General features: G+C 66.8%; 46 protein-coding genes and 7 tRNA genes (1 of these 53 cut by a window edge). 23 read left to right on the plus strand and 30 right to left on the minus strand.

The genetic code is table 11. From position 1 onward, the window contains the following. The first annotated feature begins 361 nt into the window (after positions 1 to 361). From ACVOMM_RS11890 to ACVOMM_RS11905, 4 genes are all read left to right on the plus strand, one after another. Positions 362 to 577 carry a hypothetical protein gene (locus tag ACVOMM_RS11890; RefSeq protein WP_005410085.1) on the plus strand — a complete coding sequence of 72 codons (216 nt, stop codon included), beginning with the start codon at positions 362 to 364 and terminating at the stop codon, positions 575 to 577. Positions 578 to 781: 204 nt separating this feature from the next. Then, positions 782 to 3,169 carry a Tex family protein gene (locus tag ACVOMM_RS11895; RefSeq protein WP_283219416.1) on the plus strand — a complete coding sequence of 796 codons (2,388 nt, stop codon included), beginning with the start codon at positions 782 to 784 and terminating at the stop codon, positions 3,167 to 3,169. Between the two features lie 208 nt (positions 3,170 to 3,377). Then, positions 3,378 to 5,573 carry a PAS domain S-box protein gene (locus ACVOMM_RS11900; RefSeq protein ID WP_065175317.1) on the plus strand — a complete coding sequence of 732 codons (2,196 nt, stop codon included), beginning with the start codon at positions 3,378 to 3,380 and terminating at the stop codon, positions 5,571 to 5,573. 62 nt (positions 5,574 to 5,635) lie between these two features. Further along, positions 5,636 to 5,875 (plus strand): hypothetical protein, encoded by a 240-nt coding sequence (locus ACVOMM_RS11905; protein WP_128990489.1) that lies wholly within the window; start codon positions 5,636 to 5,638, stop codon positions 5,873 to 5,875. 9 nt (positions 5,876 to 5,884) lie between these two features. Here ACVOMM_RS11905 and ACVOMM_RS11910 read toward each other — a convergent pair whose 3' ends face one another. Then, the gene (locus ACVOMM_RS11910) at positions 5,885 to 6,973 is read right to left on the minus strand and encodes a DUF5694 domain-containing protein (protein WP_481526287.1); all 1,089 of its coding nucleotides are present in this window, start codon (positions 6,971 to 6,973) and stop codon (positions 5,885 to 5,887) included. 424 nt (positions 6,974 to 7,397) lie between these two features. On the opposite strand from ACVOMM_RS11910, the gene ACVOMM_RS11915 reads away from it, so the two are divergent. Further along, entirely contained in the window at positions 7,398 to 9,233 is a 1,836-nt protein-coding gene (locus ACVOMM_RS11915) for a methyl-accepting chemotaxis protein (RefSeq protein ID WP_481526288.1), read from the plus strand. Here the strand turns inward: ACVOMM_RS11915 and ACVOMM_RS11920 are convergent. Both ACVOMM_RS11920 and ACVOMM_RS11925 read right to left on the minus strand, forming a co-directional pair. Continuing rightward, on the minus strand, positions 9,230 to 10,666 hold the full coding sequence (locus tag ACVOMM_RS11920) for a GGDEF domain-containing protein (RefSeq protein ID WP_197601000.1): 1,437 nt from the start codon (positions 10,664 to 10,666) through the stop codon (positions 9,230 to 9,232). The genes ACVOMM_RS11915 and ACVOMM_RS11920 overlap by 4 nt on opposite strands. A gap of 205 nt (positions 10,667 to 10,871) precedes the next feature. Further along, positions 10,872 to 10,957, minus strand: a tRNA-Leu gene (locus ACVOMM_RS11925). Positions 10,958 to 11,097: 140 nt separating this feature from the next. Here ACVOMM_RS11925 and ACVOMM_RS11930 point away from each other — a divergent pair. Next, positions 11,098 to 11,478 carry a response regulator gene (locus ACVOMM_RS11930; protein WP_053520434.1) on the plus strand — a complete coding sequence of 127 codons (381 nt, stop codon included), beginning with the start codon at positions 11,098 to 11,100 and terminating at the stop codon, positions 11,476 to 11,478. Between the two features lie 40 nt (positions 11,479 to 11,518). On the opposite strand, the gene ACVOMM_RS11935 is transcribed toward ACVOMM_RS11930, so the two are convergent. Beyond that, complete coding sequence (locus ACVOMM_RS11935; RefSeq protein ID WP_053520435.1) at positions 11,519 to 12,475, minus strand: SOS response-associated peptidase family protein; 957 nt, start codon at positions 12,473 to 12,475, stop codon at positions 11,519 to 11,521. Positions 12,476 to 12,552: 77 nt separating this feature from the next. On the opposite strand from ACVOMM_RS11935, the gene ACVOMM_RS11940 reads away from it, so the two are divergent. Beyond that, positions 12,553 to 12,969 (plus strand): GNAT family N-acetyltransferase, encoded by a 417-nt coding sequence (locus ACVOMM_RS11940; protein WP_065182734.1) that lies wholly within the window; start codon positions 12,553 to 12,555, stop codon positions 12,967 to 12,969. Positions 12,970 to 13,007: 38 nt separating this feature from the next. On the opposite strand, the gene ACVOMM_RS11945 is transcribed toward ACVOMM_RS11940, so the two are convergent. From ACVOMM_RS11945 to ACVOMM_RS11975, 7 genes are all read right to left on the minus strand, one after another. Then, positions 13,008 to 13,083 (minus strand) — tRNA-Glu (locus tag ACVOMM_RS11945). 48 nt (positions 13,084 to 13,131) lie between these two features. Beyond that, positions 13,132 to 13,207: transfer RNA gene (locus tag ACVOMM_RS11950), tRNA-Ala, on the minus strand. A 42-nt stretch (positions 13,208 to 13,249) separates the two neighbouring features. Further along, a tRNA-Glu gene (locus ACVOMM_RS11955) sits at positions 13,250 to 13,325 on the minus strand. A gap of 49 nt (positions 13,326 to 13,374) precedes the next feature. Continuing rightward, positions 13,375 to 13,450 (minus strand) — tRNA-Ala (locus ACVOMM_RS11960). Between the two features lie 180 nt (positions 13,451 to 13,630). Continuing rightward, a tRNA-Glu gene (locus ACVOMM_RS11965) sits at positions 13,631 to 13,706 on the minus strand. A gap of 54 nt (positions 13,707 to 13,760) precedes the next feature. After that, a tRNA-Ala gene (locus ACVOMM_RS11970) sits at positions 13,761 to 13,836 on the minus strand. A 110-nt stretch (positions 13,837 to 13,946) separates the two neighbouring features. Next, positions 13,947 to 14,345, minus strand: a complete 399-nt coding sequence (locus tag ACVOMM_RS11975; protein WP_065175310.1) for a heavy metal-responsive transcriptional regulator — start codon at positions 14,343 to 14,345, stop codon at positions 13,947 to 13,949. A 181-nt stretch (positions 14,346 to 14,526) separates the two neighbouring features. On the opposite strand from ACVOMM_RS11975, the gene ACVOMM_RS11980 reads away from it, so the two are divergent. The 6 genes from ACVOMM_RS11980 to ACVOMM_RS12005 all read left to right on the plus strand — a co-directional run bounded on the left by ACVOMM_RS11980 (position 14,527) and on the right by ACVOMM_RS12005 (position 22,989). Beyond that, positions 14,527 to 15,600, plus strand: a complete 1,074-nt coding sequence (locus ACVOMM_RS11980; protein ID WP_065182735.1) for a GlxA family transcriptional regulator — start codon at positions 14,527 to 14,529, stop codon at positions 15,598 to 15,600. An 83-nt stretch (positions 15,601 to 15,683) separates the two neighbouring features. Continuing rightward, a complete protein-coding gene (locus ACVOMM_RS11985; RefSeq protein ID WP_128990824.1) occupies positions 15,684 to 16,487 on the plus strand; it encodes a TlpA disulfide reductase family protein in 804 nt (267 codons plus the stop codon). A 30-nt stretch (positions 16,488 to 16,517) separates the two neighbouring features. Continuing rightward, the gene (gene dsbG / locus ACVOMM_RS11990; protein WP_180876965.1) at positions 16,518 to 17,360 is read left to right on the plus strand and encodes a thiol:disulfide interchange protein DsbG; all 843 of its coding nucleotides are present in this window, start codon (positions 16,518 to 16,520) and stop codon (positions 17,358 to 17,360) included. Between the two features lie 459 nt (positions 17,361 to 17,819). After that, entirely contained in the window at positions 17,820 to 19,250 is a 1,431-nt protein-coding gene (locus ACVOMM_RS11995) for a DcaP family trimeric outer membrane transporter (protein ID WP_180876966.1), read from the plus strand. 77 nt (positions 19,251 to 19,327) lie between these two features. Then, positions 19,328 to 20,680: an arginine/agmatine antiporter gene (gene adiC / locus ACVOMM_RS12000; protein ID WP_053517667.1), complete on the plus strand. Its 1,353-nt coding sequence runs from the start codon at positions 19,328 to 19,330 to the stop codon at positions 20,678 to 20,680. 20 nt (positions 20,681 to 20,700) lie between these two features. Further along, positions 20,701 to 22,989 (plus strand): Orn/Lys/Arg family decarboxylase, encoded by a 2,289-nt coding sequence (locus ACVOMM_RS12005; RefSeq protein ID WP_065175308.1) that lies wholly within the window; start codon positions 20,701 to 20,703, stop codon positions 22,987 to 22,989. A gap of 132 nt (positions 22,990 to 23,121) precedes the next feature. On the opposite strand, the gene ACVOMM_RS12010 is transcribed toward ACVOMM_RS12005, so the two are convergent. The 8 genes from ACVOMM_RS12010 to ACVOMM_RS12045 form a co-directional block, all read right to left on the minus strand. After that, positions 23,122 to 23,835, minus strand: a complete 714-nt coding sequence (locus tag ACVOMM_RS12010) for an energy transducer TonB family protein (protein WP_180876968.1) — start codon at positions 23,833 to 23,835, stop codon at positions 23,122 to 23,124. Further along, positions 23,828 to 24,604 carry a ChaN family lipoprotein gene (locus ACVOMM_RS12015; RefSeq protein ID WP_481526289.1) on the minus strand — a complete coding sequence of 259 codons (777 nt, stop codon included), beginning with the start codon at positions 24,602 to 24,604 and terminating at the stop codon, positions 23,828 to 23,830. The genes ACVOMM_RS12010 and ACVOMM_RS12015 overlap by 8 nt, the downstream gene beginning before the upstream one ends. 10 nt (positions 24,605 to 24,614) lie before the next feature. Next, complete coding sequence (locus ACVOMM_RS12020) at positions 24,615 to 27,086, minus strand: TonB-dependent receptor (protein ID WP_481526290.1); 2,472 nt, start codon at positions 27,084 to 27,086, stop codon at positions 24,615 to 24,617. Positions 27,087 to 27,150: 64 nt separating this feature from the next. Then, complete coding sequence (locus tag ACVOMM_RS12025; RefSeq protein WP_481526291.1) at positions 27,151 to 28,077, minus strand: FecR family protein; 927 nt, start codon at positions 28,075 to 28,077, stop codon at positions 27,151 to 27,153. Further along, a complete protein-coding gene (locus ACVOMM_RS12030; RefSeq protein ID WP_053517659.1) occupies positions 28,074 to 28,583 on the minus strand; it encodes an RNA polymerase sigma factor in 510 nt (169 codons plus the stop codon). The genes ACVOMM_RS12025 and ACVOMM_RS12030 overlap by 4 nt, the downstream gene beginning before the upstream one ends. A 134-nt stretch (positions 28,584 to 28,717) precedes the next feature. Then, positions 28,718 to 28,942 carry a hypothetical protein gene (locus ACVOMM_RS12035; RefSeq protein WP_053517658.1) on the minus strand — a complete coding sequence of 75 codons (225 nt, stop codon included), beginning with the start codon at positions 28,940 to 28,942 and terminating at the stop codon, positions 28,718 to 28,720. Then, positions 28,939 to 29,640, minus strand: a complete 702-nt coding sequence (locus ACVOMM_RS12040) for a glutamine amidotransferase (protein WP_053517657.1) — start codon at positions 29,638 to 29,640, stop codon at positions 28,939 to 28,941. The genes ACVOMM_RS12035 and ACVOMM_RS12040 overlap by 4 nt, the downstream gene beginning before the upstream one ends. Continuing rightward, on the minus strand, positions 29,637 to 30,410 hold the full coding sequence (locus ACVOMM_RS12045; RefSeq protein ID WP_283220050.1) for a YggS family pyridoxal phosphate-dependent enzyme: 774 nt from the start codon (positions 30,408 to 30,410) through the stop codon (positions 29,637 to 29,639). Before ACVOMM_RS12045 ends, ACVOMM_RS12040 begins: the two co-directional genes overlap by 4 nt. A 76-nt stretch (positions 30,411 to 30,486) precedes the next feature. Here ACVOMM_RS12045 and ptsJ point away from each other — a divergent pair, with 76 nt between their 5' ends. Then, on the plus strand, positions 30,487 to 31,770 hold the full coding sequence (gene ptsJ, locus ACVOMM_RS12050; RefSeq protein WP_197600991.1) for a MocR-like B6 salvage transcription factor PtsJ: 1,284 nt from the start codon (positions 30,487 to 30,489) through the stop codon (positions 31,768 to 31,770). A gap of 14 nt (positions 31,771 to 31,784) precedes the next feature. On the opposite strand, the gene ACVOMM_RS12055 is transcribed toward ptsJ, so the two are convergent. The 5 genes from ACVOMM_RS12055 to ACVOMM_RS12075 all read right to left on the minus strand — a co-directional run bounded on the left by ACVOMM_RS12055 (position 31,785) and on the right by ACVOMM_RS12075 (position 38,168). Continuing rightward, positions 31,785 to 32,291: a hypothetical protein gene (locus ACVOMM_RS12055; protein WP_053517653.1), complete on the minus strand. Its 507-nt coding sequence runs from the start codon at positions 32,289 to 32,291 to the stop codon at positions 31,785 to 31,787. A gap of 81 nt (positions 32,292 to 32,372) precedes the next feature. Further along, positions 32,373 to 35,483, minus strand: coding sequence for an error-prone DNA polymerase (locus tag ACVOMM_RS12060; RefSeq protein WP_481526292.1), 3,111 nt, complete (start codon positions 35,481 to 35,483; stop codon positions 32,373 to 32,375). A 6-nt stretch (positions 35,484 to 35,489) separates the two neighbouring features. Further along, the gene (locus ACVOMM_RS12065; protein WP_481526293.1) at positions 35,490 to 36,899 is read right to left on the minus strand and encodes a Y-family DNA polymerase; all 1,410 of its coding nucleotides are present in this window, start codon (positions 36,897 to 36,899) and stop codon (positions 35,490 to 35,492) included. 9 nt (positions 36,900 to 36,908) lie between these two features. Beyond that, the gene (gene imuA, locus ACVOMM_RS12070; protein ID WP_053517646.1) at positions 36,909 to 37,523 is read right to left on the minus strand and encodes a translesion DNA synthesis-associated protein ImuA; all 615 of its coding nucleotides are present in this window, start codon (positions 37,521 to 37,523) and stop codon (positions 36,909 to 36,911) included. A 210-nt stretch (positions 37,524 to 37,733) separates the two neighbouring features. After that, positions 37,734 to 38,168: a VOC family protein gene (locus ACVOMM_RS12075; RefSeq protein ID WP_053517644.1), complete on the minus strand. Its 435-nt coding sequence runs from the start codon at positions 38,166 to 38,168 to the stop codon at positions 37,734 to 37,736. 334 nt (positions 38,169 to 38,502) lie between these two features. Between ACVOMM_RS12075 and ACVOMM_RS12080 the strand changes: the two genes are divergently transcribed. Together ACVOMM_RS12080 and ACVOMM_RS12085 are read left to right on the plus strand one after the other, a co-directional pair. Next, complete coding sequence (locus ACVOMM_RS12080; RefSeq protein WP_481526294.1) at positions 38,503 to 41,298, plus strand: beta-glucosidase family protein; 2,796 nt, start codon at positions 38,503 to 38,505, stop codon at positions 41,296 to 41,298. Between the two features lie 450 nt (positions 41,299 to 41,748). Continuing rightward, positions 41,749 to 43,659, plus strand: a complete 1,911-nt coding sequence (locus ACVOMM_RS12085; RefSeq protein ID WP_481526295.1) for a CocE/NonD family hydrolase — start codon at positions 41,749 to 41,751, stop codon at positions 43,657 to 43,659. 95 nt (positions 43,660 to 43,754) lie between these two features. Here ACVOMM_RS12085 and ACVOMM_RS12090 read toward each other — a convergent pair whose 3' ends face one another. Further along, on the minus strand, positions 43,755 to 44,846 hold the full coding sequence (locus ACVOMM_RS12090) for an alkene reductase (protein WP_053517643.1): 1,092 nt from the start codon (positions 44,844 to 44,846) through the stop codon (positions 43,755 to 43,757). Between the two features lie 172 nt (positions 44,847 to 45,018). On the opposite strand from ACVOMM_RS12090, the gene ACVOMM_RS12095 reads away from it, so the two are divergent. The 7 genes from ACVOMM_RS12095 (at position 45,019) to ACVOMM_RS12125 (ending at position 52,902) form a co-directional block, all read left to right on the plus strand. Beyond that, positions 45,019 to 45,777 (plus strand): SDR family NAD(P)-dependent oxidoreductase, encoded by a 759-nt coding sequence (locus ACVOMM_RS12095; RefSeq protein ID WP_053517641.1) that lies wholly within the window; start codon positions 45,019 to 45,021, stop codon positions 45,775 to 45,777. 127 nt (positions 45,778 to 45,904) lie between these two features. Then, on the plus strand, positions 45,905 to 46,354 hold the full coding sequence (locus tag ACVOMM_RS12100; RefSeq protein WP_053517640.1) for an MgtC/SapB family protein: 450 nt from the start codon (positions 45,905 to 45,907) through the stop codon (positions 46,352 to 46,354). A gap of 216 nt (positions 46,355 to 46,570) precedes the next feature. Then, a complete protein-coding gene (gene lldP / locus ACVOMM_RS12105) occupies positions 46,571 to 48,229 on the plus strand; it encodes an L-lactate permease (RefSeq protein ID WP_481526296.1) in 1,659 nt (552 codons plus the stop codon). A 71-nt stretch (positions 48,230 to 48,300) separates the two neighbouring features. Beyond that, entirely contained in the window at positions 48,301 to 49,065 is a 765-nt protein-coding gene (lldR, locus tag ACVOMM_RS12110) for a transcriptional regulator LldR (protein ID WP_053517636.1), read from the plus strand. Between the two features lie 4 nt (positions 49,066 to 49,069). Next, positions 49,070 to 50,209 carry an FMN-dependent L-lactate dehydrogenase LldD gene (gene lldD, locus ACVOMM_RS12115; RefSeq protein ID WP_340045116.1) on the plus strand — a complete coding sequence of 380 codons (1,140 nt, stop codon included), beginning with the start codon at positions 49,070 to 49,072 and terminating at the stop codon, positions 50,207 to 50,209. Continuing rightward, positions 50,206 to 51,906 (plus strand): D-lactate dehydrogenase, encoded by a 1,701-nt coding sequence (dld, locus tag ACVOMM_RS12120; RefSeq protein WP_481526297.1) that lies wholly within the window; start codon positions 50,206 to 50,208, stop codon positions 51,904 to 51,906. The genes lldD and dld overlap by 4 nt, the downstream gene beginning before the upstream one ends. Before the next feature lie 111 nt (positions 51,907 to 52,017). Next, positions 52,018 to 52,902: a hypothetical protein gene (locus tag ACVOMM_RS12125; protein ID WP_253120189.1), complete on the plus strand. Its 885-nt coding sequence runs from the start codon at positions 52,018 to 52,020 to the stop codon at positions 52,900 to 52,902. Positions 52,903 to 53,019: 117 nt separating this feature from the next. Here ACVOMM_RS12125 and ACVOMM_RS12130 read toward each other — a convergent pair whose 3' ends face one another. The 5 genes from ACVOMM_RS12130 to ACVOMM_RS12150 all read right to left on the minus strand — a co-directional run. Continuing rightward, the gene (locus ACVOMM_RS12130; RefSeq protein ID WP_053517630.1) at positions 53,020 to 53,325 is read right to left on the minus strand and encodes an I78 family peptidase inhibitor; all 306 of its coding nucleotides are present in this window, start codon (positions 53,323 to 53,325) and stop codon (positions 53,020 to 53,022) included. Between the two features lie 225 nt (positions 53,326 to 53,550). Further along, entirely contained in the window at positions 53,551 to 54,120 is a 570-nt protein-coding gene (locus ACVOMM_RS12135) for a hypothetical protein (RefSeq protein WP_481526298.1), read from the minus strand. Then, the gene (locus tag ACVOMM_RS12140; protein WP_197571770.1) at positions 54,117 to 54,701 is read right to left on the minus strand and encodes a M949_RS01915 family surface polysaccharide biosynthesis protein; all 585 of its coding nucleotides are present in this window, start codon (positions 54,699 to 54,701) and stop codon (positions 54,117 to 54,119) included. Before ACVOMM_RS12140 ends, ACVOMM_RS12135 begins: the two co-directional genes overlap by 4 nt. A 133-nt stretch (positions 54,702 to 54,834) precedes the next feature. After that, positions 54,835 to 56,718, minus strand: coding sequence for a TIGR02594 family protein (locus ACVOMM_RS12145; RefSeq protein ID WP_065182755.1), 1,884 nt, complete (start codon positions 56,716 to 56,718; stop codon positions 54,835 to 54,837). Positions 56,719 to 56,729: 11 nt separating this feature from the next. Next, a protein-coding gene (locus ACVOMM_RS12150) for a hypothetical protein (RefSeq protein WP_053517625.1) crosses the window boundary here: on the minus strand, positions 56,730 to 57,070 show its 3' portion. Its footprint extends 172 nt past the window's final position; 341 of the gene's 513 nt are visible here — the last part of the coding sequence; its start codon lies off the right edge, out of view; it ends in the stop codon at positions 56,730 to 56,732.

Consider the following 57,070-nt stretch of genomic DNA (forward strand, 5'->3'; position numbering starts at 1 on the left):
GGGGGGGGGGGGGGCCCCCGGGCGGCGGGGGGGGGCCCCCCCCCCCCGGGGGGGGCGCCCCCCCCCCCCCCCCCCCCCCCCCCCCCCCCCCCCCAGCCCGCAGTGAACCGGCTTTCCGCAAGCCACCCAACCGCCCGCGAGGGGCGGCGCCGTTGGCGGGAATTCCCTTGGAAATTCGTTAGCTGGAAGTTAAGGATGCGTAAGCATTCTGCTGCGATCCCGCCGTCATCTGCATGCAACCGATCGTCATTAGCCTGCGTGACGTTCCAGTCAGGTACGACGCGGTAAGCTCCTCTCCGATGGGCTCGCAGCATCGCTCATCGAGTGCAGTACGCAGTAGCAATTTGGAGGAATACATCACATGGCAATCGTTCTCTATGTCGGTGGTAGCAAGGATGGCGAGAAGGGCGTGGTGCCCTATGGCTTCAGCAAATCGCGCGCCGACACCGCGCTGGGGCCGGAGTTCTACACCGAGCGGTTCATGGAACTGCAGGGTGTCGGCAAGGTCAGGCTGATGGCACTGGAAGGCATGCGTGACGAGATCGTCATGCAGCGCGCCGCCCGCCACTACCGCTGACCCTCGCAACACGCGGCAGGGCGCGCCCACCATCGCGCGCCCGCGCCGGCATCCCAGCCCCGGGCCAGTCCGAGCCCCCCTGCCAGGATGCCGGCGTCCAGACCGGCCACGCCGCTGAACCTCGTCTGCTGTCAATGTCTTGTCCGGCTCCGTCGCGGATTGCCAGAATGGGGTCTTCCCGTAACGCGGCACAGACCTGAAGCAATGCACGACGCCAAGAACGCCCAGAGCGCGCTCGCCCAGCAGATCGCCCAGACCATCGCCGAGGAAATCGGTGCCCAGCCCAGCCAGGTGCGCGCCGCGGTCGGCCTGCTTGACGAAGGTGCCAGCGTTCCGTTCATCGCCCGCTACCGCAAGGAAGTGACCGGTGGCCTGGACGACACCCAGCTGCGCAATCTCGAAGTGCGCCTCACCTACCTGCGCGAACTGGAAGACCGCCGTGCGGCGGTGCTGGCCAGCATCGACGAGCAGGGCAAGCTCAGCGACGAACTGCGCAACGACATCCTCGCCGCCGATACCAAGAGCCGGCTGGAAGACCTGTACCTGCCGTACAAGCCCAAGCGCCGTACCCGTGCGCAGATTGCCCGCGAGGCCGGCCTGGAGCCGCTGGCCGATGGACTGCTCGCCGATCCGACGCAGGACCCTCAGGCCTTCGCGGCCAGCTTTGTCGATGCTGACAAGGGCGTGGCCGATAGCAAGGCGGCGCTGGAGGGCGCGCGGGCGATCCTGATGGAGCGCTGGGGGGAAGATGCCGCGCTGGTGGGCGAACTGCGCACCTGGCTGGGCGAACACGGCGTGATCCGCGCCCGCGTGGCCGAGGGCAAGGAGACCGAGGGCGCCAAGTACCGCGACTATTTCGAGCACGCCGAAGCCTTGGCGAAAATTCCCTCGCATCGCCTGCTGGCGCTGTTCCGCGCGCGTCGCGAGGAGATCCTGTACCTGGAGCTGGACCCGGGCAGCGATGCCGAGGCAGGCCATCAGTACGCAGAGGGGCGCGTGGCCCGCAAGGCCGGCATCGCCGACCAGGGCCGTGCCGCCGACCGCTGGCTGCTCGATGCCTGCCGCCTGACCTGGCGTGCCAAGCTGCACATGCACCTGCTGCTGGATCTGTTCAACCAGGCCCGCGAAAAGGCCGAAGCGGACGCGATCACCGTGTTCGGTGACAACCTGAAGGATCTGCTGCTGGCTGCGCCGGCGGGCCCGAAGACCGTGCTTGGGCTGGATCCAGGCATCCGCACCGGCTGCAAGATCGCAGTGGTCGATGCCACCGGCAAGCTGGTCGCCACCGAGACGATCTATCCGCACGAGCCCCGGCGCCAGTGGGAGCAGTCGCTGCAGACGATCAGGCAGCTGTGTACCCGGCACAACGTGGAACTGATCGCGATCGGCAACGGCACCGCCAGCCGCGAGACCGACAAGCTGGCCGGCGAAGCGATCAAGGCGGTCGGCAATCCGAAGCTGCAGAAGGTGGTGGTCAGTGAGGCCGGTGCTTCGGTGTACTCGGCTTCCGAGCTCGCAGCCAGGGAGTTCCCGGACCTGGACGTGTCGCTGCGCGGCGCGGTGTCGATCGCGCGCCGCCTGCAGGATCCGTTGGCCGAGCTGGTCAAGATCGAACCGAAGGCCATCGGCGTGGGCCAGTATCAGCATGACGTCGATCAGTACCGCCTGGCGCGCGCACTGGACGCACGCGTGGAGGACTGCGTGAACGCGGTCGGGGTGTACGTGAACACCGCCTCGGCCGCGCTGTTGTCGCGCGTGTCCGGCCTGTCGGCGACGGTGGCCGAGAACATCGTGCGCCATCGCGATGACAATGGTCCGTTCAAGCGCCGCAAGGACCTGCTGAAAGTCGCCCGGCTGGGTGAGAAGACCTTCGAGCAGTGTGCCGGCTTCCTGCGCATTGCCGACGGCGACGAGCCGCTGGACGCGTCGGCCGTGCATCCGGAAGCCTATCCGGTGGTCGAGCGCATCGTCGCCAGTACCCAGCGCCCGATCAAGGCGTTGATCGGCGATGGCAGCTTCCTGCGTGGGCTGAAGGCCGAGCAGTTCACCGATGCGACCTTCGGCGTGCCGACGGTGCGCGACATCCTCAGGGAGCTGGAAAAGCCCGGCCGTGACCCGCGCCCGGAGTTCAAGGCCGCACGTTTCGCCGAGGGCGTGGAAGACATCAAGGACCTGCGCGAGGGCATGGTGCTGGAAGGCGTGGTCAGCAACGTCGCCGCGTTTGGTGCCTTTGTCGATATCGGCGTGCACCAGGACGGCCTGATCCACATTTCGGCGCTCTCCGACACCTTCGTGAAGGACCCGCGTGACGTGGTCAAGGCTGGCGATATCGTCAAGGTGAAGGTGCTTGAGGTGGATGTGCCGCGCAAGCGCATCGCGCTGACCCGGCGCCTGGACGATACCCCCGGCCAGGCCACCAGCCGCCCCGGCAGCCGTGACGAGCGTGGTCAGGGACAAGGGCCGCGGCGTGACGCAGTCGGGCCGGGCCGGAGCCCGGGGCGGGGCCAGGGCAACGGCGGTCGGCCCGCCCCATCGGCAGCCCCGGCCAACAACGCACTGGCTGAAGCCTTCGCCCGCGCCAAGCGCAGTTGAGGAGCGTGTCCCCCGTCACGGTTGAACCGGGGCGGGGGACTTGTCGATTTTCCCCGTGATTGCGCACACTTGCGCATCTGGGGAGGCGTGTGGCCGACCCGCTGTCGCTGGGGAGGACCATGACGCCAGCACGCCCCGTCCGATTCCGTGACAGCTGCAGCGGATTGCTGCGGCCCGTGCACGCCTGCGCGGGACGGAGAAGGGCTTGATGGCGGGTCAGGGCAACAACAGCAACGATCTGCTCGAACGCCGTCTGCATGCGCTGGCCGAAGAGCGTCGGCGGCTTGCGATGATCATCGAAGGCACCGCTGCCGGCACCTGGGAGTGGAACGTGCAGACCGGCGAAATGCGGGTCAACGCGCGCTGGGCCGAAATCGTCGGCTACCGGCTGGAAGAGCTGGAGCCGATCTGCCAGAAGACCTTCGCGGCACTGGTGCATCCGGACGACATCGCGCTGTCGGACACCGCGCTGCAGGAGCATTTCGACGGGCGCAGCGACAACTACGCCTGCCTGGTGCGTATGCGCCACAAGAACGGCCAGTGGATCTGGGTCCATGACCGAGGTCGCGTGTTCGAATGGGACGGTCAGGGGCGGCCGCTGTGGATGGCGGGTGCCCACGCCGACGTCACCGAGCTGCAGCAGGCACGACAGGACGCGGCCGAGAGCCGCCAGCGCCTGCAGTCGGTGGTGGACGCCTCCGACGACGTCGCGGTGATCGCGACCGATACCGATGGCACCATCACCCTGTTCAACACGGGGGCGCAGCGCCTGCTGGGTTACAGCGCCGCCGAGGTGGTCGGCCTGCGGCGGCTGGATGCCTTCCATGAGCCGGATGAGCTGAAGGCCTGGCTGCAACCGCTGGCCGACCCGCAGGGTCACCTGCCGGATGTGTTCGAGGCCCTCAGTGCGCATGCCGAAGGGCAGACCTATTCGCGGCGATGGACGCTGCTGCGCAAGGATGGCCGGCAACGCCAGGTGCGGCTTTCGATCAGCCGCATGGACGGCGCCGATGGCACGCGCATCGGCTATGTCGGCATGGCCATCGATATCACCGAGATCCTGCAGGCACGTGCGGAGGCACGCATGGCGGCGGAGAAGTTCGCAGGCGCCTTCACCTCGGCTGCGCTCGGCATGGCGCTGGTTTCGCTGGAAGGGCGCTGGCTGGATGTCAATGACGCGCTGTGCCGCATCCTGGGCTATGCGCGCGAGGAGCTGCTGCAGGTGGATTTCCAGCGGCTGACCCATCCGGACGATCTGCAGGCCGATCTGGCCCTGGTGCAGGACCTGCTGGCAGGCCGGTGCAGCCATTACCACCTGGAGAAGCGCTTTCTCGATCGCAACGGCAGGGTGATCTGGACGCGGCTGTCGGTATCGCTGGTGCGCAACGAACGCGGCGAGCCGGTGCATTTCGTCTCGCAGATCCAGGACATCAGCGCACAACGCAGCAGTGAACAGCGCCTGTTTGAAAGCGAGCAGCGCAGCCGCATCACCCTCGACGCCGTCGCCGACCTGGTGCTGAGCGTCAGCCTGGAGGGCCGCATCGAATATGCCAATGCCGCTGCCGTGCGCATGCTGGCCGGCGACGGCGCACAGGCGCTGGCCGGCTACAGGGTGCAGGACGTGCTGCAACTGACCACCGAGTACGCCCCCGGCTCGATGCTGGACGTGGCCGTACTGCTGGACCCGGAAAGCAACGCGGTCGACCTGCATGCCGACCTGCTGCTGCGGCTGGGCACGGCGACGGTGCCGGTGGACCTGACCCGCGCCTGGCTGCGCGACGATGAGGGCCATGTGCGCGGTGCGGTGTGGGTGCTGCGCGACGATACCCAGCAGCGTGCACGGCAGCGCGAAGCGCGCCAGCTGGCGGAGATCGATCCGCTGACCGAACTGAGCAACCGGCGGGGGTTCGAAGTCCATCTGCAGCAGGCCATCACCCGGGTCGAGCGGACAGGCCAGGCGGCATCGCTGATGTACATCGACCTGGACCGCTTCAAGCCGGTCAACGACACCTGGGGCCACCTGGCCGGCGATGCGGTGCTGTGGGCGGTGGCCAGCGTGCTGCGCCACGGCGTGCGCGATTCGGACGTGGTGGCCCGGCTGGGCGGGGACGAGTTCGCGGTGATCCTGTCCGGCTGCACGCCGCGCCGCGCGGCGCGGATCGGCGGCGAACTGCTGCAGACCCTGGCCAGCCTCTCCATTCCCTGGGACCAGCACCGCCTGCGGGTGGGCGCCAGCATCGGTATCGCACCGCTGCTGGGCGGCATGGGGGTGGACCAGGCCGTGGCTGCGGCCGATGCGCAGTGCTACAGGGCCAAGGCAATGGGACGCAACAACGTGCAGGTGCAGGGGGAAGCCGGCGAATGGCCGGCTGAGGGCGTGGACAGCGACGCCGGTGGCGGCTGATCTCAGTCTGTGAGAGGACGGCCGCGAATACTGCGCGCACACCCACCCCGTTGGAGAACGACATGCGTTTCTGGACCCCGGATGCCCTGCGTGCCTTCGCGCCGGCGATGGTCGGCTGGTGGCTGGCGGTAGCCGCCTGCCTGCGTTTGGAGCAACTGCACGGCGATGCCCGGGCGCAGGCGCTGCTGCCCACCCTGCAGGGCGGCGTGGTGGTGCTGCTGATACTGACCCTGGGTGCGATCGTGGTCGCCTGCGTGCTGCTGTGGCGGTCGCGGCGCGGCGATGCGCCGGCCCCCTGCTAGCCCTGGCGCTCAGTCCAGCACGCTGTTGGCATCAACCAGCCGCACGTCGTGCATCTGGTTGAGGTAGGCCTCGTAGTAGCCCTTGTGCGAGGCGCCGACGAGGGTCAGCATGCGGGTGCCCGGGTGCTGGCCCAGCACCTCGCGCATGTTGGCGACCATGCGTAGGTTGCGGGTTTCCCAGTAGCCGACATAGCGGCGGCCGAAGCCTTCTGGCGATGGTTCGACCAGGGCTGCGCCGAAATCGCTGTCGTAGACCCGGGCGACGGTGTCGGGCGCGTTGTAGTTCCGATAGAGCGCCAGCAGGCCGTCCGTGCTGCCGAGTTCGGCGTACAGGGCCGTATCGGCGGCCCGTCGTGCCTGGGTGGCGGGATTGTCCCAGGCCTTCATGACGGCTTCGCCAGCCGCCTTCTCCAGTGCCGCTGGCGTGGGCGAATCAGCGGTGTGGTCATCGACTGCCCACAGGCGTTCCAGGCCCAGGCGTGCGGCAAGCTCGGCCGCGATCAGGCTGACTTCGTTGCGTCGCGAGGCGCGTTTGTCGAGGAACTGCACCAGTTGCGGTGACAGGCTGTCTGCGGCGCGACGCTCCTGCGCCGGCAGGCGCAGCCACTGCACCAGCGCGGAGCCGTTCTCACCTGCGGCCAGGAACAGTGCGGCCAGCCGGCGACGCTGTGCGTGCGTCGGTGTAGCGGGCCATGCCGCCAGTACGCGATCGACTTCGGCGTTGGCCGCTGGAACATCCAGACCGGTGGCGGCCTGGGCAGGTGCAGGATCGACGCAGTAACTTTCCACGCTCTCGGCATAGCGGGCGGGATTGCGGCGCATGAAATCGCATTGCAGTCCGGACAGGTTCTCCACGGCGATCGCCGTTGGCCGCCATGCCTGCAGGCGCTGCAGCAGCGGCTCCAGCATTGCCGGCTGGAAGGTCGGGGGCAGGTCGGACAGGTGCGGTGAACCCAGCACCAGCACTTCGTTGACGCGGCCGGCGGGCGGGCCCTTGAGCTGTGCGGGATTGAAACTTGGCCGATAGCCTGCATCGGCGGCCAGCGCGCCGCTGCTGCACAGGGCGAGGGCGAAAAGAGCAGCCAGGTGTGAAAACATGCGATCTCCGTGTCGATGGACGGTCCGTGGTGGGCGCATCCTTGCCTGTCCACCCCCTTGCCGACAGCCCCGATGGTCATGGCAACCTTTTCGTTGCAGGCTGCATCTAGGGGCCCGTCAGGCGCTGCAGGGGGAGGGGGCTGGACAGGGCCCGCTGCGGAGGGGCCTAAAGCCCGGAACGGAGGTGCCGATAACCTCACTGGATCCCGCTCCCGTCACCCGCTGCAGGACCCCAGGCTGCCCCGTCGGGCGGCCCGCGCAGTGTGTTCCGCCGCTCCCGGATGTCGATCGCACCCGCCCCCAGATGTTCTTGCCCGTTGCTCGAGAGGTGCCTGCCGGCACCTGTAGTCCAAGCAATTGATGTCGCCGTCGGGCATCCCGCCTGGCGGATCGCAACCGCTTACCGGACACCGAGGATCAGACAATGCTCATTCCAGGCCTTACGGCAGGCGCACAGGCGCCAGCCGAGCTGCACACCCGTTGGTCGCCGTGGCGTTCCCTGTTGGGGGCGCTGGCGGGACAGCCTCGCCCCGGCAGGGTCGACACCGACCGCGGTCATGCCGAGCTGGCCGCCCAGGTGGCCGCACTGCATCGCGTGCAGGCGGTGATCGAATTCGATCTGGATGGCACCATCCTGCAGGCCAACGACAACTTCCTGCAGGCGGTGGGTTATCGTCTGGACGAAATCCAGGGCCGGCATCATTCGCTGTTCGTCGATCCCGATCAGGCGTCCAGCGCCGAGTATCGGGACTTCTGGGCCCGGCTGGGACGTGGCGAGTTCGACGCCGGACAGTACCGACGGCTGGGCAAGGGCGGGCGCGAAATCTGGATCCAGGCCTCCTACAACCCGGTGCTGGACCCGCAGGGCCGGCCCTTCAAGGTCGTCAAGTTCGCGACCGACATCACCGCGCAGAAGCTGCAGGCCGCCGACTCGGCGGGGCAGCTTGCCGCCATCGACAAGTCGCAGGCGGTGATCGAGTTCAGCCTGGACGGGCACATTCTCTCGGCGAACGCCAACTTCCTCGCCGCCACCGGCTACAGCCTGGAAGAAGTGCGCGGCCAACACCATGCGCTGTTCGTGGAGCCCGAGCTTCGCGGCAGCCTCGAGTACCGCCGGTTCTGGGAAAAGCTCGGGCGCGGCGAGTACGACGCCGGGCAGTACCGGCGGCTCGGCAAGGGCGGCCGCGAGATCTGGATCCAGGCCTCCTACAACCCCATCCTGGATGGCAACGGCAGGCCCTTCAAGGTCGTCAAATACGCTACCGACATCACCGCGCAGGTGCATGAGAACCAGGCCATGCAGCGTGCGGTGGCGCAGACCCGGGAGGTCGTGGCGGCGGCCAAGCAGGGCGACCTGACCCGAACCGTCGCCATTGCCGACAAGAGTGGCCCCATCGCCGAGCTGTGCGATGGCGTCAACGCGCTGGTCGAAGCCATGGCGGGCATCATCGGCCAGATCAAGTTCGCTGCCGATACCATCGCGGTCGGCGCGACCGAAATCGCGCAGGGCAACAGCGACCTGTCGCAGCGCACCGAACAGCAGGCGGCCTCGCTGGAAGAAACCGCCGTGTCAATGAAGGGCCTGGCCGATACGGTGCAGCGCACGGCGGCCAATGCGCGCCAGGCAAGCCAGCTGGCCGGCGGCGCAGCGGAGGTGGCTGCGCGTGGCGGCAGCGTGGTGCACGAGGTGGTGGCGACGATGGCCTTGATCAACGCCTCCTCGCGTCGCATCGTCGACATCATCGGGGTGATTGACGGCATCGCATTCCAGACCAACATCCTGGCGCTGAACGCTGCCGTGGAGGCGGCCCGTGCCGGCGAGCACGGCCGTGGGTTCGCGGTCGTCGCCACCGAGATCCGCGAACTTTCGCAGCGCTCGGCCAGCGCCGCCAAGGAGATCAAGCAGCTGATCGACGCATCGGTGGCCAATGTCGGTGCGGGCACGGCGCAGGTGGAAAGTGCTGGCCGCACGATGGACGAGATCGTGCTCAACGTGCGCAGGGTCAGTGACCTGGTCACCGAGATCAGCAGCGCGTCGCAGCAGCAGAGCGATGACATCCAGCAGATGAACCACGCGGTGGACCTGATCGACCAAGGAACCCAGCAGAACGCGGCGCTGGTCGAGGAAGCGTCTGCCGCGGCGCGCAGCATGGAAGAACAGTCGGCCCACCTGCTGCAGACCGTCGCCGGATTTCGTGTGCAGGGGGCGGCGGGCGGCGCTGCCCTGCAGCATGGCGTGCCGACCCTGCGCGTGGTCTAGGCGCGCAGGGCAGGGGCCGCTGTACGTTCCGGCAAAGCCTCGCCGCGGACGCAGTTGCGGCCCGCGCGCTTGGCCCGGTACAGGGCCTGGTCCGCACGTTCGACCACGCTGTCCGGTTCCTGCCGAGCATCGGCAGCCAACCATGCCACGCCGATGCTGACGGTTACGCTGGACGGGCCGGACGGCAGCGCGGCGTCTTCGACCGCCACGCGGATGCGCTCGCCCATGGCCATCGCATGGGCCACGTCGGAGGAAGGCAGCGCAGCGATGAACTCCTCGCCGCCGTAGCGGGCGAGCAGGTCGTCGCCGCGCTGCAGGCAGCCATCGATGATCGCGGCCACCGCCTGCAGGCGGCGATCGCCCTCCGGGTGACCGTAGGTATCGTTGAGGCGCTTGAAGTGGTCGATGTCGATCATCAGCACCGCCAGGCCCAGGCCCTGGCGCCGCGCGCGCCGTTGGGCACCGGGCAGCGATTCATCGAAACTGCGGCGGTTGCCCAGCCCGGTCAGCGGATCACGCCGGGCCAGCGCTGCCAGCTCGTCGCGCTGGCGTTGGATGTCCACCTGGCTCAGCACGCTGCGCAGTGCATAGCCCAGCATGGCGCCGATGAAGCCCACCGTTGCCATCGTCTGGTTCGTGCGCGCCATCAGCAATGCGACCAGCATCAGCAGAAGCGGCAGCATCAACGGCACGCTGGCCTCGACGAAACGCCGCAGGTTGCGCGGTACAGGCGGCGCGGTCCTGCGCCGCGGACTGCCGGCGATCACCGCCAGCAGCAGGAACAGGCCGCTGATGAGCAGATCTGCCCATCCGCCGTCCGGGGTCTGCGGCCGATACCGGCTGACGTACTGCTCGATCAGGAAGTAGCCGAGCAGGAACAGGGTGAGGGTGCGGAAGAAGTCGCGGCGATCTGCGTTGTCCTCGGCCAGGTAGCGGATCAGCGCGAAGCTGAACAGCAGGCTGTTCTGCGTGGTGCTGATGGGGTTCAGGCCATGCGTCCACAGCGCGGTATCCAGCTGCGCAGTCGATTGCGCGTGCGTGTAGTACAGCAGCCAGAGCAGACCGATGATCGACAGGTCGACGCTGCGGACATGGCGGTTCCGGCTGTCGGCGCTGGCGGCCACGTAGGTCAGCGGGATGCGATAGAACACGTAGAGGATCAACGATGTCAGTGCGACCTGCGCCGGCCAGGCATCGGTGATGCCTGGAAACAGCAGTGGCAGCAGTGCGACCGGAAACAGGCTGACGGCGAAAGCGAAGGTCCTCCATTTGCAGGCGGCGTGGCTGTCACGCGCACGGCGCACGCATGCCATGGCCGCCAGCAGCGGCGCGGCGCTCGACATCAGGAACGAACCCACCGGATCTCCAGGGCCTGCCAGGCCGACGACGAATGCATGCGTGACCAGAAAAAACAGTGCAGCCGGCAACGTCATGCATTCCCCCGCCCCCAGGTACGGCCAGTCACGATAGGCAGATGCGCATGCGCCTTGCAAGAATTCCGCAGCGTTGGCCTGCTGGCAACGTTGTCAGCTGCGGCGCGCACGGCGGCGGCGCTGGGCGGTCGCCGCGCGGGAGGGGCGACGCAGGTGACGGGCCGGAAATGCAGAAGGCCAGGTCGTGGACCTGGCCTTTGATGCATGGTGCCGGTGAAAGGACTCGAACCTTCATGGGGTTGCCCCCGGCTGATTTTGAGTCAGCTGCGTATACCATTCCGCCACACCGGCAGGCAGCGGGTGATTTTACCCGAGGTCGAGCGCACTTTCATAGAGGCTGCCCGGCGCGGGACGATTGCGGCCGAATCTGCCGGCATTGCCCCCGTGATCGCTATACTGCGCCGGCGTGATATGCACAGGAGCGGGAATCGATGGCGGCGTTGCAGGACCTGCGGGTACTGGTGGTCGAGAACGACGAGATGAGCGCGGCCCTGCTGCAGATGCAACTGGTGCAGGCCGGTGCACAGGTGGTGGGGCTGGCTGCGAGCGTCGGCGAAGCACTGAGGCTGCTGGAAGAAACCACGCCGGACGTGGCGCTGCTGGACTATCGCCTGGCCCACCAGGAAACCAGTGAGCCGGTCGCGGCGGCGCTGGCCGCCCGCGGCGTGCCCTTCGTGCTCGCGACCGGCATGTCGGCGGAGCAGCTGCCACAGGCCATGCAGTCGGGTGTGCTGCTGGTCAAGCCCTACCTGTCCGCGGAGCTGTCGCAGGCGCTGGCCCGCGCGGTCGGGCATTCCAGCGCCCGCGCCTGATCCAGGCGCGGTGCCCGGACGATCCGGCCGCAGTGCGTGCTCAGGCGGACTCCTCGAAGACGTAACGGATCTCCTCGCGATCGTCGAGGATGCGGTATTGGCTGGCCAGATCGCCAGGTTCCGGATTGAGCCATGCATCGAGGTGCTCGGGCCGGATCGGCACGATGCCGCGATCATGGCCGGCGGCGGAGATATCGGCCGGCGGCGTATCGGTGATGGTCGCAAATGAGAGGAGGCGTCCTTCGGGGCCGTCCCACTCGGACCAGAGGCAGGCTACCAACAGGTCGCGGGGCGGGTCGGGGCGGAACTCAAGGACCACATCTCCCGTCCTGTCATCAGGGGCCGGTGCGCGTCCGCCAACCGCGTGCCGGGACACATGCTCGTAGAAGGCCTGGATGACGACCACGCCATGACGCTGCCCGAAAGCGCCGCGCCAGTAGCCTTCCAGGCTGTCACGGCGGGCGTTGTAACTGCCCGGATAGAGCACGTCGTTGCGCGCGGGCGCATCCGGCAGACGGCACCGGTAGCGCATCGGCTTGATCACCCGTTGCCCGTTCTCGCTCACCATCACCGGCGCGTAGGTGCCGGGGAAAATGCGGTTGTCGCGAGGCAGCAGCTGCACGCGATGCAGGTCGTCGAGCCGGGTCTGCGCGCGATCGATGCGGTTGCCGGCGATGCGCAGCTCGTTGCGCGCCTTCAGTGTGGGACGGGTGGCCAGGGCTGCGATTGCGATGTCGCGGCGTTCGCGCTGCTGGGCCAGCTCGGCTTCCAGCGTGGCCTGCTCCTGTGCATGCCACCGCTGGATCCGGGCCACGATGTCGCGGCCGAGCTCCGTGCGCGCGCCAGCGAAGCCGTCATCCATGGCCTTGGGCGTCCTGGGCTGCTTTTTGCCGGGGTCGTACGCGTACAGCGCGGCGAACTCCTCCAGCGACAGCACGGCACCGAACTCGCGCACCAGCTTGGCGTAGTCGGCCCGGATCAAAGCGGAGTAGCACATGCGATATCTGCCGGGGTGGGTCGCGGCGGCTGCGACGCGGATGCGGCAGGATAGCCTGACACTCAGGGAGATTCCGCATGAACGATCCTGCCCATTGCCATTTCCGTGAAGGCGTGCCCACGGTCGAGGCCTATTGCCAGCTCCGGGCGCTGGCCGGGCTCAGCGCCAAGACCGCCGAAGCGGCTGCACGTGCGCTGCCCAATACCCTGTTCGGTGTCTGCGCCTATCAGGGCAGTGAGCTGGTGGCGATGGGCCGGATCGTCGGCGATGGCGGCTGCCACCTGCAGGTCTGCGATATCGCCGTGCTGCCGCCGTTGCAGGGGCAGGGACTGGGCAAGGAGGTGATGCGGCGTCTGGACGAATGGATGCAGGCCAACCTTCCGCCTTCGGCCTATGTGAGCCTGCTCGCCGATGGCGAGGCACATCGGTTGTATGCGCAGTACGGATTCGCGCCGACGGCGCCAGCCTCGATCGGAATGTATCGACGCTTCTGAAAAGAAAAACCCCGGCCGAAGCCAGGGTTTTCAGAAATTGGCGTCCCCACGGGGATTCGAACCCCGGTCGCCACCGTGAAAGGGTGATGTCCTAGGCCTCTAGACGATGGGGACGCACGAAAACTTCAAGTTGTAGAACCTTCGACGGCCTGATGTCGAAAGTGGTGGAGCCAAGCGGGATCGAACCGCTGACCTCCTGCATGCCATGCAGGCGCTCTCCCAGCTGAGCTATGGCCCCATGAAACCAGGATGCCTGCCGGGAGCAGGGTCCTTTTGAAACTGGCGTCCCCACGGGGATTCGAACCCCGGTCGCCACCGTGAAAGGGTGATGTCCTAGGCCTCTAGACGATGGGGACGCACGAAAAACTTCAAGTTGTAGAACTTTCGACGGCCTAATGTCGAAAGTGGTGGAGCCAAGCGGGATCGAACCGCTGACCTCCTGCATGCCATGCAGGCGCTCTCCCAGCTGAGCTATGGCCCCGTGTTACCGAGCCGCCTATCATACCTGCGTGTTCACGTTTGTGGAAGCCTTTTGAGCTTTTTTCGTTCCGGCGCCCCGCATACGATCCGGGAGACCACCGTGACGCCACAACCTGAATGCCGGTTGGCGGTGAACAAAAAAGACCCGGTTATCGGCCGGGTCCTCGTTGTTCGTGATGAGTGGCGTCCCCACGGGGATTCGAACCCCGGTCGCCACCGTGAAAGGGTGATGTCCTAGGCCTCTAGACGATGGGGACGCAATTCTCATCAATGTTCTTTAGCGACCTTTCGACGGCCTAATGCCGAAAGATTGGTGGAGCCAAGCGGGATCGAACCGCTGACCTCCTGCATGCCATGCAGGCGCTCTCCCAGCTGAGCTATGGCCCCACGTCGCTGAGGAGCGAAATAATAGCGATGCCCCCTGGGGTTGGCAAGCATTTGTTGCACTTTTCTTCACGTCCGCGGCCGGGTGCGCCATCGTTCCGCCGGGTGCCTGGTCACTCGCCGTCTTCGGTCAGCGCCGCCAGGATCGGGCAGTGCACCAGCGCACCGTGGCCAGGGCAGGCCTCGACCAGTTGCGACAGTGCCGCATGCATGCGCTGCAGTTCGTTCATGCGCTGCTCGATGTCGCGCAGGCGCGTCCGTGCGGTGTCACGCACGCTGCCCATGTCGTGCTGGTGCTGGTCGCTCAGTGCGAGCAGTTCAGCGATCTCCTCCAGGCTGAAACCCAGCGCCTTCGCACGGCGGATGAAACGCAGGCGACGCAGGTCCTGCTCGCCGAAGATGCGGTAGCCACCGGCCGAACGTGCCGCGGTGGGCAACAGCTGCTGGCGCTCGTAGTAGCGGACCGTATCGATCGGGACGCCGGCCCGGCGCGCCAGCTGACCAATGTTCATGGCGGAATTCCTCGGGTTTCCGGCCGCCATTCTGAACCCTTGAGTCTGGTCCAGGGTCAATGCGATGTGTGAGATACGCATCCAGTGCACTTTGCAACTTTCTTCATAGCCTCGCCGATGGAGCACTTTCTACCCTGCACCTGAACCGGTCATTCGCTGGCCAGAACCGAGGAGGTGCACCGTGGAGGGAATCAGGAGCGAGGGGTTCGTTGAAGTGGGGGTGGTCGAGTACCCCGGTGGCGACCCGTCGGCAGCATCGGTACTGGCTGAAATGGCACATGTGGCCAACCGCGTGGCGCAGCAGCAGCGGCGCCCGTTCAAGCGGGTGCTGGTGACCCGCTGGATCGTGCCGGCCAGCCGCAGCGGGGTACATCGCATCGCGGGCGCGGACATGCTGGACGCGGCCATTCCCGCGGTGATCGCGGTTCCGGGCCAGGTCAGTTCGACGGCCTCTCTTCGTACCGACGAAATCCTGCTCGATTGGCTCCGTGCGCACTACGACGGCGGCAGTCTGCTGGCGGCCGCGGCGGATGGGGTGAGCGTATTGGCCCGGGCCGGCCTGCTGGCGGGCCGGACCGTGTCGGGTCCGGATCTCAGCCGCCATCCTGGACTGGTGGCGCAGGCTGTCAGCTGGGTACCCAGCGAACGCGCACTGGTGGACGATGGTGATCTGCTGACCGTCGCAGGTGTGCAGGCATGGCGCTTTCTCGGCCTGCGACTGCTGCACCGGCTGTTCGGTCAGGGCGTGGCCAGCGCGGTGGCCACGCAGCTCGCGATCACCGTTCCGGAACCGATCCAGCAGGATCTGGAGCGCTTCAGCGCCAACTTCGCCCATGGGGACCGCGACGTGCTGAAGGCCCAGCGCTGGCTGCACACCACGGCGGCGCGCGGCGCCACGCTTGCTTCGATCTGCGAAGTGGCAGGGCTGGAGCCGCGCACTCTGCAGCGCCGCTTCCTCAGAGCGACCGGGTTGCGTCCGATCGAATACTGCCAGCGACTGCGGGTGGCCAAGGCGCAGACATTGCTGCAGCAGGGGGCGGGTATCGATGAGGTGGCCTGGGGGGTCGGCTATGCCGATCAGAGTGCGTTCCGGCGTCTGTTCCTGCGCATCGTCGGCATGACGCCGGCGAACTATCGACGTCACGTCAGCAACAAGCGCCGCGAACGCCCGCTGCTGCCCTCCGTGGCAGGGAGCCTGCGCGGATTGGCGCCGGCGCCGACGCCGGGCATTCAGATGGGGCGCAGCGCGGCTTGACGATTGACGGTCGGTCGTCGCGCTTGCATCGCAGGCGCGACGCTTCGACCATGCGGTCAGTCGATCGTTGAGTGGGTGGAATGATGTCCAGCGTTGGGCCGGTGCCGATGCCGGTCGTTCTGATTCTGATCTGTGTACTGATTGCGATGACGATCGCCCGGCTCTGGCCCGGTCGCCGCGCGCAGGGACCGCAGCCTTCGGCGGCCGGCATGGTGCTGGATATGCTGCTGGTGGGGCTGCTGTGTGGCCGCATCAGCTTCGTCGCCGTCAATGCGGCGCTGTATCGCGACTCGCCATGGAGCGTTCTGCAGATCACCGATGGCGGATACCACCTGGTCGTCGTGCTGATGGCTGCGTTGGCGTGGGGATTGTGGCGGCTGCGTGGACATCCCGCGCTGCGCCGGCCGGTACTGGCAGCAGCGCTGGCAGGTACGCTGCTGTGGGGCGCAGCCACTCACGGCGTGTCCGGGTGGCAGGCGCGGCATATGCCGCTGCCCAGGCTGGAGGTGATGGACCTGCAGGGCCGTGTCATCGATCTGCAGCAGTTCCGCGGGAAACCCGTGGTCGTGAATCTATGGGCAACGTGGTGTGGTCCGTGCCGACGTGAAATGCCCGTGCTGGCAGCCGCGCAGGACGCACATGACGATGTGCGGTTCGTGTTCCTCAATCAGGGAGAAAGTCTGGACGAGGTCCAGGGTTTCATTGCCGGCGAACGCCTGCAGCTGCGCAACGTGCTGCTGGATGACGATGCTGCCGCATCTGCGGCGCTCGGGGTGCAGGCGTATCCTTCCACCCTGTTCTTCGATGCTGACGGACGCCTGCAGGAGCTGCATCTGGGTGAACTGACCATGGCAGGGCTTGAACACAAACTGCGCCGGCTGCGGTAGCCTGCGCTGGCATCCCACTATGGAGTTCCCATGTCGTTGATTTCCCTGCGCACCGTTCCTGCGGTGCTGTTGCTGCCGGCCCTGCTGGCCTTGGCCGCCTGCAGCCAGGCGCAGACGCCACCGGGCAAGGCAGGAGCTGCGCCGGCAGCCGGTGCGCCGGCCTCCGCTGCCAAGGGGGATCGCCCGGCGGTCCTGAAGGGCATCGAGAAGCATGGTTTCGAGGTCGTCGCCGAGTTCGACGCACCGGGTGGGCTGCGCGGCTTTGCCGGCGTGGTCGGTGGCCAGCAGCCTGCCGCCGCTTATGTGACCGCGGACGGCAAGCACGTGGTGGTAGGCAGTCTGTTCGATGCCGAGGGTAACGATATCGCCGCTGATGCGGTGGAAAAGCTGGTGGCCGCGCCGATGTCGGCCAAGATGTGGAGCAAGCTGGACGCCAGTGCGTGGGTGCGGGATGGCAAGGCCGACGCACCGCGCGTGGTCTACACATTCAGTGATGCCAACTGCCCGTACTGCCACAAGTTCTGGGAGGCGGCACGCCCATGGGTGGATGCCGGCAAGGTGCAGCTGCGTCATGTGATGGTCGGTGTGATCCGCGAGGACAGCCCGGCCAAGGCGGCCGCGATTCTGGCCGCACGCGACCCCAGCGCGGCGCTGCTGGAGAACGAGCGCCAGTTCGACCGCGGTGGCATCAAGCCGCTACCGAACATCAGCCGCGAGATCGCGGGGAAGCTGGATGCCAACCAGGTCCTGATGATCGAGATGGGCTTCCAGGGTACGCCGGGGATCCTGTTCCAGGATGCGCAGGGCCAGGTGCAGCGTCGCTCCGGTCTTCCACAGGGTGCCGATCTGCAGACGGTGCTGGGTCCACGCTGAAAAGCGATCCTGCATGCAGGGTGTCATCGACAGGCCCGTACGGAAACGTGCGGGCCTGCTGCGTTTGCATGGCCACGACGACGTGAACGGCTGCGCAGTGCTTGTTCGCCGTCACGTCTGAATCGTGACTGAGATCAAGCATCGTGCCTTGATTCCAATCAAGGCCAAAAACGACGTGCGCACTAGCCTGTGACGCATGAAATACAGCGATATCGCTTCTGCACTGCTGCACACGCAGGGCTCTACCCAGAGCATGCCTGCATCGCAATTCACGACACTCTCACTCTGCGCTTGCTACCCAGACTGCTCCGGTCGCTGCCTCATCGGCGGTGCGAACCTGCCGGCGACCGTCTGTCTTAATCGCAGTATCCGTATTTCCAGCAACGGCGGAGCGAAGCCAGGACGGCGCACGCGTGCGGTCCGGCATCGCGTGGCGAGTGTTCGTGCACGGGGGATGCAATGCGCATGGCAGTACTGAGTCTTGCCTGCCTGGCCGCGCTGGCCGCTGCGCCGCTGCAGGCGCAGGCGGTTGCCGACGACGACGCGCAGGCGCTGCGCCGTGAGATTGCGGCGATGCGACAGGCCCTGGAAGGCATGCAGCAACGCCTGGACCAGCTCGAGCGGCATGATGCGGGCGTCGTGCCTGCTGCTACGCCTACGCCCGTGTCCCCAGCTCCGGCGACGACGGCCGCCACATTGCAGCCCACCCGCGTGCCCGGCGTGGCGCAACCGGTGCTGCCGGCGCGCGAATCAGTGGCGGACCCGTCGACGGCCGCCTCGCGTCCAGACAACGCTGCCAGCCCCACCGACGCGGATCTGAAAGGCTTCTTCGCCATCCCCGGAACCGACACGGTCATCCGCATCGGCGGCTATGCCAAGCTCGATGCCATCGCCGACTCGCGCCGGGCGGGGGACGAGGACCAGTTCATCCCTTCATCGATGCCGGTAGGGGACAGCCATCGCGATGTTTCCAACTTCAACATCCACGCCAAGCAGACGCGGTTCAGCTTCGAGGCGCGCCGGCCGACCACGCACGGCAACCTGCGCTTCTATCTGGAGAATGATTTCTTCGGCAGCAGCGATGGATACCAGTTCCGCCTGCGCCACGCCTATGGGCAGCTTGGCAATACCTATGCCGGTTATGGCTACTCCAGCTTCATGGATGCCGACAGCCTGCCCGATACGCTGGATTTCGCAGGCCCGGGAGGTGCTGGCTACCTGCTGGTGGCCGGCATCCACCACAGTTTCGCGCTGGGCAAGGGAAGCACGCTGACGATCGCCGCCGAAGACCCGGAGACGGAACTGGCCGGGGCCAGCGAGACGCTGGCGGCGGTGAACCGGCTGCCGGATGTCACGGTAACCGCGCGCATGGAGCGCGATTGGGGCCACCTGCAGATGGGTGCGGTGGCCCGCAGTCTGGCCTATGACGGCCAGGACCAGCGCGACCGGCGCATCGCCGGCGGCCTGCAGCTCAGCGGTTCTGCTTCCGTGGGCGCGCGCGACCTGCTGCTGTTCGGCGTGCTGGGCGGCCGCGGCCTGAGCCGCTACACCGCTGATCTGACCGGCTCCGGCCTGGATGCCGTGGTGGATGCGGACGGTCGCCTGGAGGCACTGGATCTGCACGGCGGCTTCGTCGGTTACACCCATTACTGGTCCGATCTGTGGCGCTCGAATCTGATTTTCGGACAGCTCACGCTGGAGCGGAACGCCGCTCTTGCCAGTGACGCGTTCCGGCAAAGCCGTTACGGCGTCTTCAACCTGATCTGGAGTCCCGCGCCCTCGTGGACGATGGGCATGGAGCTGCTTTACGGCCGCCTGCAGCAGCAGGACGGTGCACGCGGCGACACAGTAAGAGTGCAGGGCAGCCTGCAGTACAACTTCATCAAATAGGCGCCAGCGGAAGCACGCCAGCGCAGCCAACCCCCATGCCCGGCGCAACCGGGCTGATGCCGGTACAGGAGATTGTCATGGCAGAAGCAAAGAAGATCGGTGTGGTGGGAGCCACCTTCCTCGTCGCGGGCAACATGATGGGCTCAGGCGTATTCCTCTTGCCCTCCAGCCTGGCCAAGATCGGTACCGCCTCGATCTGGGGCTGGCTGATCACCACGGCGGGTGCGCTGCTGTTGGCGTTCGTGTTCGCCAAACTGGGCAAGCTGGCCCCGAAGGCCGGCGGCCCCTATGCCTATGCGCGCGACTGGTTCGGCCCCTACATGGGCTTCCAGACCAATACCATTTACTGGTTCGCCAACTGGATCGGCAATGTCGCCATCCCGATCGCGGCGGTGGGTTACTTCAGCTACTTCTTCCCGATCCTGTCCGAGCCGCTGGTGCGCTGCATCGCGGTCCTGGTGCTGGTGTGGGCGCTGAGTTTCGCCAACGTGATCGGTCCGGCCTTCGTCAGCCGCGTGCAGACCGTCACCACCAGCTTCGCGCTGGTGCCGATCCTGGGCATCGCCATCTTCGGCTGGTTCTTCTTCGATGCCGACATCTTCAAAGGGGCCTACAACGTCTCCGGTGAATCCAACTTCGGTGCGATCTCCAGTGCAGCCGCACTGACGCTGTGGGCGTTCATCGGCGTGGAGTCGGCGTCGGTGACCGCCGGCGTGGTCGAGAACCCTGAGAAGAATGTCGCGCGCGCTACGCTGGCCGGCGTGTTCCTTGCGGCCATCGCCTACATCGCCAGTTCGTCGGTGATCATGGGCATGGTCCCCAACGGTGAACTGCAGACTTCGGACGCGCCGTTCGCCTTGGCGGCGGCCAAGGCCGTGGGGGGGTGGGGCGGTGCGCTGGTCAGCCTGTGCGCGTTCATCGGTGCGGCCGGCTCGCTCGGTGGCTGGATCCTGCTGACCGCACAGAGCGCGAAGGCCGCATCGGATGATGGCCTGTTCCCGAGCATCTTCAGCAAAACCAACAAGGATGACGTGCCGGTCAAGGGCGTGCTGATCGTGGCGGTGCTGATGACGCTGGCCGTGCTGGTCACTTCCACCTCGGAAACGGCATCCGCGCAGTTCGATGTGATCACCTCGGCCGCGGTGGTGCTGACCCTGCTGCCCTACATCTATTCCTGCGTGGCCTGCTACTTCGTGGTCGAACGCTCGCACACCCTTGTGCATACCGGCGCGTTCTGGACCTTGACCAGCCTCACCGTCGTGTACTGCCTGTGGGCGATCTATGGCTCGTCGGGAACGATCGTGCAGTACGCCTTCCTGTTCGTCCTGTTCATCACCGTGTTCTATCCCTTCTTCAGCGAGGAGCGCCGCCAGCAGAGGCAGCGTGCCCGCGAGGCGGCGGCGATTTCTGCCGGCGCGCAGCATTCCTGATTCGGACAAGGAGAAACAACGTGTATTTCAAGTCATTGGACTATCCGGTCATAGTCATCGACGGTGATTACGACTCACCACGCATCGGCGGCATCCTGATCCGCGCTCTGGTGGAAGAGCTGCGCAGCAACGACCAGCGCGTGCTGTGCGGGTTGAACCTGGATGATGCCCGTGCAGGAGCACGCACCTATGTTGCGGCGTCAGCCGTGCTGATATCGATCGATGGAAGCGAGGAAGTCGATGGCGAGTTCCAGCGCCTCACCGCGTTCCTGCGCGAGCAGAGCGCGCGCCGCGCGAACCTGCCGGTCTTCCTGTACGGCGAACGCCGCACCATCGAGAAGGTACCGAGCAAGCTGCTCAAGTACATCCACGGCTTCATCTTCCTGTTCGAGGATACCAAGAACTTCATCTCCCGGCAGGTGATGCGGGCCGCTGAAGACTACATGCAGCACCTGCTGCCGCCGTTCTTCAAGGCACTGATCCATCATGCCGCCGAGTCGAACTACTCCTGGCATACGCCCGGCCACGCCGGTGGCGTGGCCTTCACCAAATCGCCGGTTGGCCGTGCATTCCACCAGTTCTATGGCGAGAACACGCTGCGCAGCGATCTGTCGATCTCGGTGCCGGAGCTGGGATCGCTGCTGGACCACACCGGGCCGATCAAGGACGCCGAGAACGAAGCGGCCCGCAACTTCGGCGCCGACCATACGTTCTTCGTGACCAATGGCACCTCCACGGCCAACAAGATCGTATGGCACGGCACGGTGGCGCGGGGCGATGTGGTGTTCGTCGACCGCAACTGCCACAAGTCGCTCCTGCATGCGCTGATCATGACGGGCGCGGTACCCGTGTACTTCACGCCCAGCCGCAACGCGCACGGCATCATCGGCCCGATCAGCCTGGACCAGTTCACTCCGGAATCGCTGCAGCAGCGCATCGCCGCGAACCCGCTGGCGAGCAAGGCATACACGGCGGGCTCCAAGCCGCGTATCGCAGTGGTCACCAACTCCACCTACGATGGCCTGTGCTACAACGCCGAGAAGATCGCCGACGAGATCGGCAGTGCGGTGGACTTTCTGCACTTCGATGAAGCCTGGTATGCCTACGCCGCATTCCATCCTTTCTACGAGAACCACTACGGCATGGCCAAGGGCAAGCCGCGCGAGCAGGATGCGATCATCTTCACCACGCACTCCACCCATAAGCTGCTTGCCGCGTTCTCGCAGGCCTCGATGATCCATGTGCGCAACTCGGCACAGCGCAATCTGGATGCCGAGCGTTTCAACGAATCGTTCATGATGCACACCTCCACCAGCCCGCACTACGGCGTGATCGCTGCCTGTGATGTCGCGTCGAAGATGATGGAGGGCGAGGCCGGTCGCTCGCTGGTGCAGGAGATGCACGACGAGGCGATCGCATTCCGGCGCGCCATGCTGCATGTGCGCGACGATCTCGGCCGTGATGATTGGTGGTTCAGCGTGTGGCAGCCGACCAAGGTCGAGCGCAGCCTTGACAAGGGCGACACGCCGGCGCCGATGGTGGCCAAGCGGGAGGAGTGGTACCTGCAGCCGGATGGGCACTGGCATGGTTTCGAGAATCTGGTGGACGACTATGTACTGATCGATCCCATCAAGGTGACCCTGCTGACCCCCGGCCTGTCGATGGATGGCGGAATGGGCCGGCTGGGCATTCCAGCGGCGGTGCTGAGCAAGTTCCTGTGGGGTCGTGGCATCACTGTGGAGAAGACCAACCTCTACTCGGTGCTGTTCCTGTTCTCGATGGGGATCACCAAGGGCAAGTGGAGCACGCTGGTCACCGAGCTGATGGCGTTCAAGGAGCTGTATGACCGCAACGCCCCCCTGAGCCAGGCGCTGCCGACGCTGGCGGCGGACTATCCCGTTGCCTACGCCGGCTGGGGACTGCGTGACCTCTGCGATGCGCTGCACGCCTTCAACCAGGAGTTCGCAGTGGCCCGGGTGATGCGCGAGATGTACGTGGACCTGCCGACGCCGGTGATGACCCCGGCCGATGCCTACAACCATCTGGTGAAGGGGGAAATCGAACGGGTGGACATCGAACAGCTCAGTGGCCGCATCGCGGCGACCATGCTGGTGCCGTACCCGCCCGGCATTCCCACCATCATGCCGGGCGAGCGCTTCGGTGCCAGCGATGAGCCCATCATCGAGTCGCTGCGCATCGCACGCGAGCAGAATGCGCGCTTCCCGGGCTTCGAGTCGGACGTGCACGGACTGATCATCGAGCACGACGGCGAGACCGTTTCGTACAAGGTGGAAGTGCTGAAGGCCTGAGCTACTCCGTGGTCCTCCGCACGCGTCGCGGTGCGGAGGACTGCCAAGGAGGGGGCCCGGTGCACCGTCGCGTTGATCCGGTTGCCGCATCTGGCAGTGGTTGGCCGAGATCGAAGCGGAGGCGCGGACCGTCTAGCGCAGGTAGTACTCCACGGGTACCACCAGTTCCTGCGGCGCCTTCATTTCGTCGGGAATGCGTGGCAGCGGCTGTGCGCGGCGGAAGGTCTGCAGCGCCGCGTCATCGAGCAGGGACTGGCCGCTGGACTGCTCCAGGCGCAGCGCCAGAAGGCGTCCGTCGCGGTCGATGCTGGCGCGGACCCAGCTGGTGCCCTGCTGGCGCCGCGATCTAGCGCTGGAGGGGTAGTAGCGGTATCGCTCCAGTCGTGCCATCAGCCGCGCTTCCCACTGGTCGCTGGCAGCGCCGGCCTGGACGTCCGCGGGTGGGGCGTCTGGAGCAGGCGGCGCGGCCGTGATCGATGCCGGTGCGGGACGGGCATCGGCCGCGGCCGCAGGTGGGGCGACCCGCGTGGGTTGCCGGCCGGCGCCAGCGATCTCGCTGGCGGCCAGTTCGCCTTCACGCGCGTGGGTCGGCGCGGGTGGCGGCGGCGATTTCCGTGGCTGCGCGGCGCGCGCCTGTTGCGCCTGGCTGGGCTGTTCGGCCTGGCGTTCCTCCACAGGCTGTGGCGGTGCAGCCGGCGCAAGCAGGCGCAGGCTGATGCGCACATCCTGCTCTGGCGGCGGCAGCGTAGGCGGGGCTGCCACCCAGTGCACGAGCAGCAGCAGCGGCAGCAGGTGGATCCCGACGGTGATCGCCATTGCCTGCCAGTGTTGCCTGCGTTCACTCATCTGCGATCACCCACAGCAGGTCGGCGTCGCTGGCGTCGATGGCTTCTTCCGCCGATGCCAGAGCGACCACCAGCGCAGGCGCGGATGCGGGCAGATAGCCCGGTACGCCGGTGCCGCGCAGCACATGCCAGCGGCCGGCAACCAGCAGCGCGGGTGTCTGTGCGGCCGCCAGTACCTGCGCCATACGCGAATCGCGGGCCTGCTGAACGGCCAGCATGCCTTCCAGCAGCGGTGCGGCGTCGGCGTGCTGGGCCAGCACTACGTTCGACAGGCGGTGGCGTGCGCCAGGCACGGGGAAGCGCGCCGGTGCCGACGAAGCGAGCAGCGCGTCGACCTCCGCACGCGAGAGGTTGCCACCGTGCAGGGCGATGCCTGCAGCGGCGGCATCCTGCACCAGTCCGCCATAGGCCGACCACGGCCAACGGGGGTCCCAGCCCAGCAGTTCCTGCAGGTGTTGCCCGTCGGCACGGTTGCCCTTGTCCAGCCAGCGCTGCACGCGCTTCAGGCGGGGCTGGCGTTCACTGCCGATCATCTCCAGGACCAGCGCACCCTGTGGTCGCTGCTGGTGCAGGGCCCGCAACAGCCAGCGTTCGGCGGCATGGTCGGCGGCGACGTCATGGCGTTCCCCCAGCAACAGGTGCCGGGCGGCGGCGACGCGCTGCACGAACGCCGCTTCCTGCAACGGCCGGCCGCTGGCCAGGTCGATCACCGTGCCGGGCATCGACTGGGCCTGCCCGGTCGCCAGCACGGCAAGCAGGCACAGCGGCAACCAGCGTCGGCTAGAACGCCACGTTGACGCCCATCGAGACGGTGCGGCCGCGGCCGTTGCCGCGGTCCAGGATCGGGCTGAAGATGCTGTCGATCGAGGCATTGTTGTCATAGGCTTTGTTTTGCAGGTTTTCGATGTTCAGCCATACGGTGGTGCTGGCCTGTGGCTTGAAGCTGGCGTAGAAGTCCAGCAGCACACCCGTGCCGCGGGTCTTGCGGGTCTGGAAGAAGTCGTAGCCTTCCTCAGTGGGGCCGGAGTATTCGGCGCGCACGCCGGCCTGCACGCGCTGCTGCCACCAGCGACCGCCGACGTCCAGCGTCCAGTAGCGGTCGGGAAGCGTGGTGATGTCTTCCAGGTTGACGAACTCGATGGTGGGCGCGCTGGTGTGTGATCGTGTCCAGCTCAGCGTCGCGTGATAGTGCTCGCTGGCGTAGTGGGCCTCCAGCTCGATGCCACGCATGCGCACCACGCCCGGGTCGTTCATCCAGCGGGTGGTGACGCTGAAGTCGTCCACATCCAGCGCATCGGTCCAGGCCGAAAGCTGCGGGTCGCTGTCGATCGGTACCACGACGGGCTCGATTTCCGGTGGATGCACGATCAGCAGGTACTGCGGCTTGATGTAGTCGCGAATGCGGTTGTCGAAGCGGGTTACCCGCAACTGGGCCAGGTCGCCGTCGCGCAGCAGCGAGTCGGTGCTGAGATTGGCGCCGAACTGCAGGTTGCGCGAGCGTTCGCGACGCAGGAATGGATTGGCGCCTACGCCATCGGCATCGCTCATGCCTTCCAGCGGAATCTTCTCGAAGAACATCTCCTGCACGCGTGGGGGCCGCGATGTCCGCGAGGCCTCGGCGTACAGCTGCAGCCAGTCGGTTGCCTGCAACGAAACCGAGAGGCTGGGACTGAGTGCATGTTGGCGGCGGCGGATGTCGATGCCCCCGCCGTTGATCCGGGTGCACTGGCCCGGCACATCCGAACAGGCCGGGATGTGCCCGCGGATGCCGTAGCGATCCTGGCGCAGCCCGGTGGTCAGTGCGTAGATGCCGTACTGCAGTTCGAGCGTACTGAACACGCTGTCCAGCTGGCTGCGCCCCTGCGGGTTGGCGCCGCGCAGGGTGGGCGTATCAGCAACGAAAATGTCCGACTGGTGCTTGAGGCCTGTGTTCCAGCGTGCCTGCAGCGAGCCGATCTCGAAGCGGCTGGTGTTGTCGATGTTCCAGCTGCTCAGGCTGCTGTGGGTACGCCGGCCGATGTAGCTGGACACTTCCACCGGCGGATAGAACAGCCGCGTCTTGTTGGCGGCGAAGCTGGCGCGCAGATCGATCCAGGGCGTGTAGGGCGTGTAGTGATAGCTGGCGCGCTGGTTGCGTGCCGAAATCTGCCACGGGTAGTTGTGATAGAAGTCGTTCTCGTAGCGCATGTGGCTCAGGTCCAGCCGGTGCAGCTCACTGGGTTGCAGGCGGGCCTTGAGCAGCCAGCTTCTGGGGTGCTGGCTGCCCGGGTCGGCGCTGTTCTTCTGCCCGTTGGCGGTCGCGTACTCGCTGCTGCGGCTGCTGCTGGCCGCCGCAAGCAGGCCGAACTGACGGTCACCGCCTTCCTCGCTGTGGCGCCAGGCGCCGGCGAAGGTGCGGCCACTGCCATAGCCGTTGTCGCCGTGCCGGTAGCCGGCGCGCAGGCCCCAGTCGCGGCTCTCACCCAGCAGGTCATCGATATCCAGCGTGCGGAAGTTGGCGGTACCGGCCAGGGTGCCAGCGCCATCGCCGCCAGCGACGGCACCGCGCTGCACATCCACCCCGGCCAGCAGGAATGGATCGACATAGGCGAACGGGCCCCCGGAGCCGTGCCCGGCGTTGTTGCGGAAGGTCTGGGTGACACCGTCGATCATCGTGTTGACGCGGCCGGCGCCGGTCATGCCGCGGATGTTGACCTGGAGGCCGGGCTGGCTGCGCGAGTGGAAGCTGTGCGTGCCGGGCATCGAGCGCAGCAGGCTGTTGCCCTCCTGGCGTTCGGCCATCGCCACGCGTTCACTGCCAACGACTGGCGCGAAGCCATCGCGGGTGGCGGGGACGTACTGGCTGGCGCCGGTGCCGGGCGCATGGCCCTGTGCAGGAGTGCCCTGCACGCGCAACGGACCGGTGCGGCGGCTGCCATCGCTGGACTCGGCAGGCGCCGGCTCGAGGGTGGCACGCCGTGCATCGATGAAGCGGGGCCGCAGGCCGGTGCCGGCCAACAATTGTGACAGCGCCTGCCTGTCGTCGAAGTTGCCGCGCAGGGCGGGCGCCATCTGGCGCTGGGGCAGCGCGCCACCGATCACCAGATCGATGCCGGTGAGCCGGCTGTAGGCATCCAGTGCGCCGGCCAGCGGCTGTGCAGGCAGGTCGTAGTGGCGGGTTGCGGTCTGTGCCTGGGCATGGCCGGACAGAAATGGAACCGGGCTGGCGCAGGCCAGCGACAAGGCCAGGACAAGGGGGCGGTGGGACAGCATCGAGGTCTCCAGGGAGTGACGCAGAGCGTCGTCAGCCTGGGAAGACGCACGGGCAGGGACGATGTCAGGGTGCATGGCCGGTGCCGTGCGTTGATGACAGCCACAGCTGCAGTCCGGGACCGATGCGCAGCACGCGGACCTGCAATTGCCGGGCGAGCTGGTCGCGGGTGCCGGTGGCGCCGGTGGCATTGCCCAGCACGGTGACCCGCTGCTGGCGCAGGCGCGCGCCCATGATCCAGGTGTGCCCACCGTCCCAGCGGTCCAGCCCCCGGGCGACATCCTCCAATGGTGCCGATACCCAGTGCAGGCGCCGCTCGCGCCAGGCGAGCACGCCTGCCGGTGCGGCCGACGGGGGGCCGGGTGTCTGGCCATCGAAGCGCAGTTGTTCGCCCTGGCTTGCCTCTCCGCTGCCGCTGCCGCTGTCCACCCGCACCTGGTGTTCGGTGACGGTCACCACGCTGCTGCCGTTCTGCACGGCGACATCGAATGCGGTGCCCAGCGCGGTGACCCTGCCATGCGGCGTGCGCACCTGGAACGGCCGGTCGGCATCGGCGGCAACCTGGAACCAGGCCTGTCCCTTCTTGAGCTGCAGCTGCCGGCGCTGCCCGTCGATGCGGACGCGCACCTCGCTGCCCGGAGAAAGCACGACGCGCGAACCGTCCTGCAAGGGTGTCTCGCGGATCTCGCCGACGGTGGTGCGCAGCACCAGTTCTGGCGGCGGTGCGTGCTGGCGGAGCGACAGGCCCAGCACGCACAGCAGCAGGGCGCCGATGCCCGCCTCGCGCAGGGCGCGCCGGCGGTGACGCTGCTGCTGGCGTTGCAGGCTGGGCAGGCCGGCACCGGCCTGCCACAGCTGCTGCAGGTGCAGGTACTGTGCTGCATGGCGCGGGTCTGCCTGATACCAGTGGGCGAACGCGCGCTCGTCGCGCGTACCGTCATGGCCGTCGAGCCACCAGCGTGCGGCTTCGCGTGCGATCGTGTCCTGGCTCATGGGCCGGGCACCTGTTGCAGCGCGACCAGCGCGCGCAGCAGGTGTCCATGCACGGTCTGCCGGCTGATGCCGAGCTGGCGACCGATTTCGGCCAAGGCCATCTGTTCGACCCGGGCCAGCAGGAACACCTGCCGCGAGCGCGGCGGCAGGGCGGCGATGATCGCGTCAAGGTGACGCAGTTGTTCGAGATCGAGCAGGCGTTGTTCCGGCAGGGGCGCCGGATCGGCGAGGGTGGTCAGAGAGGCTTCGTCCAGCGGGTCTTCCCGGCGGCGCTGGCGTTGCCGGTAATGGTCGGCGATCAGGTTGTGGGCGACGCGGTACAGGTAGGCGCGGCCATTGCTGAGCAGGCCACTGGCGGCGACCTTGACGACACGCAGCCAGGTCTCCTGGACGACGTCATCGGCATCGCTGCGTTGCGGGAGTTTGCGGCGGACGTGGGCGTGCAGCGGCCGGTAATGGGCGGCGCACAGATGCGCGACATCCGTCGGTTCGACAGGCGTGGACACGGGGCGGGCTACAACTGGGAAAGGGAACAGCCCGCGGCGGCAAGGGCAGCGCCTGCACCTTACAGTAAAAGAGAAGCATTTGCATCCATGGTGCCGGCGCATCGAAGGCGAGCGGGCCGGCAGCGCTCTCTGCGTCAGAGGTCGCGGTACTGGATCTGTGCAGCGAGCACGCGCAGGCCTTCGGCATTGCTGGACAGGATGCGTTCTTCGCCAATGCCCTTCTGGCGTTGCAGCTGGAATCCCGCTGCGTTGGGCAGGTGCGCGGCGATGGTCTCCAGGCGTTGCAGCGCATCTGCCCCTTGGCAGTCGAAATGACCCCAGTAGGCGCCGTGACGGTGGACCAGCAGGCGGTAGTTCATCGTGCGTTCTCCGGTAGTTCCTGCAGCCAGTGGTTGAACATCGCAGTCGCGGCTGCGGCCAGCGGGGCGCCATAGCGGCGTGCCTGCGCGCGAAGACCGTTCGGGTCGATGCCCGCCTGGGCCAGCTCGAGCGTGTGGCCGATCAGCCACCGTTCGAACTGCCGCGCGTCCAGTTCCGGGTGGCACTGCAGGGCCAGTGCATGCTTGCCGATGGAAAAGGCCTGGTGGCGGCAGGCGGGTGTGCTGGCAAGACGGTGCGCACCGTCCGGGAGTTCGAAGGCTTCGCCATGCCAATGCAGCACAGGAATGCCCTGCAATGCCAGCAGGGGAGAACGCTGGCCCTCGTCGGTCAGCAGCAGTGGCGCGAATCCGATTTCCTTGCCTCCGCTGGGCGCCACCTCCGCCCCCAGCGCACGTGCCATCAGCTGCGCACCCAGGCAGATGCCGAGGGTCGGCCGCTGCAGGTGCAGGCGCCGTTGCAACAGCGCGATGCTGTCAGCCAGGAAGGGGTAGAGCAGGCCATCGTTGACGCTGACCGGGCCTCCCAGTACGACCAGCAGATCAGCCGCTTCGGCCGCGTCAAGCGCATCGATGCCGGCCTGCAGCACGTGCAGCTGCCAGCCCTGGGCCAACAGCAGCGGCTGCAGCGTGCCGAGGTCTTCGAAGGCGATGTGTTGCAGGACGACTGCGTGCTTCATGCGGCCCCTCCACGGGTGGGCCAGTAGGCGCTGTCCGGTGTCGCGCGTGCTCCGAAGATGGCCTGGCCGACGCGGACCACGGTGGCGCCCTCCTCGATGGCGACCTCGAAGTCGCCGGACATGCCCATCGACAGCTGCGACAGGTCGATGCCGGTCGGCGCGCTGCGCTGCAGCTGGTCGCGCAGCGTGCGCAGGCGGACGAAGCAGGCGCGTACGCGTTCCACCTCCGGAGTGAAGATGGCCAGGGTCATCAATCCGCGTACGCGCAGGCGGTCGAACATGGGCAGCTGCTGCACGAAAGCGTCGACGGCGCCGGGCTCCAGGCCGTACTTGCTGGGTTCGGCGGAGGTGTTGACCTGCACGAACACGTCCAGAGTGCGGTCCTCAAGCAGCAGGCGCTGCTGCAGCGCTTCGGCCACGCGCAGGCTGTCCAGCGCCTGGAATTCACTGGCGAAGTGCGCCACATGGCGGGCCTTGTTGGTCTGCAGGTGGCCGATCACCGACCAGCGCACGCCAAGGTCGGCCATCGACTCGGCCTTGCGCTGTGCCTCCTGCACCTTGTTCTCACCCAGCTCATGGCAGCCGGCAGCCACGGCCATGCGGATGCGCGCCTCATCCACGGTCTTGCTGACCGGCAGCAGGCGCACGCTCTGCGGGTCGCGGCCCGCGCGGGCACAGGCCCGCGCGATGCGCTGGCGCACCGTGAGCAGGTTGCGGGCGATCTGTTCGACGGACTGGGCGACAGGCCAGTCGGCGGCGGCAAGGGGCATGCGTGCACCTCCAATGCAGGGTGGCCAGGGTGGGATACACTGGCACAGGACAAGATTTATTTTGGCATAGGACAAAATGAAAATCACCGGGCACAGTGCCGAATCGATCTTCGACAGCATCCGCGAGGGCATCGGCGACGGGCGGCTGACCGCCGGCAGCGTGCTGCCGCCGGTACGCGAGCTGGCCGAGCGGCTGGGCGTCAACCGCAACACGGTGGCGGCCGCGTACAAGCGGCTGGACGCGGCGGGCCTGGCCAGTACGGGGGGGCGGCGCGGTACCACGGTGCGTGGCGTGCCGGCCCCCGTCGCGCGCGAAGGCAGTCCGCCGGGGCTGGCGCTGCACGATCTGGCAGGTGGCAATCCGGACCCACGGCTGTTGCCGAGCCTGCGCCTGGCACCGGCGCCACCTCGGCTGTATGGCGTGGGTACGGTCGACCCGCGCATGCAGCGGCTGGCACGTGCGTCGCTGGATGCCGATTGTCCGCAGGGCTATGCCCTGGAGCTGAGCCACGGTGCCGTCGATGGCATCGAACGCCTGCTGGCTGCCTGGCTGCTGCCCGGCGACCGCATCGCTGTAGAGGATCCCTGCTTCCTTGGCAGCCTCAACGTGCTCAATGCCGCTGGCCACACGCCGCTGTCCGTGGCGGTGGACACGCATGGGATGCAGGTGGCGTCGCTGCGGCGGGCGCTGGAGGCTGGCGCACGCGCGGTACTGCTGACGCCGCGCGCACATAATCCTACCGGCGCCAGCCTGGATGCGAAGCGGGCGCGGGCACTGCGCCAGCTGCTGGCCGGCTACCCGCAGGTGGCAGTGCTGATCGACGATCATTACGCGTTGCTCTCGCAGCAGGCCTACCACTCGGTGCTGCCCGTCGATGGCCGGCGCTGGGCACTGCTGCGCTCGCTGTCCAAGCCGTTGGGCCCGGATCTGCGCCTGGCGTGGCTGGCCTGCGATGAGGAAACCGCGGTACGGCTGCGCCTGCGGCTGGCAGCGGGAACCGGCTGGGTCAGCCACCTGCTGCAGGACGCGGCGGTCTCGGTGCTGGAATCAGCCACGCAGCGGGCGAAGATCGCTTCGGCCGGCGTGCGTTACCAGCAGCGGTTGCAGTCGCTGCAGATGCTGCTGCAGGCGCGGGGCGTGCAGCAGGCCGTGCCGATGGAGGGGTTGAACCTGTGGTTGCCTCTGCCGGATGACAGCCGCCCGCAGGTACTGGCGCTGGCCGCCCGCGGCTGGCATGTGCGTGCCGGCGAAGTGTTCGCGGTTTCCGCCCCCGGTCATGGCCTGCGCATCACCTGTGCGGCGCTGGGAACACCGCAGCAGCGACAGCTGGCCGATGACCTGGCGGCCGTGCTGGGATGATGAACCCGCGTCCTTCAGGGCGCGGCACTGACGCCGGGGCGCACGTAGTAGGACTGTCCGCTGTCATCTACGAACATCAACTCCGGCTTGCCCTGCCAGGAGGTGAGCATCGCGCCGGTGTTGTTCTGGTGTTTGACCATCAGGCTGGCGCCGCGGTCGGGGTTGGCGACCACCTTGAACACTTCGGTGGTGCCGGCTGCATCGTCAAGCGTCAGCAGGGCTTCGCCACCGTGGTCGGTCGTGCCGTAGCCGCCGCGTTCGGAGCCGTCCGGACCCAGCAGAACCAGGCCGGACAGGGCGCTGGCACGTGTTCCCTGCACCTGGCCGCGACTGCGCGGGTCGGGCACCGGGGCGCCCAGGATCACCCGCGCCTGACCGGCGCCATCGTGGATGACCAGGCCCCGGGCTTCGATCACCCGCTGCGGCGATTGGCTGCGATGCAGGCTCCAGGCAGTCCAGCCGGAAACGAGCAGGGCGAGGGTGGAGACCAGCAGCGTGGTCAGCGTGAGTGCACGGGGCATCGGATCGTCCTTCCTTGGATGTGCCGACGATAACGGAAGCGGGCCGCTCATGACCAGTTCGCTGTGTGACGCGGTGTGTCCTCAGTGGAAGTCGCGGCTTCGGCTGCGCAGGCCCTGCAGCAGTTCATCCAGGCAGTGCATGCGTTGCACGATCACATGCTGCACGCCATCGACACGCTCCAGGCGGCCGTCGATCTGCATCAGCTGGGTATCGACCAGTACACGGTGCTGCCGGTCGGCCAGGTGCCGCCAGACCACGGCATTGACCATGCCGGTTTCATCTTCCAGGGTAAGGAAGGTGACGCCGCTGGCGGTCTGGGGACGCTGGCGCATGCGTACCAGCCCGGCGATGCGTACGCGGCGGCCATGGCCGTGGCCGGCCAGTTGTGCGGCGTCGAGGCAGCCGCGGCTGCGCAGCTGCGTGCGCAGGAATGACATGGGATGGCGACCCAGGGTAGTGCCGATGCTGCGGTAGTCGGCCTGCATGTCTTCCCACGCACTGGGCAACGGCAATGGCACGCGTGCTTCAGCGGTGGTGCGGGCCTGATCGAACAGCGGCAGGCGGTTTTCCACGCCGGAGACATCCCAGCGCGCACGATGACGATGCCCGCTGAGGCCGCGCAGCGCGCCGGCATCGGCCAGCAGGCCCTGATGGCGCCGGTCCAGGACGGTGCGCTGGCACAGATCGCCGACATCGTCGAATGGCCGTCGCGCGCGTTCGCGCATGATGGCCTGTGCCACCTGTTCGTTGCAGCCATCGACCAGGCGCAGGCCCAGCCGGATCGCCGCGGGACCCCTGCTGAAATCCAGCGTGCAGTCCCAGTCGCTGTGGCGCACGTCCACCGGCAGCACGATGATGCCGTGCCGGCGCGCATCCTGCAGCAGCTGGTCGGGGCTGTAGAACCCCAGTGGCTGGCTGTTGATCAGGCTGGCGGTGAACGCGGCCGGATGATGGCACTTCAGCCAGCAGCTGTTATAGGTCAGCAGGGCGAAGCTGGCGGCGTGGCTTTCCGGGAAGCCGTAATCGCCGAAGCCCTTGATCTGCTCGAACAGGTGCTCGCCGTATTCGCGACTGAAGTCGTTCTCCAGCATGCCGGCCAACAGCTTCTCGCGATGCGGCTCCAGCCCGCCGCGGCGCTTCCAGGCCGCCATCGAACGGCGCAGGGCATCGGCCTCGCCCGGGGTATAACCGGCCGCATCCACCGCCAGCTGCATCACCTGTTCCTGGAACAATGGCACGCCCAGCGTACGTGCGAACACGCGTTCCAGCCGCGGTGGGTAGAGCGGATTGTGTGGATCGTTCAGTGCATCAGGGCCGTGCTCGCGCAGGATCCGCCGCCGCTCCAGATAGGGATGCACCATGTCGCCCTGGATCGGACCGGGTCGCACGATCGCGACTTCGATCACCAGGTCATAGAACGTGCGCGGCTGCATGCGCGGCAGCATCGCCATCTGCGCGCGCGATTCGATCTGGAACACGCCGATGGTGTCGGCGGCGCAGATCATGTCGAAGGTCTTCGCATCCTTGGGCGGGATCGCATCCATGCGTCCTTCGTGCAGGCCATGCTGCTTCAGCATTGCCAGGCATTTGCGGATGGCGGTGAGCATGCCCAGCGCCAGGCAGTCGACCTTCATCAGGCCTGTGGCATCCAGATCGTCCTTGTCCCACTGGATGACGGTGCGGTCGGCCATCGCTGCGTTCTCCACCGGCACCAGCGTCGACAGCGGGTGTTCGGAAATCACGAAACCGCCCGGATGCTGCGACAGGTGGCGCGGGAAGTCGATCAGCTCGGCGGTCAATGACAGCAGTCGCCGCATCAGCGGCGTCTCCGGGTCGAAGCCGCGCTCGCGCAGGGTTTCCGGTAGCGGAATGTTGCCACCCCAATGGTCCATCGCCGCGCCCAGTTCATTGACCTGGTCCATCGGCAGTCCCAGCGCGCGGGCGACATCACGGATCGCACTGCGGCCGCGATAGCTGATCGCCACCGCCGTCAACGCGGCGCGTTCGCGGCCATAGCGCTTGAACACGTACTGCAGGACTTCCTCGCGCCGTTCATGCTCGAAATCGATATCGATATCCGGTGGTTCATTCCGCTCGGCGGAGATGAAGCGCTCGAACAGCAGGTTGCTGCGCGCGGGGTCGATCTCGGTCACGCCCAGTACGAAGCACACCGTTGAATTGGCGGCCGAGCCGCGGCCCTGGCAGAGGATGTCCTGGCTGCGGGCGAAGCGCACGATGTCGTGCACGGTGAGGAAGTAGGAGGCATAGTTCTTCTTCTTGATCAATGCCAGCTCGTGCTCGATCTGCCTGCGCTGTGGTTCCTGGATGCCCTCCGGCCAGCGCCAGGGAATCTTTTCTTCCACCAGCTCGCGCAACCAGCTGTCCGGGTCATGACCTTCCGGCACCAGTTCACGCGGGTAGGTGTACTTCAACTGGTCCAGGGTGAAGTGGCAGCGCTCGGCGATGCGCACGGTCTCGGCCAGCAGTTCAGGGGGGTACAACCGGGCCAGCGCGGTGCGCGGGCGCAGATGGCGTTCGCCATTGGGGAACAGGCGCCAGCCGGCTTCGGCCACGCTGCAGCGGTGACGGATCGCGGTCAGCGTGTCCTGCAGCGCGCGGCGGCGGCGCACATGCATGTGCACATCGCCGCTGGCGACCAGCGGCAGGCCGTGGCGTTCGCCGAACGCCTGCAGCTGCTGCAGGCGGCGCGCGTCGTCGTGCTCATGATGCAGTTCCACCGCCAGCCACAGGCGGTCCTTGAAGGCTGCGCGCAGCAGTGGCAGATCGGTGGCGGCGGGCTGCCGGTCCAGCCACAGGCACAACAGGCCGTCGGGCAGGCCGGACAGGTCATCGCGCAGGCAGCGGTACTCGCCCTTGCCGGCCCGCCGCCGGCAGGTGGTGATCAACTGGCACAACCCGGCGTAGGCAGCCTGGTCGGTGCACAGCAGCACCAGCTTCGGGCCCTCTTCGACCTGGAACTCGGCACCGACGATGAGCGCCACGCCCTGTGTCTTCGCTGCCTGCCAGGCGCGCACGATGCCAGCCAGCGAACACTCGTCAGTGATCGCCAGCGCGCGGTAGCCCTGGCCGCGGGCACGTGCGAACAGTTCCTCGGCGGTGGAGGCACCGCGCTGGAAGCTGAAGGCCGACAGGCAGTGCAGTTCGGCATAGCCGGGCAGCTCATCGTGCATGGTGGTTCAGCCGAACCAGCCGTGCAGCATCCACGGTGCATGTGGATCATTGCGCTCACGGAAGGCCCAGCCGCGCTGGCCGTGTGCGGTTTCCACCACGTAGTAGTCACGGCGCGCATCGGCCTGGTCCCACCAGCCTGATTCGATCCGCTCCGGCCCGGTGACGATGCGCAGCCGCGGGTCACGCAGCACCTGTGGTGTGTCCAGCAACCAGCCGGGGCGCAGCGGCCAGCACGCCGGTGGCCTGGCGGGTGCCTGGGTGCCACTGGCGCGTTCGGGGCGATGGTCGGCCTGCACGGCAAGGGGCTGCACGGCGTCATCGCCGAGCCGTGCACGCAGGCGCTCGCGCAGCTGGGTCCACGGCATCGCCTGTGCCGGGCGGGTGTCGAACAGATCGCGTGCGGCGGGCACGAAGGGCGGCAGGTGTTCGGCCTGCAGGCGCAGGGCCCGGCTGCCCGCCGGCAGCGGGAAGGCCTCCATGCGGTTACGGGCGATCTCGAACAGCAGCGCGGCATCGCGCTCGGGTGCGAGCAGGCCGATGGTCAGCACGCTGGCGGGCAGCAGGTCGTGTTCGAAATGCAGGTCGAAACGCTGCACGCCGCCATCGCGCGAGAACAGGAAGGCCGCCAGATCCAGCAGCAGGCGCCGCAGCGGAAACAGCAGGGCCTGGCTGGATTCGATCTCGTACTCGAATTCGATGCGTGCGTCGAAACGGTCTGGTGGCTGGTAGTAGCGCAGGGGTGCGGTGGGCTGGCCACGCAGCGCGTCCAGCTGCTGCAGCACGTCCGGCGCGAAGCGACGCGCCAGGCTTTCGCGCGGCAGGTCGAACACTGCCCCCAGCGTACGCAGCCCGGAGCGGCCAAGCACGGTCACCGCATCGGCCGGCAACCCGCTGCGCGGCAAGGGCAGCTGCGCCAACAGGGCTGGCAACTGTCCTGCATCGATACCGAGGCCATCATGCACGTTGGCCAGCACCCGTGCGGCATGGGGATTGGGCGCCGCGACCAGGCGGTGACGGAATCCAAGTTCATGCAGGCCATCACGCAGGCGCCGCTCGATCGCCAGCCAATCGCCGAACAGGGCACGGCTGGCACCGATCTCCAGGACCAGGGCATGGGGAAAGTCGAGGCTGACCTGCGAACTGAAGCCGTACAGCCAGCTGGCCAGCAACTGGCGGGTGTGCAGCTCGGTGGCCGGATCGTAGTCATGCAGCTGCAGGTCCTGCACCAGTACCTGTGCGGCCGACAACAGCATGCCCGGACGCAGGCCGGCTGCACGCGCAGCAGGGCTGACGGCGCGCAGCACGCGACGCTGCGCCGGCCCCTGCAGCAGCACCAGTGGCCGCTGCGGATCCGCTTGCAGGCGCAGCACGCAATCCAGCGCCAGCTGCGGCAACAACAGGCAGGCCCAGTTCATGCGGCCGCCTCAGTGGGCGATGGCCAGTGGCAGCGGCTGTGCCGGCGGCAATCCGCCACGGCACTTCAGGACCCGGACCTGGCCGTGGTCGAGCTGCAGGCGCAGGCTGGCCGGGGACGGGTTGCGGGCTGCACGCGCCTCGCGGAACACGAAGCCCAGGCACTGGCCACTGTCGGCGGCTACCTGCAGGCGGCGCAGGGCGCGGTCGTCGGCCTGCTGTGGCCAGCACAGCACTGCCGCGCAGGCCGCCGAGCGCAGGCATTGTTCGGTGGCCCACAGCGCCTGCTTCGGCCCGGCCTGGATGATCTGCAGCTGCGCCAGATCCAGCCCGGCCGCGGCCCAGGCCGGCGCATGCGGCCGGTAAGGCGGCGCGACCAGCACGATCGGCCGCTCGCGGCGGCTCAGCTTTGCCAATGCCGGCCAGACCAGTGCCAGTTCGCCTACACCCGGCGCGCCCTGCAGCACCTCGCACAGCCCGCTGGCCGGCCATCCCCCCCCGGGCAGGCGTGCATCCAGGGCGGGGTGGCCACTGGCCAGATGGTCGCTGGCCGGGCCGTGCCGCGCCGGACCGCGCCATAGCTGGCGACCGTCCAGGAGACGGTCGAGGGCAATGACCGCACCCATCAGCCCACCGTCCGGAAACGCGTGGGGGCTGGCTGAGAGCGACAATAGTTGTCGGAAACGGCTGGCATGGAGCGAGTATCGACAGGCCGGTATCAAGGGCTGAGACCGGACATGCTACTCGCCTCGTGAGTAGAATTACTAATGAATTCGGGAGCCGCGTTTCAGGTTGCTGAAGAGCGGGCGCGGTTCATCGATCAACGTGCCCCGCACTCACCGCCCCTGCGGATCCGGGCGATGGTGCACGTACTCGACCACGGTGCCATCGGGATGGACTGCATTGAACGCCGCACCGGTCGGGACGATCTGCAGCGGGAAGATGATCTCGGCCCCGGCAGCGATCAGTTTGTCGTGATAGGGCCGGACATCGTCGACCAGCAGGGTGCCCGTGGTCGAGGTGAAGGGTGCCAGTGCGGTCTCGCTGCCTTCGATCAACAGGAAGGCACCGACCATGGCCAGGCGCAGTCCTGCATCGGGAAACGGAAACCCGGCATCAGCGACCACACCCTGCAGCTGCTCGTAGAACGCCACACTGCGCTCCAGTTCGCCGGGAGCGACGAATACGCGGATCAGCACGCGCGGGCTGCGTTGGCTGGAGGTGTCACAGCGGTCGCGCCAGAGATGGTCGAAGTCGCGATGTACGTTCATGGGCGTGATCCGTGGCCAGGGGCTTCCATTATCGGCAGCGCCGCGCACCCCACTGATGACCGCCGGTGATGGACTGATAACCGGCGTGCAGGGGCTGGCCTGTGCCTTAGGTCCTGTTGACAGGCATGAACGCCCTCGCACAATCTTCACAGGTTGGGCCACGTGCGTGGCCCGGGCAGGCAGGTTGTCACGCCGGGAGGAGGGTCCCGCGCGCAGACCGGTCCGCCCTCCGGCCTGAGGTGTTGCCCGGCAACGCCTGTACGGCATGAACGCTGCACCCTTCGGCGGCATTTTCCCTGGACCGATTGCCTTGGCAACGGAATTACGCCCGTCGATGAAAACGTTTACAAAGCCGCTTGCCCTGTCCCTCGCCGTGTCCGCCGCCGTCATCGCGCCGGCGTGGGCCGATCCCGCCGCGTTCACCGTGTTGACCCTGGAGCAGGCGCCGCCGGCCGAAGCGATGCCGGCCCTGGCCACCCAGCTTGGATCCCTGCAGGTGGATGCCGTGAGTGTGCGGCAGGTGCAGCGCAGCATCGACCAGGTCGATCCGCTGCAGCTGCTGGCTGATGGCCTGGGCTACGAATACCGCTTCATCGCCGCCGGGAAGGACGATGGTCGGACCCAGCGCGGTCAGGCCGTGCTGACCCGGTTGCCGATCGCGGCGGAATCCGGCCCGGACCAGCCGGGGCTGAACTACCTGCGCCTGGATGACGGTCGCCACACCGTTGCGGTCTACACCGATGCCGGCGCGGGTGCCCTGCAGTTGCCGGCCCTGGTGTCGCGTTCGCGGCTGGGTGCGCCGGCGGTGCTGCTCGGCGCTGTTGCTGGCGATTCCGCCAAGGCTGCCGGTTTCGATCCGGCGCGGGTGGTCCCGGAAGCCGATGCCAGCTACTTCAGCGATGGCTTCCAGGCCGCCAGCAGTGCGCCGTTCAAGGTTGAGGGCAGCGCCCTGCGCGCGACCCTGCTGACCCTGGCCTATGCCGCCGACAAGGGGGGCGATGCGCCGTGGATGGACACCACCCTCAACGCCGACGCCCGCGCTGCGCTGCTGCTGAAGGCGATGACCGAGGATGAGAAATTCCAGATGCTGCACAGCTACTTCGGGCTGGGCAAGGACGGCGGCCCGCTGCCGGACGGCGCGGTCGGTTCGGCCGGTTTCGTGCCGGGCGTGCCGCGCCTGGGCATTCCCTCGCAGCAGTCGGCCGACGCCGGCGTCGGTGTGACCAACCCCGGCGGCATCCGGCCCGGCGACTTCGCCACCGCCATGCCCTCCGGCCCGTCCACCGCATCGAGCTGGAACCGCGAAGTGGCTTTCGCAGGCGGCGCGACGATGGGCCGCGAGGCCTGGCAGCAGCGTTTCAACATCCTGCTTTCCGGCAGCGTCAACCTGCAGCGCGATCCGCGCAACGGCCGCAACTTCGAGTACGCCGGCGAAGATCCGCTGCTGGCAGGCTCGATGGTCGGCGCGTTGATCCAGGGCGTGCAGAGCCAGCACGTGATCTCCTCGATGAAGCACTTCGCGCTGAACGACATGGAGACCCGCCGCAACTTCCATGACGTACGCATCGGCGAACAGGCCATGCACGAGTCCGACCTGCTGGCCTTCGAGATCGCGCTGGAGACCGGCCGCCCGGGCGTGGCGATGTGCTCGTACAACAAGATCAACGGCACCTACGGCTGCGAGAACGGCTACCTGATGAACCAGGTGCTGAAGCAGGAATGGAAGTTCCCTGGTTTCGTGATGTCCGACTGGGGTGGCGTGCACAGTGGCTCAAAGGCGGCGCTGGCCGGCCTGGACCAGCAGTCGGCCGGTGAAGTGTTCGACGCGGCGGTGTTCTTCGACGAGCCGCTGCGCCTGGCCGTGCACGGCGGCGTGGTGCCGCAGGCGCGCCTGAACGACATGGTGGCGCGCATCCTGCGCACGATGTTCCTGCACGGCAACTTCGACAACCCGCCGCAGCACCAGAAGGTTGATGCCGAGGCCGGTTTTGCCGTGGCACAGCGCACGGTGGAAGAGGGCAGCGTGCTGCTGCGCAATGAAGGCAACCTGTTGCCGCTGGCCGACAGCGTGAAGCGCATCGTCATCATCGGCGGCCATGCCGACAAGGGCGTGATCGGTGGTGGCGGTTCGTCGATGGTGGGCGTGACCGCAAAGGGCACCAACGCGGTGCCGGGCGTGATGCCGACCACCTGGCCGGGCCCGGTGATGTTCCATCCGTCCTCGCCGCTGGAGGCGCTGCGTGCAGCGCGCCCGGACGCCACCATCGCGTATGTGGACGGCAGCAATGCCGCGGCTGCAGCCAAGGCCGCCGCACAGGCGGATGTCGCCATCGTGTTCGCCACGCAGTGGGCCGCCGAATCGGTGGATCTGCCGGACATGCAGCTGCCGGACAACCAGGATGCGCTGATTTCGGCGGTGGCCAAGGCCAACCCGAAGACCGTGCTGGTGCTGGAAACCAACGGCCCGGTGCGCACGCCGTGGCTGGCGCAGGTGCCGGCGATGCTGCAGGCCTGGTATCCCGGCATCCGCGGTGGCGAGGGCATCGCCGCACTGCTGACCGGCCAGGCCAATCCGTCCGGCCGCCTGCCGGTGACCTGGGTGACGGACGAGTCGCAGCTGCCGCGCCCGCATATCGATGGCCTGGGCTTCAAGCCGGCCAAACCGTTCGGTGATGTGTTCGATTTCGATATCGAAGGCGCCAACGTCGGCTACAAGTGGATGGCCGCCAAGGGCCTGACTCCGACCTTCGCCTTCGGCCATGGCCTGTCCTACACCTCCTTTGCCTACGACAACCTGAAGGTGAGCGTGGAAGGTTCGCGCCTGGTCGCCAGCGTGGACATCCGCAACACCGGCAAGCGCGCCGGTGCCGACGTGGCCCAGCTGTACCTGAAGCTGCCGGCGGGCAGCAGCACGCCGATCCGGCTGATCGGCTACGACAAGGTGCAGTTGCAGCCGGGTGAGCAGCGCCGCATCCGTATCGAAGCCGAGCCGAAGACCCTGGCCCACTACGATGCGCAGGCCCGCCAGTGGAAGATTGAAGGTGGCACCTACCAGGTGCAGCTGTCGCGCAATGCCGCCGAACCGCTGCAGAGCGCGGACGTGCAGCTGGTGGAGCAGGTGCTGCGCTGACACCGCGTGGTACTCACGCTTGCAGACACGGCCCCGCAAGGGGCCGTGTCTGTTTGCGGGCTGGGGCGGCGGGGGCGCCGGGGGGGGGGGGGGGGCGGCGCCCCCCCGCCCCCCCCCCCCGCGGGGGGGCGTTCGGTGGGGGGGGGGCGCGGCCCCCGGGGCGGGGCGGGCCGGGCCGCCCCCCATTCCCCCGCCCCCCGGTTCGCCCCCGCCCTGGCCGGGCGGCGCAACGATGGGCAGAGGAATGCGGTAGCACCGGGCCATGCCCGGCGGCGCAACGATGGGCCGAGGAATACGGTAGCGCCGGGCCCTGCCCGGCGAGCGCAGCGGCAGCATAGGCACATGTGCCATCAGTCCTGCCCGCATCCGCCGCAGAATGCAAAGCCGTCACACCCTTCACAGGGCAGGGCAGGAGTAGGCTTGGAACTTTCCCGCCGGAAGGGGTTGTCCATGCGTGTGCGTGCCGTTGCAATAGCCATCGCCCTTTGCCTGTCCAGCAGCGTGCTGGCTGCCGATACTCCGCCGATGACCCCGGACATCAGCGGCAAGCCTTTCGTTGCCCCGGATGTGGGGCGCGACTACGACAAGCGCGTGGTGATGGTGCCGATGCGTGATGGCACCAGGCTGTATACGGTGATCGTGGTACCCAGGGGCGCCCGTAACGCGCCGATCCTGCTGACCCGCACGCCCTACGATGCTGCCGGCCGCGCCAACCGCAGTGACTCGCCGCGCATGCGCGACCTGCTGCCACAGGGCGACGAGGTGTTCGTCGACAGCGGTTACATCCGCGTATTCCAGGACATCCGTGGCAAGTACGGCTCCGAAGGCGATTACGTGATGACCCGGCCGCTGCGCGGGCCGTTGAACAACACCAAGGTGGATCACTCCACCGACGCCTGGGACACCATCGACTGGCTGGTGAAGCACGTGCCCGAGAGCAACGGCAAGGTCGGCATGCTGGGCTCGTCCTATGAAGGTTTCACCGTGGTGATGGCGTTGACCGATCCGCATCCGGCGTTGAAGGTGGCGGCACCACAGAGCCCGATGGTCGATGGCTGGATGGGCGACGACTGGCTCAACTACGGTGCCTTCCGCCAGGTCAACTTCAACTACTTCGCGATGCAGACCGAGAAGCGCGGCAAGGGCACGCCGCTGCCGAGCCTGGGCTATGACGACTACAGCACGTTCCTGCGCATCGGCTCGGCTGGCGACTACGCCCGTTTCACCGGCGTGGACCAGCTGACCTGGTGGAAGAAGCTGGTCGAGCACCCGGCGTATGACGCCTTCTGGCAGGGCCAGGCGCTGGATGCGGTGATGGCCAAGACGCCGTTGAAGGTGCCGACCCTGTGGTTGCAGGGCCTGTGGGACCAGGAGGACATGTGGGGTGCCAACCACGCCTACCAGGCGATGGAAGGGCGCGATAGCGGCAACGACCGCAACTATCTGGTGATGGGGCCATGGCGGCACAGCCAGGTGAACTACAGCGCCAGCGAACTGGGCGCGCTGAAGTTCGACGGCGATACCGCGCTGCAGTTCCGCCGCGATGTGCTCAAGCCGTTCTTCGACCAGTACCTGGTGGACGGCGCGCCGAAGGCGGACACACCGCCGGTGCTGATCTACAACACCGGTGAAAACCACTGGGATCGCCTGAAGGGCTGGCCGCGCAGCTGCGACCAGGGGTGCGCCGCCAGCAGCAAACCGCTTTATCTGCGTGCCGGCGGCAAGCTGGCGTTCCAGGCGCCGGCGGCGGGCGAGGGCGACTTCGAGGAATACGTGTCCGACCCGGCCAAGCCGGTGCCGTTCGTACCGCGCCCGGTGCGCTTCGGTGACCGCGACATGTGGACGACCTGGCTGGTCAAGGATCAGCGCTTCGTCGATGGCCGACCTGACGTGCTGACCTTCATCACCGAACCGCTGGCCGCGCCACTGCGCATCGGCGGCGCGCCGGTAGTGCACCTGCAGGCGTCCACCAGCGGCACCGACAGCGACTGGGTGGTGAAGCTGATCGATGTGTATCCGGACCAGGAGGCCTCGGCGCCGGAGATGGGTGGCTATGAGCTGCCGGTGTCACTGGCGATCTTCCGTGGCCGCTACCGCGAAAGCTTCAGCGATCCGAAGCCGCTGGCGGCGAACCAGGTGCTGCCCTACCGCTTCGACCTGCCCAACGCCAACCACACCTTCCAGAAGGGGCACCGGGTCATGGTGCAGGTGCAGTCGAGTCTGTTCCCGCTGTATGACCGCAACCCGCAGACCTATGTGCCGAACATCTACCTGGCCAAGCCGGGCGACTACCAGAAGGCCACGCAGCGGGTCTGGCACAGCGCGGCGCAGGCCAGCTACATCGATCTGCCGGTGTACTGAAACGGGGCGGGCAACGCCGGGCCTGGCCCGGCGCCACCTTCCATGGGCAACGCCGGGCCATGCCCGGTCGCGGTGGACCGGGCATGCAGCCGTCGTCAGGCATCCAGTGCCGGGTAGTCGATGTAGCCGTGTTCGCCACCGCCATACAACGTGGCCGGGTCGAGCTCGGCCAACGGCGCACCGCTGCGCAGTCGAGCGACCAGATCCGGGTTGGCAATGAAGGGCCGACCAAACGCGATCATGTCGGCATAGCCGCTGGCAAGGGCCTGCCCGGCACGCTCAGCGTCGTATCCGTTGTTGGCGATCCAGGCACCACGGAAGCGTGCGCGCAGCGCAGGGTAGTCGAACGGGATGTTGTCCCGATCGCCACCGGTTGCACCTTCGATGACATGGATGAAGGCCAGTCCGTCGATCGTGTCCAGGCGCTCCACTGCACGGTTGAACAGCGGTTGCGGGTTGCTGTCATGGGCATCATTGACCGGGGTGACCGGTGACAGGCGCACGCCGGTGCGGCCGGCGCCGATTGCTTCGGCGACCGCGCTGACCACCTCGAACAGCAGCCGCGTACGGTTCTCGATGCTTCCACCGTAGGCATCGTCCCGATGGTTGCTGCCATCGCGCAGGAACTGGTCGATCAGGTAGCCGTTGGCTGCATGTACCTCGACGCCATCGAAGCCTGCGGCAATGGCATTGCGCGCGGCGACGCGGTAATCCTCGATGAGTTGCGGGATCTCCTCCAGCGCCAATGCGCGCGGCGCGGAGACATCCTCGAATCCATTGGCGGTGAAGGTCTTGCCATTGGCGCGGAGAGCGCTGGGTGCCACCGGCACTTCGCCTTCCGGCAGCAGGCTGGTGTGGGAGATGCGACCCACATGCCACAGCTGCAGCACGATGCGGCCACCTTCGGCGTGTACCGCGTCGGTGATGGATTTCCACGCAGCGACCTGCTCGGCGCTGTAGATGCCCGGCGTATCAAGGTAGCCCTGGCCCAGAGGGCTGATCTGGGTGGCTTCTGCAATGATCAGGCCGGCACTGGCACGTTGGCGGTAATAGGTGATCGCCAGCGGAGAAGGGACGCGGTCGGGCAGGGCGCGGTTGCGCGTCAGCGGTGCCATGGCGATGCGGTTCGCGGCAGCGATGTCACCCAGGTGAGTGGGCGTGAACAGCAGGGCGTCAGCGGGATTCATTGGAGTTTCCACAGCAGGGGAGGGTGAGGTCGAGCATACGGTCGAACGCGTTGCAGCGATGGGAAGGTTCGTTGCAGCGCCTGGAAGTGGCGCGGCCGTAACACGGCGGGGCGTACCGTGGGTCGCGGGTGGACGCGTGTCCACATCGATTCCCGATAGATGGAGAACACAGATGATCGACTATCAGCTCGGCGGCAAGACGGCGATCGTGACCGGTGGCGTTTCCGGCATCGGCCTGGCCGTGGCCGAACTGCTGGCAGCGTCCGGTGCTGCGGTGTCAGTGTGGGACCTGAAGCAGGACGCGGTGGACGCCACCGTGGAAGCGCTGGCCCGGCGTGGCAGCCGCGCCATCGGCATCGCCTTGGATGTCACGGATGAGGCTGCCGTGGAGGCGGCGGTGCAGCGCACAGTGAAGGAGCTGGGCGGGGTGCACGTCGCGGTCAACAACGCCGGCATCAGCGGTCCGGCGGCGAGCAGCGGCGACTATCCCGTCGATGGCTGGAAGCGGGTGGTCGATGTGAATCTGACCAGTGTATTCCTGTGCCAGCGTGCGCAGATCCAGGCCATGCGCGCGGCCGGGAAGGGCGGGAGCATCATCAACATGGCCTCGATCCTGGGCCAGGTGGGCTATGCCGGTTCGACCGCGTACGTGGCAGCCAAGCATGGTGTGGTCGGCCTGACGCAGACTGCAGCGTGGGAGCATGCCGCCGATGGCATCCGTGTCAATGCGGTGGGGCCGGGCTTCATCGCCACGCCGCTGCTGGAGAAGATGGATCCGAAGGTGCGCGCCACGCTGGAAGACCGCCACGCGTTGAAGCGCCTGGGCAAGGCCGAGGAAGTGGCGGCGCTGGTGGCCTGGCTGGCCAGCGATGATGCCTCGTTCGCGACCGGCACCTATTACGCGATCGATGGCGGTTATCTGGCGCAGTGATGCGGTGACCACAGGGACGGTGGTGCCGGGCAGGGCCCCGCGCGACCCGGTGAAAGGGCCGTGGTGGGGCCTTAACCGTGATCCGACGGCTGACGCGCAACGCTCCGGGAAACTCCCGGAGACGTCGATGGAACTCAACCAGGATGTATCGATCCTGCTGCGCGTGGCCGCCGCGATGCTGTTCGGTGGCGTGCTCGGTATCGAGCGCGAGATGGGCAAGCATGCGGCGGGCCTGCGCACGCACATGATGATTGCCGGCGCCGCAGCGCTCATCGTGGGGCTCGGCGATTCCGTGGCCGAGCATTTCCAGCAGGAGCGCTACCGCGACCTGCTGCAGGTCGACCCGGTGCGCCTGATCGAAGCGGTGGTGGCCTGCGTCGGCTTCGTTGCCGCAGGCACCATCCTGCGTGGCAGCCGCGAGGACCAGGTCAGCGGGCTGACCACGGCCAGTTCGCTGGTGATGGCCGCCGCCATCGGGATTGCGGTGGGCATCGGCAAGTACGTCATTGCCCTTGGTGTGAGCGTGCTGTGCCTGCTGGTGCTGGCGGTGATGCGACGGTTGGCGGACAGGCTCTAGCGGGGCAGCACCTTCGAGCTTCTGTCATGTGGCGCTTTATTGGTAATACCAATATGTCCGGTAACTCTATGGTCTAATAGGCTCTTCGTCGAAATGGCGGTTCAATCGGCTTCAAATGGTCCGATGAATCTGATTATTGGTAATACCAATAATCGTGACCACGGCGTCCCATCGCATGCGGTGGGGAAACATTCCGCCCCCCCGTCGAGAGCCTCCATGCAGCCCTGGCAACACCTGTACGACCCCGCCGGCAACCTGTGGTTGTCCAGCCTGATCGCGTTGCTGCCGATCGCGTTCTTCTTCGTTGCCCTGGCCGTGCTGCGCATGAAAGGCTGGCTGGCCGGCACGATCACCGTGGCCATCGCACTGGCCGTGGCCCTGCTGTTCTACCGCATGCCGCTGACCCAGGCGTTGGGAGCGGCCGGCTTCGGTTTCGTCTACGGGCTGTGGCCGATCGCCTGGATCATCATCGGCGTGGTGTTCCTGTACAAGGTCTCGGTCAAGACCGGACAGTTCGACATCATCCGCGCTTCGATCCTGTCGGTGACCGAAGACCAGCGCCTGCAGATGCTGATGGTCGGCTTCGCCTTCGGTGCCTTCCTGGAAGGCGCGGCGGGGTTTGGCGCGCCGGTGGCGATCACCGCAGCGCTGCTGGTCGGGCTGGGCTTCAAGCCGCTGTATGCAGCGGGCCTGTGCCTGATCGTCAATACCGCGCCGGTGGCATTCGGTGCGATGGGCATTCCGATCATCGTGGCGGGACAGGTCACCGGGCTGGAGGCCTTCGAGATCGGCCAGATGGCCGGTCGCCAGCTGCCGTTCCTGACCATCATCGTGCTGTTCTGGATCATGGCGATCATGGATGGCTGGCGTGGCGTCAGGGAAACCTGGCCGGCTGTGCTGGTGGCCGGCGGGTCGTTCGCCATTGCCCAGTACCTGACCTCCAACTTCATCGGGCCGGAGCTGCCGGACATCACCGCGTCGCTGGCGTCGCTGGTGTGCCTGACCCTGTTCCTGCGCCGCTGGAAGCCGGTACGGATCTTCCGCTTCGATACCGAAACCAGCGCCGAGGCGGCCGCCCAGGCGCTGGAAGCGCCGCGCTACAGCGTTGGCCAGATCGCCAAGGCCTGGTCGCCGTTCCTGATCCTTACCGCGATGGTCACGCTGTGGAGCATCAAGCCGTTCAAGTCGCTGTTCGCGGCGGGTGGCCCGCTGGAAAGCTGGGTGCTGAAGATCCCGGTGCCGGGCCTGGACCAGATGGTGCAGAAGATGCCACCGATCGTGCCTGCGCCGTTGAGCTACGAGGCGGTCTATAAATTCGACGCGTTCTCGGCCACAGGCACGTCGATCATCCTCGCCGCAGTGATTGCCATCATCGCCCTGCGCATGCCGGCCAAGGCGGCGCTGCAGACCTTCGGCGAGACCGTGCGCGAGCTGCGCACACCGATCTATTCGATCGGCATGGTGCTGGCCTTCGCCTTCATCGCCAACTATTCGGGCCTGTCGGCCACGCTGGCGCTGGCGCTGGCCCACACCGGCAAGGCATTCACCTTCTTCTCGCCGTTCCTGGGCTGGCTGGGCGTGTTCCTGACCGGCTCGGACACGTCCTCCAACGCGCTGTTTTCGGCCTTGCAGGCCACCACTGCGCAGCAGATCGGCGTGTCCGAGGTGCTGCTGGTGGCGGCCAACACCACCGGCGGCGTCACCGGCAAGATGATCTCGCCGCAGTCGATTGCCATCGCCTGCGCCGCGGTCGGCCTGGCCGGCAAGGAATCGGACCTGTTCCGCTTCACTGTCAAGCACAGTCTGATCTTCACCGTGATGGTCGGCCTGATCACCACCGCGCAGGCGTACTGGCTGACCTGGATGATTCCCTGAGCCATGCAGCCGACGACCTATCCGCGCAGCATGGGCCGCACCTGTCAGGCGCTTCGGGCCACAATGGCGCCATGAGCACGCAACGGATTTCAGACAAGGTGGCCGCGCAGCTGCGTGGTCTGGTGCAGGAGCGGCAGCTGCAGCCGGGTGACCGGCTTCCGGCCGAGCGCGCGCTGGCGGTGCAGCTGGGTGTCTCGCGCACGGCGCTGCGCGAGGCCATCGCGCAGTTGTCCAGCCAGGGCCTGCTGAGCGCACGCGTGGGCGGCGGCACCTACGTGGCGGAGCCGGCCACGCGCGCGCGGCAGGCGCTGGATGAACCCCTGGCTCCGTACCTGCCGTTGTTCCAGGGCGACCCGGAATACCGCTTCGACGTGCTGGAGATCCGTCACGCGCTGGAAGGAGCGACGGCCTGGCATGCAGCGCTGCGTGCCACCGATGAGGATCGGGCACGCATCGCCCAGGCCTTCCAGACCATGATGGATGCGCATGGCAAGGATGATCCTTCAGGCGAGGCGGAGGCCGATGCGGCCTTCCACCTGTCCATCGCCGAAGCGTCGCACAACCTGGTGCTGCTGCAGGTGATGCGTGGCCTGTTCGATCTGCTGCAGACCAACATCTCGCAGAGCCGCGAAAAGCTCTACACCTCGGCCAGAACATTCTCGCCGTTGTCCGACCAGCATCGCGAAATGATGGATGCCGTGCTGGCCGGTGATCCGGAGCGCGCGCGCGCCGCCGCGCATGCCCACCTCGAGTTCGTGCACACCACGCTGCGCACGCTCGACGACAACGAAGCCCGGCGCGCGCGGGCCTCGCGCCTGCCTTCCCCACACGGTTGACCCGATGATCATCTCCGCCTCCACCGATTACCGCGCCGCAGCCAAACGCCGGCTGCCGCCGTTCCTGTTCCACTACATCGATGGCGGCGCCTATGCCGAGCACACGCTGAAGCGCAACGTTTCGGATCTGTCCGACATCGCACTGCGCCAGCGCGTCCTGCGCAACATGTCCGACCTGAGCCTGGAGACCGAGCTGTTCGGCCAGACGCTGGCGATGCCGGTGGCACTGGCGCCGGTCGGCCTCACCGGCATGTATGCACGCCGCGGTGAAGTGCAGGCGGCGCGGGCAGCTGACAGCCGCGGCATTCCGTTCACCCTGTCCACCGTGTCGGTGTGCCCGATCGAGGAAGTGGCCCCGGCGATCCAGCGGTCGATGTGGTTCCAGCTGTACGTGCTGCGCGATCGCGGCTTCATGCGCAACGCCCTGGAGCGCGCCCAGGCGGCGGGCGTTACGACGCTGGTGTTCACCGTGGACATGCCGGTACCGGGTGCGCGCTATCGAGACGCGCACTCCGGCATGAGCGGTCCGAATGCTCCGCTGCGCCGCATCGGCCAGGCCATCACCCATCCGCGCTGGGCCTGGGACGTGGGTCTGTTCGGACGTCCGCACGATCTCGGCAACATCTCCACCTATCGCGGCAACCCCACCGGGCTGGAGGACTATATCGGCTGGCTGGGCAGCAACTTCGATCCATCCATTTCGTGGAAGGACCTGGAGTGGATCCGCGAGTTCTGGAAGGGACCGATGGTGATCAAGGGCATCCTCGACCCGGAAGACGCACGCGACGCGGTTGCATTCGGTGCCGACGGCATCGTGGTCTCCAATCACGGGGGGCGCCAGCTCGATGGTGTGCTGTCCACCGCACGCGCGCTGCCGGCCATCGCTGACGCGGTACAGGGCGACCTGAAGATCCTCGCCGATTCCGGCATCCGCACCGGACTGGACGTGGTGCGCATGCTGGCGCTGGGCGCTGACACCGTGCTGCTGGGGCGGGCCTTCGTCTATGCGCTCGCGGCGCAGGGTGAGGCCGGCGTGGCCAACCTGCTGGACCTGATCGCCAGGGAGATGCGCGTGGCAATGACGCTGACCGGCGCACACCGCATTACCGACATCGGCCGAGATTCACTGGTGCGGCTGCCATGATTGGCCACGGGGCCATGCTGTCGCAGCTGCGTGCTGCTGTCGGCAGCCGCCATGTGCTGACCCGCGACAAGGCGACCCGCCGCTTCCGCCGGGGCTATCGCTTCGGCGACGGCGCGGTGCTGGCCGTGGTGCGTCCGGGCACGTTGCTGGAATTGTGGCGTGTGCTGCAGGCGGCGGTGCAGGGTGGGGCAGCCATCATCCTGCAGGCCGCCAATACCGGCCTGACCGGCGGCTCGACCCCGGATGGCAATGATTATGGGCGCCCGGTCGTGCTGGTCAGCACCCTGCGCCTGACCGGCATCCAGTTGTTGAACGAAGGCCGCCAGGTGGTGTGTCTGCCGGGCGCCACCCTGGACCGGCTGGAGCAGACGCTGGCGCCGCTGGGGCGCGAGCCGCATTCGGTGATCGGCTCGTCCTGCATCGGCGCTTCGGTGCTGGGCGGCATCTGCAACAACTCCGGCGGTGCGCTGGTGCGGCGTGGCCCCGCTTATACCGAGCTGGCGCTATATGCGCAGGTCGATGCGCAGGGCCGGTTGCAGCTGGTCAACCACCTGGGCATCGCGCTGGGCGATACGCCCGAGCAGATCCTGCAGCGCTTGCAGGCCGGTGACTACGATGCCGCCGATGTCAGCGACGGCGACGGCCGTTCCGCGTCCGACCCGCGCTACGCCGACGAGGTGCGCAGGGTCGATGCCGATACACCGGCGCGCTTCAATGCCGATCCCAGTCGTCACTACGAAGCGGCGGGTTCAGCCGGCAAACTGGCGGTGTTCGCGGTGCGCCTGGATACGTTTGAGAAGGAGCCCGCCGAGGTCTTCTACATCGGCAGTAACCGTACCGGGAGTTTCACCGCCATCCGCCGCCAACTGCTGACCGGCTTCGATTGCCTGCCGATTGCCGGTGAGTACATCCACCGAGACGCCTACGATATCGGCGAGCGCTATGGAAAGGACACATTCCTGCTGATCGACCGGCTCGGGACCGCACGGGTGCCCGCGGCATTCGCACTGAAGAGCAGGGTTGACGGCTGGTTCGAGCGGCTGGGCCTGCGCGGCGTGACCGACCGGGTAATGCAGGTGCTGACCGGCCTGTTGCCCTCGCACCTGCCCCAGCGCATGGGCGAGTTCCGGCAGCGTTACGAGCATCATCTGCTGCTGAAGGTCTCCGCACAGGATGCAGCCGAGACCGAGGCCTGGTTGCAGCAATTCTTCGCCGAGCACGAAGGCGGCTATTTCCACTGCACGGCCGAAGAAGGGCGCAAGGCCTTCCTGCATCGTTTTGCCGTGGCCGGTGCTGCCGTGCGCTATCGCGAGGTGCATCGCCAACAGGTGCAGGACATCGTCGCGCTCGACATCGCATTGCGTCGCGACGACGCAGACTGGTTCGAGCAGCTGCCCGCCGCCATCGAAAGTCGCCTGCTGCACAAACTGTACTACGGCCACTTCCTGTGCCACGTGTTCCACCAGGACTACATCGCACGCAAGGGCGAAGATCCGATGGCGATCGAGCACGCGATGTGGGCACTGCTCGACCGGCGCGGGGCCGAGTATCCGGCCGAGCACAACGTTGGCCACCTGTACCCGGCCAAGCCGGCGCTGGCTGGGTTCTACCGACAGTTGGACCCGAGCAACACCTTCAACCCGGGCATCGGGCAGACTTCGAAGGCCAAGGGCTGGGGTGGCTGCGACTGCGGATGATGTAGAGCCGAGCCCGTGCTCGGCTGCACTTCCCGGCAGGCAGCAGTCGAGCATGGCTCGACTCTACCCGGGCAACGGTTACCATCGGAATTCCAGCCGCAGGAGCCGCCCATGCCCCCCATCGTTGTCCGCACGACCGTTTGTGCTGCACTGCTGGCCGCCCCGATCCTGGTGTTGGCGCAGGGCTCGATCCTGCCACAGCAGCGCGATGCCGCCGGCAATGTGATGGAGCCGCTGGGGCACGTGCTGATCACCCCGGAGGCAGGCCCGGCAGGACTTTATGAGTGCACCCAGGACGGCAACTGGTGTGTACGCGTGCAACCGGTGGCCGAAGAGGGGAAGCGGCCCACCGTGCTGGAAGTGCTTGAGAAGGTGCCGGGCCAGGGCAAGCCAAATAGCTACCACGTCCGCATTGACGTGCCGCAGGAAAGCGAACTGAAGCTGTGGCCGTGGATCGTACGCCTGGCACCCGGTGTCGGCGCGGATGAGGACGTGATTGACCCGCAGCCGCGTGCCCGCCAGAACGTACTGGTAGGCGCCACGGTCACCTTCAGCATGATGTACTCCGGCGGTGGTGCAGACGCATCGACGCTGCAGCTGGCACGCGTGCGCCACCTGCAGGATGGCGTCCAGGTGGACGATGATGTGCTGACCGTGCCGTGGGTGGGCAACGCGATGATCCGTGCCTGCTTCAGCGAGCAGGACATCAGGCAGCGTGCCGGTGCCTGCCACGATGAGTATGGATTCTCGGCAAAGCTGGGGCTGGATCCGGCAGTGCAGGGCATGCCGGTGCTTCGTTACCAGACGGTGGCGACCCGCTTCCCCGCAGGTGCATCGCGTTTCGGGGATTCGCTGGCGAAGGGGCCGTTGAAGACGAAGGACCTGCGCACCGAGCAGGATCCCGCGTGCAGCTATTCGCGTCTTTTCCGTTTCAGTGAGGGCCGTTTTCACCCCGACCAGCCACTGCCGGATTGTGCGGGCTATACCGAACCCTGAGCCCTGTCACGCTGGCCCATGCCCGACACGCGTTCTGTGTAGAGCCGAGCCCATGCTCGGCTGCTGTTCAGTGGCAGCCGATCGTGGGCTCGGCTCTACAGAAGCCCGCGGCGGTGATTACTCGCAGCGGGCTGCGGTGATGATGTTGTCCTTGTCCATGTAGACGCGCAGGCGATCCGGACGGATATCCTTGGTGGTAATCGTGGTCGGGCCGATCGGGTTGACCAAACCGGCGCCGCTCTCACGCGACAGACGACGCATGTTCTCCTCATTGCCCGGCTGGCCGATTGCCCAGCCAAGCTGGCTGGCGTCGCAGCGGCCGGTGCCCTTCACCTCCGGCCCGGGCGTACTCACACAGGCGGCGAGCAGCATCGGCGTGGCGACTGCGGCCAGTGCAAGGCCGACGGAACGGAAACGGGTCATGAGCGGCGCTCCTGCGAGATGTTGGCGCCACCATAGCACCCTGCCCGTGGCGACGGCATGCGTTGGATCAAAGGAGGGGGCTCGGGAGCACTGGCACTGACGAGGTTGGCGCGTCCTGGCCGTGACCCTTCACGCCTGCGGAGCGCATGGAGCGCGTCTGCACGTTGCGAGTCAACCCAGCATTATCCTGGCATTCGGCCTATCGGTTTCGCGTCGCATCTGTCGCTATTCACTGCAGGCCTGGATCAGGTCAATGCCGGCTGGACCGCGATAGCGCATCGTCGCCGGGTCGAACTGCAGCTGGATCTTCCCGGTACGGATGGTGTCATTCTGCCCAGTCGGGCAGTCCCGTGTCGCGTCCAGTGCTGGCCAGGCAGCATGCGGCGCGACAGGGGCCGTCAATGTCGTGAACCTGCCCTCCAACAGACGGATATACGTTCCATCCGCACACTGGGCAAGGATCAGTTTATCGGCGATATCGACATCGCCGTAGCTGCTGCCGAAGTAGGTGAGGATCGCGTCCTCGCGCCCGTCGTTGTTGAGATCGGGCGTGTCGTTCAAGAAGGTCTTTCCCTGCTGACCGCTGTATGGGCAGTCCTCGTCATTCCCCGGTGGACATGCACTGACGCGCTTCCCCTCCACCGGTACCAGTTCGATCCTGCCATCGATGGCGCTTGCACACGCGCGTTGCAGCGAGCCGGACGGCGGAGTGCGCGCGATGGCGACGTCCGCGGCAGCGGAGAGCGCCAGCAGCAGGAGAGCCTGATGCAGGCGCTGGCATCGTGACGACGTCACGGTGAACTTCCGCGCTTGATCGCCTCCCACACCTTGTCTATGTGGGCGCGCAGCACGGGCGCAGCCGAAGCCAGCGCAGGATCGTCCTGCCGGTCGCCGCCGAAGGGTTCATCGCCTTCCACCTCCACCAGCGATTCACCACGTACTTCGTAATACTGCTCGCCCTGGCGAAGGCCAATGCGCAGCTGCTGCGGATCGACGCCGCCACCGCAGAAGCTGTGGCTGGCCAGCGTCAACTCGGCGCGGCCATCCTTGTCCAGGTCCGTTGCAGTCACCTGGTCCAGGAAGTAGCCGGCCTCCAGATCCAGACCTTCGCATTGAACCGGATCTTCCACGCTCCACCGCGAGGCCCAAGGAGCCGCTTGTCCGGCGCGCCGGAACAGCTCCGCACGCAACGTGATCTGATCCATCGCCTCTTCATCGCCCTGCGCCGGCACTGTCTGCTCGCTGCGCGAAAGCAGCAGCAGGCCCGGCCCGTCGATGTCATTGAACACCACTTGCTTCAGCAGCGTGCCCGAGTAGAGGTCTTTCAGTTCCGCATCTGCCAGGGCGGGCAACAGCTCCAGTCGACCAGCGGGCACGGCCTCAACCTGCCCGGGAAGTGCGTGTGCATTCGTTGCGGCATCGTCTGCTGCATCTGCAACCGGTGAGGACGGCGCACCGCAGCCGACTGCACCGAGTGCAAGCACGGCCAGCACGGCAAGTCGCAGCTGATCAGCGCGTATTGTCGCCAGCCTTTTTGGCCACGACAATGCCGAGCGCCGCGTTGAGGTCCGTGGCTGCCAGTTCATCGAGTTTGGTTTCCTTGAGTTCCTTCTGCGCGAATGGCAGATAGCTTTTCGGCACGTAGTAACGCAGCGTTGCAGGGTTGAAGCGGACAAAATTGATCTGGTCGCTCTGGTTGCCACCCAGCAACACAGGTCGACCGCGGTCCATGGCGTAGACGAACCCTACGTGCGACGTACCGACCAGGGCGACCGCGCCGAACACCGGTTCGTCGATCTGGCTGAAGCGCGTGGTGTCGGCGGCGAACGAACGCGCACGGTACGGGTGTGGAGATGATATAGCGTATCCGGCCGTGCGAAGGCACCAGTTCACGAACGATGCGCACCAAGCGTTGGAGCTTCCGGCCAGCGTAGTGAACTGCTTCCCGTAGCCGAGTTCGGAATGGAAGTTGATGGTGCGGCTGATCTCAGCCTCTTTCTTGCCCGCCCATTTGCGCGCCTGTGCATAGGCGTGCTCCACCCAAGGTGCGCGCTTCTGCGAAAACGGAATGATTGCGATTGGGTGGCCTTCGCCCTCGCGACTTCGGGTATCCCGTGCCTGTACTGACGCCGGCGGCCGCACAGCAGCAGCAGGTGTTTCCGGCGGAGGCTTCACCAGCGAGGGCCGATCAGACGTTTGCGGATTCCCGCTGTTGCCCGCTCGCCGGGAAGACCCGGCCGCTGACGGGGGCACGGCTTCGACCCCAACAGGCAGCGTGATTTTCTGGCCAGGGTTGATTCGATTGGCATTGCTGATCGACGGATTGGCGGCCATCAGCGCATCGACGCTGGTGTGATGGCGGTCTGCAATTCGGCTCAGCGTGTCGCCGGAGCGAACGCTGTAGCTGGCTTGACGTGACCTTGTTGGAGTTGCCGGGGCGCCGTCGTTGGCTGCGTCAGCCGGCGCCTTTCCGTAGATCCAAACCACATGACCGGGATAGATGCGGTTGCGGTTGCGGATATGGTTGTTGCTCACCAGATCGTCAACTGAGGTCTTGAACCTGCTGGCGATCGAGGCGAGAGTGTCGCCTGGCTGCACCACGTAGCGCAGCGGTGTGCGCTTCTCCTTGCTGGGCTGCGTTGGAGTGTGTGGTTGCGAATTCCCGCCGACCGTCATCATGTTGCGCGCAAATACCAGGGACGCTGAGGCCTGCTGAAGCGCAAACTGGCCGATTCGGCTTCCAATCTTGCCTGATTCCTCAAGGAAGAGCTCTATCACTTCTCCTGGCTGGCGGGTGATGAATGTCGGCAGCGCCCCGTGCTCATTGGTGGTGACCTTCTTCTCGCCCGTATTGCTGCTACGCACGATCACGGGCGTTGCCGGCATCGGTCGGGCGCCGTCAGACAAGGTGACCTGCGTGGCGTGCACGATCCGTTCCTTGCGTGTCTCAGGCTTTGCATTGAAGCCCTCATATTGCTCCATCGCAGCGATCATGCCGTTGAACTGCTCATCGGTCATGTCCTTGATGACCGTCTGGTCGGTGGCACCAGATCGCTTGCGCACGTATGCCAGATAGGCCGCTGTGTCGTTTTCCGATTCCGGTGCATAGGTATGCATGGCGTTGTACAACGTCATATCGTTGTACTTGCGGCGCAGCAGTGCGCGCTTCTCGGCGCGGCCATCCTCGGCCGTAGGAAAAATGGCGAACTTGCCGCTCTTCGTATCGGCCTGGCCGATCATCTTGGCGTACTTTCCGCCTGGACGCAGGTTGCCGGGGTTGTTGAGCAGCCAAGCCAGCGAGCCGCCACTGCGGATGAGCTTGTCACCGTTGTCGGCGGTGAACTCCACAGTGCGCGTATCCTTGTTGAAAACCGCGCTGATGTAGGTAGGCATTCCGTGTCGTCCTATCGGGGCGTCAGCGTGCTCAGGGCCTGTGCGACATCAACGCCCTGGGGCAGACGGCGGGTGGAATCGAGCACCAGTACCCAGCGCTCCTCGTCGGGCTGCTGCTTGAGAAGGTAGCGTTTCAGCTCGACGGCAGCGTCGTCGTCGTATGGCGTGTCCTTGAAGGACAACTCAGCGATGTAGAGGACCACCTTGCCCGCCTCGACCCGCACACGCGCATCGCGGAGCGGGAAGTCAGCCGTGGCCGTCGCCTTTACGAGGAAATCCACCGGCGGCGCATCGTTGCGTGGGAGCAGCGGAAGCTGGTTCCACACGGCTTCGTTGGCAATCGGACGGTACT

The organism is Stenotrophomonas sp. STEN009, assembly GCF_056760395.1.

Coding starts and splice junctions, on each gene's coding strand:
- imuA (WP_053517646.1), bottom strand. CDS start 37,523: ATGGGTGCGGTCATTGCCCTCGACCGTCTCCTGGACGGTCGCCAGCTA.
- ACVOMM_RS12130 (WP_053517630.1), bottom strand. CDS start 53,325: ATGACCCGTTTCCGTTCCGTCGGCCTTGCACTGGCCGCAGTCGCCACG.
- ACVOMM_RS11920 (WP_197601000.1), bottom strand. CDS start 10,666: ATGACGTTGCCGGCTGCACTGTTTTTTCTGGTCACGCATGCATTCGTC.
- ACVOMM_RS12045 (WP_283220050.1), bottom strand. CDS start 30,410: ATGCCCCTTGCCGCCGCCGACTGGCCTGTCGCCCAGTCCGTCGAACAG.
- ACVOMM_RS12145 (WP_065182755.1), bottom strand. CDS start 56,718: ATGCCTACCTACATCAGCGCGGTTTTCAACAAGGATACGCGCACTGTG.
- ACVOMM_RS12085 (WP_481526295.1), top strand. CDS start 41,749: ATGCGTGTGCGTGCCGTTGCAATAGCCATCGCCCTTTGCCTGTCCAGC.
- adiC (WP_053517667.1), top strand. CDS start 19,328: ATGGCAGAAGCAAAGAAGATCGGTGTGGTGGGAGCCACCTTCCTCGTC.
- ACVOMM_RS12035 (WP_053517658.1), bottom strand. CDS start 28,942: ATGAACTACCGCCTGCTGGTCCACCGTCACGGCGCCTACTGGGGTCAT.
- ACVOMM_RS11915 (WP_481526288.1), top strand. CDS start 7,398: ATGCTCATTCCAGGCCTTACGGCAGGCGCACAGGCGCCAGCCGAGCTG.
- lldP (WP_481526296.1), top strand. CDS start 46,571: ATGCAGCCCTGGCAACACCTGTACGACCCCGCCGGCAACCTGTGGTTG.
- ACVOMM_RS11940 (WP_065182734.1), top strand. CDS start 12,553: ATGAACGATCCTGCCCATTGCCATTTCCGTGAAGGCGTGCCCACGGTC.
- ACVOMM_RS12020 (WP_481526290.1), bottom strand. CDS start 27,086: ATGCTGTCCCACCGCCCCCTTGTCCTGGCCTTGTCGCTGGCCTGCGCC.
- ACVOMM_RS11975 (WP_065175310.1), bottom strand. CDS start 14,345: ATGAACATTGGTCAGCTGGCGCGCCGGGCCGGCGTCCCGATCGATACG.
- ACVOMM_RS11930 (WP_053520434.1), top strand. CDS start 11,098: ATGGCGGCGTTGCAGGACCTGCGGGTACTGGTGGTCGAGAACGACGAG.
- ACVOMM_RS11905 (WP_128990489.1), top strand. CDS start 5,636: ATGCGTTTCTGGACCCCGGATGCCCTGCGTGCCTTCGCGCCGGCGATG.
- ACVOMM_RS12075 (WP_053517644.1), bottom strand. CDS start 38,168: ATGAACGTACATCGCGACTTCGACCATCTCTGGCGCGACCGCTGTGAC.
- ACVOMM_RS12010 (WP_180876968.1), bottom strand. CDS start 23,835: ATGAGTGAACGCAGGCAACACTGGCAGGCAATGGCGATCACCGTCGGG.
- ACVOMM_RS12055 (WP_053517653.1), bottom strand. CDS start 32,291: ATGCCCCGTGCACTCACGCTGACCACGCTGCTGGTCTCCACCCTCGCC.
- ACVOMM_RS11910 (WP_481526287.1), bottom strand. CDS start 6,973: ATGTTTTCACACCTGGCTGCTCTTTTCGCCCTCGCCCTGTGCAGCAGC.
- ACVOMM_RS11895 (WP_283219416.1), top strand. CDS start 782: ATGCACGACGCCAAGAACGCCCAGAGCGCGCTCGCCCAGCAGATCGCC.
- ACVOMM_RS11935 (WP_053520435.1), bottom strand. CDS start 12,475: ATGTGCTACTCCGCTTTGATCCGGGCCGACTACGCCAAGCTGGTGCGC.
- ACVOMM_RS11985 (WP_128990824.1), top strand. CDS start 15,684: ATGTCCAGCGTTGGGCCGGTGCCGATGCCGGTCGTTCTGATTCTGATC.
- ptsJ (WP_197600991.1), top strand. CDS start 30,487: ATGAAAATCACCGGGCACAGTGCCGAATCGATCTTCGACAGCATCCGC.
- ACVOMM_RS12100 (WP_053517640.1), top strand. CDS start 45,905: ATGGAACTCAACCAGGATGTATCGATCCTGCTGCGCGTGGCCGCCGCG.
- dld (WP_481526297.1), top strand. CDS start 50,206: ATGATTGGCCACGGGGCCATGCTGTCGCAGCTGCGTGCTGCTGTCGGC.
- lldR (WP_053517636.1), top strand. CDS start 48,301: ATGAGCACGCAACGGATTTCAGACAAGGTGGCCGCGCAGCTGCGTGGT.
- ACVOMM_RS12090 (WP_053517643.1), bottom strand. CDS start 44,846: ATGAATCCCGCTGACGCCCTGCTGTTCACGCCCACTCACCTGGGTGAC.
- ACVOMM_RS12040 (WP_053517657.1), bottom strand. CDS start 29,640: ATGAAGCACGCAGTCGTCCTGCAACACATCGCCTTCGAAGACCTCGGC.
- ACVOMM_RS12125 (WP_253120189.1), top strand. CDS start 52,018: ATGCCCCCCATCGTTGTCCGCACGACCGTTTGTGCTGCACTGCTGGCC.
- lldD (WP_340045116.1), top strand. CDS start 49,070: ATGATCATCTCCGCCTCCACCGATTACCGCGCCGCAGCCAAACGCCGG.
- ACVOMM_RS11995 (WP_180876966.1), top strand. CDS start 17,820: ATGCGCATGGCAGTACTGAGTCTTGCCTGCCTGGCCGCGCTGGCCGCT.
- dsbG (WP_180876965.1), top strand. CDS start 16,518: ATGTCGTTGATTTCCCTGCGCACCGTTCCTGCGGTGCTGTTGCTGCCG.
- ACVOMM_RS11900 (WP_065175317.1), top strand. CDS start 3,378: ATGGCGGGTCAGGGCAACAACAGCAACGATCTGCTCGAACGCCGTCTG.
- ACVOMM_RS12025 (WP_481526291.1), bottom strand. CDS start 28,077: ATGAGCCAGGACACGATCGCACGCGAAGCCGCACGCTGGTGGCTCGAC.
- ACVOMM_RS12065 (WP_481526293.1), bottom strand. CDS start 36,899: ATGAACTGGGCCTGCCTGTTGTTGCCGCAGCTGGCGCTGGATTGCGTG.
- ACVOMM_RS12080 (WP_481526294.1), top strand. CDS start 38,503: ATGAAAACGTTTACAAAGCCGCTTGCCCTGTCCCTCGCCGTGTCCGCC.
- ACVOMM_RS12060 (WP_481526292.1), bottom strand. CDS start 35,483: ATGCACGATGAGCTGCCCGGCTATGCCGAACTGCACTGCCTGTCGGCC.
- ACVOMM_RS12095 (WP_053517641.1), top strand. CDS start 45,019: ATGATCGACTATCAGCTCGGCGGCAAGACGGCGATCGTGACCGGTGGC.
- ACVOMM_RS11890 (WP_005410085.1), top strand. CDS start 362: ATGGCAATCGTTCTCTATGTCGGTGGTAGCAAGGATGGCGAGAAGGGC.